This is a genomic window from Hespellia stercorisuis DSM 15480 (assembly GCF_900142165.1).
GTDB classification, from domain to species: domain Bacteria; phylum Bacillota; class Clostridia; order Lachnospirales; family Lachnospiraceae; genus Hespellia; species Hespellia stercorisuis.
Window position 1 is genome coordinate 1 of sequence record NZ_FQZY01000039.1, and the last position, 41527, is coordinate 41527.

Annotated in this window: 27 protein-coding genes; 25 read left to right on the plus strand and 2 right to left on the minus strand. The window is 47.7% G+C overall.

Annotation, left to right across the window (positions count from 1 at the left end; all coding sequences use genetic code 11):
• The first annotated feature begins 357 nt into the window (after positions 1-357).
• From BUB85_RS12800 to BUB85_RS12880, 17 genes are all read left to right on the plus strand, one after another.
• Complete coding sequence (locus tag BUB85_RS12800; RefSeq protein WP_073111100.1) at positions 358-1074, plus strand: LytR/AlgR family response regulator transcription factor; 717 nt, start codon at positions 358-360, stop codon at positions 1072-1074.
• A 266-nt stretch (positions 1075-1340) separates the two neighbouring features.
• Entirely contained in the window at positions 1341-1799 is a 459-nt protein-coding gene (locus BUB85_RS12805) for a hypothetical protein (protein WP_073111102.1), read from the plus strand.
• Between the two features lie 33 nt (positions 1800-1832).
• On the plus strand, positions 1833-2507 hold the full coding sequence (locus BUB85_RS12810) for a hypothetical protein (RefSeq protein ID WP_073111104.1): 675 nt from the start codon (positions 1833-1835) through the stop codon (positions 2505-2507).
• 1 nt (position 2508) lies between these two features.
• Positions 2509-2865, plus strand: a complete 357-nt coding sequence (locus BUB85_RS12815; protein WP_073111105.1) for a hypothetical protein — start codon at positions 2509-2511, stop codon at positions 2863-2865.
• A 39-nt stretch (positions 2866-2904) separates the two neighbouring features.
• Positions 2905-3447 carry a pilus assembly FimT family protein gene (locus tag BUB85_RS12820; protein WP_073111107.1) on the plus strand — a complete coding sequence of 181 codons (543 nt, stop codon included), beginning with the start codon at positions 2905-2907 and terminating at the stop codon, positions 3445-3447.
• Between the two features lie 107 nt (positions 3448-3554).
• A complete protein-coding gene (locus BUB85_RS12825) occupies positions 3555-5243 on the plus strand; it encodes a GspE/PulE family protein (RefSeq protein WP_073111110.1) in 1689 nt (562 codons plus the stop codon).
• A 78-nt stretch (positions 5244-5321) separates the two neighbouring features.
• Positions 5322-6368, plus strand: a complete 1047-nt coding sequence (locus BUB85_RS12830) for a type IV pilus twitching motility protein PilT (RefSeq protein ID WP_073111112.1) — start codon at positions 5322-5324, stop codon at positions 6366-6368.
• A gap of 86 nt (positions 6369-6454) precedes the next feature.
• Positions 6455-7663: a type II secretion system F family protein gene (locus tag BUB85_RS12835; protein ID WP_073111114.1), complete on the plus strand. Its 1209-nt coding sequence runs from the start codon at positions 6455-6457 to the stop codon at positions 7661-7663.
• A gap of 100 nt (positions 7664-7763) precedes the next feature.
• Positions 7764-8207, plus strand: a complete 444-nt coding sequence (locus tag BUB85_RS12840; protein WP_073111117.1) for a type II secretion system protein — start codon at positions 7764-7766, stop codon at positions 8205-8207.
• Positions 8208-8438: 231 nt separating this feature from the next.
• Complete coding sequence (locus tag BUB85_RS12845; protein WP_073111120.1) at positions 8439-8870, plus strand: hypothetical protein; 432 nt, start codon at positions 8439-8441, stop codon at positions 8868-8870.
• The gene (locus tag BUB85_RS12850) at positions 8870-9646 is read left to right on the plus strand and encodes a prepilin peptidase (protein WP_073111122.1); all 777 of its coding nucleotides are present in this window, start codon (positions 8870-8872) and stop codon (positions 9644-9646) included. Before BUB85_RS12845 ends, BUB85_RS12850 begins: the two co-directional genes overlap by 1 nt.
• 51 nt (positions 9647-9697) lie before the next feature.
• On the plus strand, positions 9698-10705 hold the full coding sequence (gene pilM / locus BUB85_RS12855; protein WP_073111124.1) for a pilus assembly protein PilM: 1008 nt from the start codon (positions 9698-9700) through the stop codon (positions 10703-10705).
• Between the two features lie 16 nt (positions 10706-10721).
• Positions 10722-11363 (plus strand): hypothetical protein, encoded by a 642-nt coding sequence (locus BUB85_RS12860; protein ID WP_073111126.1) that lies wholly within the window; start codon positions 10722-10724, stop codon positions 11361-11363.
• On the plus strand, positions 11360-11974 hold the full coding sequence (locus tag BUB85_RS12865) for a type II secretion system protein M (RefSeq protein WP_073111128.1): 615 nt from the start codon (positions 11360-11362) through the stop codon (positions 11972-11974). The genes BUB85_RS12860 and BUB85_RS12865 overlap by 4 nt, the downstream gene beginning before the upstream one ends.
• Positions 11975-12115: 141 nt before the next feature.
• Positions 12116-25468, plus strand: a complete 13353-nt coding sequence (locus BUB85_RS12870) for a prepilin-type N-terminal cleavage/methylation domain-containing protein (RefSeq protein WP_143160717.1) — start codon at positions 12116-12118, stop codon at positions 25466-25468.
• 309 nt (positions 25469-25777) lie between these two features.
• Positions 25778-26608: a competence type IV pilus major pilin ComGC gene (locus BUB85_RS12875; RefSeq protein ID WP_159434644.1), complete on the plus strand. Its 831-nt coding sequence runs from the start codon at positions 25778-25780 to the stop codon at positions 26606-26608.
• Positions 26609-26653: 45 nt separating this feature from the next.
• Positions 26654-28759, plus strand: coding sequence for a SulP family inorganic anion transporter (locus BUB85_RS12880; RefSeq protein ID WP_073111135.1), 2106 nt, complete (start codon positions 26654-26656; stop codon positions 28757-28759).
• A 753-nt stretch (positions 28760-29512) separates the two neighbouring features.
• On the opposite strand, the gene BUB85_RS12885 is transcribed toward BUB85_RS12880, so the two are convergent.
• Positions 29513-30925 (minus strand): alanine/glycine:cation symporter family protein, encoded by a 1413-nt coding sequence (locus BUB85_RS12885; RefSeq protein ID WP_073111137.1) that lies wholly within the window; start codon positions 30923-30925, stop codon positions 29513-29515.
• A gap of 836 nt (positions 30926-31761) precedes the next feature.
• Here BUB85_RS12885 and BUB85_RS12890 point away from each other — a divergent pair.
• The 8 genes from BUB85_RS12890 to BUB85_RS12925 all read left to right on the plus strand — a co-directional run bounded on the left by BUB85_RS12890 (position 31762) and on the right by BUB85_RS12925 (position 41215).
• A complete protein-coding gene (locus BUB85_RS12890) occupies positions 31762-32751 on the plus strand; it encodes a helix-turn-helix transcriptional regulator (RefSeq protein WP_073111139.1) in 990 nt (329 codons plus the stop codon).
• Positions 32752-32772: 21 nt separating this feature from the next.
• Complete coding sequence (locus tag BUB85_RS12895; RefSeq protein WP_073111141.1) at positions 32773-33597, plus strand: ABC-2 transporter permease; 825 nt, start codon at positions 32773-32775, stop codon at positions 33595-33597.
• Positions 33598-33670: 73 nt separating this feature from the next.
• On the plus strand, positions 33671-33859 hold the full coding sequence (locus tag BUB85_RS12900; protein ID WP_073111144.1) for a hypothetical protein: 189 nt from the start codon (positions 33671-33673) through the stop codon (positions 33857-33859).
• A 120-nt stretch (positions 33860-33979) separates the two neighbouring features.
• The gene (locus BUB85_RS12905) at positions 33980-34795 is read left to right on the plus strand and encodes a PHP-associated domain-containing protein (RefSeq protein ID WP_073111147.1); all 816 of its coding nucleotides are present in this window, start codon (positions 33980-33982) and stop codon (positions 34793-34795) included.
• Between the two features lie 16 nt (positions 34796-34811).
• Positions 34812-36179 carry an aldehyde dehydrogenase gene (locus tag BUB85_RS12910; RefSeq protein ID WP_073111150.1) on the plus strand — a complete coding sequence of 456 codons (1368 nt, stop codon included), beginning with the start codon at positions 34812-34814 and terminating at the stop codon, positions 36177-36179.
• 224 nt (positions 36180-36403) lie between these two features.
• The gene (malQ, locus tag BUB85_RS12915) at positions 36404-37885 is read left to right on the plus strand and encodes a 4-alpha-glucanotransferase (RefSeq protein ID WP_073111153.1); all 1482 of its coding nucleotides are present in this window, start codon (positions 36404-36406) and stop codon (positions 37883-37885) included.
• A 17-nt stretch (positions 37886-37902) separates the two neighbouring features.
• On the plus strand, positions 37903-38727 hold the full coding sequence (locus BUB85_RS12920; RefSeq protein WP_073111158.1) for a putative ABC transporter permease: 825 nt from the start codon (positions 37903-37905) through the stop codon (positions 38725-38727).
• Positions 38728-39100: 373 nt separating this feature from the next.
• Complete coding sequence (locus tag BUB85_RS12925) at positions 39101-41215, plus strand: SpaA isopeptide-forming pilin-related protein (protein ID WP_073111156.1); 2115 nt, start codon at positions 39101-39103, stop codon at positions 41213-41215.
• A 15-nt stretch (positions 41216-41230) separates the two neighbouring features.
• Here the strand turns inward: BUB85_RS12925 and BUB85_RS12930 are convergent.
• Positions 41231-41527 (minus strand): IS66 family transposase (locus BUB85_RS12930; protein WP_143160718.1); only part of this gene is annotated, 297 nt, incomplete at its 5' end.

Consider the following 41527-nt stretch of genomic DNA (forward strand, 5'->3'; position numbering starts at 1 on the left):
GGACTGACAGTAACGAATGAAGATGTATCCTACATTTTTAAGTACACAACAATGTACTTGGAATAACAATGTTATTTTAGCACAGGTGGTGGTTAAATGAAAGACGAAATAACTGAATAATCCACATTTTTTTAGGATTGGCTTCGTGGACCTATACGAAGTGCATAACAAAAGGCGTTAACAAGGAAAATGTGGATAAAGTGCTAAAAAGCATAAACAGTAGATGAGGGATAGACATAATTAAATTTATTCCTCAACGCTGGTATCACGCGGATTTCCTAGACACAAAAAAATGAATGTGCTATACTTAATTCATATATTTACAGGCGAAAACGGAGATTGGCGGGGGGGGGCGGCATGAAGATACGGATAGCTGTTTGCGAGAGGGAAATACAGACAAGAGAATATTTGATTGCGAATTTGAAGGAGCTTTCCGGAGAAGTCGTCTGCGTGGAGTATGACAACGTCTATGATCTGGTGGAGCAGATCGAGATGGATGCGTCGGCATACGATGTCATCTGCGTGAGTGCCACGACATTGAAAAAAGGGGATGGCATTGCTGCAGCGGCGAAAATCCGCTCCTACAGTCTGAACGTCGCGATCATTATCATGGCAGACAGCAAGGACTATTATGCAGAAGCATTTGATATGTTCGCCATGGCGTACCTGATTAAGCCGGTACAGTACCAGGCAATTGAGAGATGCTTCACCTTCTACACCAAGAACAACAAGGCAGACCGGCGTTCATCCTGGATGGTGAAAAGCAGGGGCGGCAACTGGAAGAGAATCTTCTGCCGTGACATTGTCTACATAGAGAGCAACAACAGGGAATTTGTGGTACATCTGGCCGACGGCGAGAATATTGAGAGCTACGGTAAACTGGCGGATGTGGTGGAGCAGCTGGCATCCGACAGTCTGATACGTTGTCATCAGAGCTACATTGTGAATATGTACTATATCAGTGAGATGAAGACCGCGAACTTCATGATGGATGACATTGTGATCCCGATATCAAGAAAATACCAGAAATCAGTGAAAGATCAGTATTACAAATATATGTTCAACAGGATGTAGCCTGCGATGAAAAAGAATAACGTGGAGATACAATTCAAATGACAGCAGAAGGAATCGGTGTATGATGATCGGTTCCTTCTGCTGTTTTCTTCAGTGAAAAACACCTTAAAAAGCCTCGAAATATCTCAAAACAGAAGCTTCTCAAATTTTCAAATATCTCCAAAAAACACGTCAAATTCAACTTCTCCAAACCACAATAAAGTATGTGGGTTATAATTACGAATGTAAACATAAAGGAAAACGTGGGGCAAGGAGGCAGGAGCTGCATGAGGCATCTAAATGAATATGAGGAACAACAGAATATCTCCAGCCAGGCTTTACGGCGTTTGTTTACTCCCTATAAACCCGTAGATAATCTACTGAAGGAATATGACGATTTGCTGAAGGGTCAGGGAATTGTGCTGAGAGTCGAGGGCGACAGGATTCACCGCTGTGCACTGACGGATCTGCAGTTTGAAAAAGTACTGCGGGACGCACTGCAGATGGCCATGGAGGCAGCACAGGAGTGTACAGAGCGGAAGATACGTTTTATCCATATCAGAGCCCTCTGTGTACAACAAAAGGAATTTCTGAAGATAGTATACTCCAGCGACAAGAATCAGACCATTCAAAACGAGCATTACCAGAAGATGGAACAACTGCTGGAAAAAAAGGCAGGCTATCTCAGATTGGAGAATGGCGAGAGTGAGAACATCCTGATGATTGCGGTCGGACTGAAAAAGTAGAGTGCGCATCAGAAACAAAAGGAGTGAGAAGTAATGGTTGGCGAAAAAATAAAATCAACATCAGGTGCTACGATTTTGCTGGCGTTATTATTTTTCCTCATGTGCGCGATGGCAGGCTCGGTCGTATTGGCAGCAGGAACGGCCTCCAGCGGACGAATTGCAGGACTTCGGGAAGACGAACAAGCCTATTACAATGTGACATCCGCGGCGAAAGTGCTGCGGGACAGTATGGAAGGCGAAGTGTTCGCGTATTACTCGACAAAAGCTCCATCATCGGATGAAACCGACAATACATACGATTACAATCAGAAGCCGTCAGGCCAGTTCGCAGACCTTTTGAAAAATGCAGCTGAGACCGTATTTAAGGAATCTAAAGAAGCGAAAGAAGCAGGAAAAGAAGACGATGCATTATATAAGAAAGCACTGAAGATATCAACCTCTTCCGCGGATCTGACAAAGACAGTCATTGCAGAATTTACAATGAAGCCGGATTATGAGATCGAGATTACATTATATGAAGAAGGACAAGAGGACGGATACGAGTGCATCCTGACCATTCCGGCGGCAATCTCGATGGATGCGGATATACCTTCGGGAGAACCGGGCTCCGGACAGGAATTAGGAGCAGACAATCAAACAGTTGTCAAATACAAAACGACCCTTACATGGACAGACGCGGTGATTACCACAGGAAGCGAGGGGAAGTAGTATGAAAAAACTTGAAAACAAGCTACAGTCCTCCAGTGGTGAGACACTTGCAGAGACATTGGTGGCATCGCTGATTGCGGCACTTGCAATGCTGCTTCTGGCATCCATGGTCATGAACGCGACACACATCGTGGAGAAGGGCGAGACGACTATGAAGAAGTTCTATGAAGGACTCTCAGGGGTGGAAACGTATAGTGATAAGCAAAAAGTGGCAGGGAGTCACAAGCTTAATGTAGAAGTGTACAATATCAACGCAGACAACAAAATAACATCGAAGGATACGAGCATTTCAATAGATGGAATAAAAATCAATATCTATAAAGACGATACACTGGTGTCCTACAAAATTGAAAACTAACGATACTTCGGTATCTGAAGAATAAAAGGATCGAGGCAGATGAAGCAGACAATAAGATCAGAAAAAGGATTTACCATATCGGAGATGCTCATGACCGTGCTGGTCATCGCACTCGTCACATCTGTCATCGGCGGCGGAGTCATGGTGGTCAAAAATGCTTACACCAAAGTCACGTTGAAGGCCGAAGCAGAAACCCTCAGATCCACGGCACTGACCGCGGTGATCAATGAACTGCGTTACGCGCAGAACATCAATCCGGAGGAACCGGATCCGGCGGATCCAGATAAAAAAACAGTGCTTGCGTTTGACAGCCCGTCCAGAGGCTACCGAATCTATTTGCCGGTGAACCCGGAAGGTGCATCGAATGAAATTACAGTCTGCAGCATGGTCAACAGGACACAGGTTCCGCTTCTGACAGAGAAGACGCAGACGGATGCTCTGGTCCCGATACTAAAAGAACTGTCCTACGATTCAACGAAAAAAACATTTACACTGAACATAGCGATAAAGTATAAAAATAACGACTTCATAAAGGGAGACAAAATTACGATCAATCCAATCAATCACCAATACGGACAGTGAACGAATTGTATAATACATAACAGCATAAGACATAACAGCATAATACAGAGCAACATAAAGCAGAACAGCATAATACAGAACAACACAACACGAGAGAAGGAAATAATATGAAGTACAAACGCCTGGGGGATCTACTCCAATCGGTAGGTCTGATTACAGAAGAACAACTGAATGAAGCCCTTGATCTTCAAAAGGGAACCAGAGACCGACTGGGCGCCGTACTTATTAAGAACGGATTCATTACCGAGGCACAGCTCATCGAAGCCCTGCGCATGCAGCTCGGTATCAATTTTATCGATCTGTCCAGCACCAACATCCCGGCAGAGATGGTAGAGCAGCTCCCGAAGAATATTGCCAAGAAAAACGGGGTCATCCCGGTCAGGGTCGACAAGGACAAATTGTATCTGGCGATGAAGGATCCGCTGAACTTTATGGCAATCGAGGAGGTTCGTGCGGCGACCCGTAAAAAAGTAATCCCCATGATCGCCTCTGAGAATGCGGTCGACAGAGCAATCAGTGCCCTGTACGGCAATGAAGGTGCGACGAGAGCAATCGCACAGATGCGTCAGGAGGCCGGGTACAGCGAAGCGGAAGAGAACACCGGTACCGGAAATGCAGAAGATAACGAAGGGGCAAGTGCTCCGACCGTCAGACTGGTAAATTCCATTATAGAGAGAGCCGTCACAGAGGGTGCCAGCGATGTACACATCGAGCCCAGCTCCGGGGATATGAACATCCGGATGCGTATCGATGGCAGACTGCACAACATTTTACAGATTCCGAAAGACTTGCAGGATTCCGTGATTTCCCGTATGAAGGTCATGGGGCACATGGATATCGCAGAGCGGAGAATCCCACAGGATGGACGGGCGGGAATTAAGATCAAGAGTCAGGACATTGACCTGCGATTATCGACACTGCCTACCATATACGGAGAAAAGATGGTAATTCGTCTTCTCTCGAGAGAGGCCTCCATGCTGGACCGCAAGGGAATCGGTATGATGGACAGTGATTCAAAGAAGATCGACCGGCTGCTCGCCAACACAAGCGGCGTGATCCTCATCGTAGGACCGACCGGAAGCGGTAAGTCGTCCACCATGTACACGCTGATCAAAGAACTGAACAAAGAAGAAGTCAATCTGATTACACTGGAGGATCCGGTGGAATACCATATAGATGGCATCACACAGGTGCAGATCAACGAGAAGACGGGACTTACATTTGCAAGTGGTCTTCGTTCCATTCTGAGACAGGATCCTGACATTATCTGCGTCGGAGAGATCCGGGACGGCGAGACGGCCGAGATTTCCATGAGAGCGGCCATGACCGGACACCTGGTTATCTCCACGATCCATACAGAGGATTCCATTTCCGCGATTGACCGGCTTCGGGATATGGGTGTGGAGCCGTACCTGATAGCAGGCGGTCTGCGGGGCATTATCTCCCAGCGTCTGGTCAGAAAAATCTGCCATAGCTGCAGAGAAGAGTACATACCGGACACGGATTTATGCGAATCGCTCGGAATCAGGCCGGGGGAAGTGAAGAACTTCTACCACGGAGCAGGCTGCCCGATGTGTTTCCACTCCGGATACAGAGGACGGAGCGGAGTCTTCGAGATCCTGACCATGAACGAGGCGCTGCGAAGCTGCATCGCACAGGGCAAGGACAAGCAGGAGATCAGAGCGCTCATCAAAGAATCCGGGTTCGTCAGCATGAACGACAACGCGAAGATCCTCATAGAAAATGGTGTCACGACCGTTGAGGAAGTCTGCAGGACGATCAATCGTCTGGACTAGCGCAAAACGAGAATGAATCTCCGTAAAACGATAAGAAATTTCCATAAAACGATAGAACATTCAGAAAGGAGTCGGGAGATGACAGTAGAAGAACTTGTAAGACAGGCAAGCACAGACGGTGCATCGGATATCCACCTCGTGTGCGGGATTCCTCCAAAGTACCGCATCGACGGGCAATTGCAGGATATTTACCCGGTTCCGTTAACAAAAGAAGACTGCAGGGGATTTGCAAAAGACCTGGCAGGCGATCTCTACGATCAGATCAAAGAGATCGGAGAGCTGGACTTGGCCCGGACCATCGCGGATGAGCGTGTCAGGATCAACCTCTTCCGGCAGCAGGGCAGTATCTCGGCGGCACTTCGTATCCTGAGCAACAAGATCCCGAAGCTGGATCAGCTGGGACTTCCGCCCATCGTGAGCGAGTTCCCGACCTGGCAGAAGGGCATCATTCTGGTGACAGGAGAGACCGGAAGTGGTAAATCGACCACGTTGGCGGCCATCCTGGACCAGATCAACCATACAAGGACCGAGCACATCATCACGCTGGAGGATCCGGTGGAGTACTTATACGAGCCGGACAAATGTGTCATCAACCAGCGGGAGATCGGCAAGGACACCGAGAGCTACGACAAGGGACTACGGGCGATCCTCCGGGAGGATCCGGATATCATCCTCATCGGTGAGATGAGAGACCTGAGTACCATCGAGACGGCACTGACCGCGGCGGAGACAGGACATCTGGTATTCGCCACGCTGCATACCAACTCGGCAGCAGATGCGATCGACCGAATCGTCGGCGTATTTCCGGCGGACCGGCAGCCACAGATCAGGCTGCAGCTATCCACCTGTCTGAAGGCAGTGCTCTCCCAGCAGCTTCTGGTGAGAAAAGAGAAAAAAGGCCGTGTGGCAGCCTGTGAGGTAATGGTGGTGACTGCAGCGATCAAGAACCTGATCCGCGAGGGAAAGACACCGCAGATGCACTCCTCCATGCTGGCAGCAGCCTCGGAGGGAAGTGTGACCATGGACAATTACCTGGTCCAGCTTCTGAAAGAAAAGAAGATATCTGCACAGGTGGCACTGGAGGCGGCAAATGACAAGCAGTACATGAAGAAATACGCATATTAAGCGGTTGCGTTGCTGTCAGAATTACAAGAAAACAAGGAGTTAAATAATAAATTGAAAATACACTACAGAGAGGAAGTGAAGCCAGGATGATTACCTATCAATATAAAGGAATGTCGCGGGACGGCGCCAAAGTAAGCGGCGTGGTAGAAGCGACAGACGAATACATGGCGGTAGAGAAGATCAAGGCGACCTGTCCGATTGTGTTGAAGGTCTCCCCGGTGAAGGAGAAAACAGGGCTGCTCACCATGGAGATCGGCGGAAAGAAGATAGACCAGAAAGCACTGTCCATCATGTGCTCCCAGTTCTCGATCATATTAAAATCCGGTGTGCCCATCGCGCGGTGCATGGAGATGATCGCAGAACAGACACAGGATAAAAAACTAAAAAAGATGCTCTTCGCTTCGGCGGAGGACGTGGCAGAGGGAAACAGCGTAGCAGGCAGCTTCGAGAAGAACTGCAAAGGCCTGCCGCTGACTTTCACGGAGACCATACGGGCCGGGGAACAATCCGGTACCATCGAGCGGTCCTTCGAAACGCTGGAGAAGTACTATGAGAAATCCTACAAGACGGCGCAGAAAGTAAAGCAGGCGCTGACGTATCCCATCTTTGTGGTGATCGTGGCGGTGGTCGTACTGATTGTGGTCATGGTCAAAGTTGTACCGACGATCTCAGCGACCTTTGCTGACTTGGGAGGAGACATGCCGGCAATCACGCAGTTCCTGATCAGCACGTCGAAGTTTTTTGAAAAGAATATCTGGTGGATGGTCGCAGCAGTGCTGGTTTTCATTATTGGATTTAAGTTTTATACCAGATCGGAAACAGGAAAACTCCAATGGAACAAGTTCAAGCTGAAGATGCCGATTCTTGGAAATATTATGCTGATGAATGGAGCGAGCCAATTCGCCAATACCATGTCGGCACTGCTGCAGGCGGGGCTGACCGTGGCACAGTCGCTGGACGTAACATCAAAGGTCCTCGACAATTATGCGCTGGCAGATGACACCTCCCGGATGACGGGAAGCATCGAGGAAGGAAAAAGACTGGGAGACTGCATGAGAAAATGCAAGTACTACCCCAAGACACTGACTGAGATGTGTGCCATCGGTGAGGAGACAGGAGAGATGGAGGGTACACTGGACACCATCGGTTCCTACTACGACAACGAGGCGGATAACGCCACACAGAAGGCTATCTCCAAGCTGGAGCCGACAATCATGGTCCTGATGGCAGGATTTGCAGGATTTATCGTCATCGCCATCTATTTGCCCATGTTTCAGATGTATGGGCTCATGTAATACGAATCAATTGGCATTTCAACCCGATGCCTTTGAGGATAAATACTAATAAAAAACAATAGGAATGAAAAAACAGATGCAGACTAAGGAGGAATTTAAAATGAAAACATTAAAAACGAAATTGAATAAAAAGGGATTTACCCTTGCTGAGTTATTGATTGTAGTTGCAATTATTGCGGTATTGGTAGCGGTGTCTATTCCGATTTTCACCAGCAGACTTGAGAAATCCAGAGAAGCAACAGATATTGCAAATATGAGAGCAGCAAAAGCAGCTGTAGTAGCGGCGTATTTAAGTGATGAGACGGTAGATGGCGTGACCTTTGGTTCGGCTCAGACTGATTCTGTATCAATTTATTACGATGCCAACAATGGCGTACTTACTAAAAATGTACCAGAAGAGAAATATGGTCAGGGAACAAAAACAAAGGGTGGTTCAAAAAAATATGGAACCTATACAGAAGAATCACTTGTAAAGGACCAAGTAATTCAAGCATCAATCGATACGGCTGGTAAAGTTACATTGACTTGGGTAACTGGAGAATAGAAACTTAGAATTTTCCTGCCGTTCGGGTTGCGGCGTGAGAATGCATTTTATTTGAGTTTTTCTCGTTCCCTCAGTACTTCTGAGGGGATGGGAAAACCCCAAATTGTACAAGTGGTTTTCAATAGAAGATAAACAATACGGGTTATAAAATGAGATATTCTGCCAGAAAGGTTTCTGATGAATTACAGTCGGATGTATGTAAACATTGCACGAGAGAAGAGTATATAATCTATGAAGAAACTAAAAAACAAAAAAGGCTTTTCAACAATCGAACTGCTATGCACATCTTTCATAGCAGTCTTCGTCATATTTCTCCTCATCCTCGCCTTTCTCTGGTACCGCAAACAGGTCCGTATGGGCGACGATCAGATGCTGGTCAACACAGCAGAATCGGTGGCAAGCCTTAATACTGTCGGCGGCGACTGTGTAGTACGAAGCTGCGGAGGCGGAAACTGTGTGCACCTGACAAGTAAAGGCTATGTGGGATATTTTGATCATCCGACAAATTCCATTTACGGTGAGAAGAAATCAGGGTATAATGAATACAAAGTAATGAAAATCGGGGATAAGAAGTATTACGGCGATCCGGGTACCATGGTCATCAAGGTGGTGAGCCGGGACGGGGAGCTGACGCTATCCTGGGTTAAAGGAGACAATAACTGATGTTACATACGGATATTTTTCTGACGGCCTATATTCTGGTGATAACTGGGATACTTGGTGCCGTCTTTGGTAGTTTTATCAATTGTATGGCGTGGCGCATCGCCCATGGTGAGAATGTGCTGAGCGGCAGAAGCCACTGCGCGGTCTGCGACCACCCTCTGGGTGCGGCGGATCTGGTGCCGGTATTCAGCTATCTGTTCCTGGGCGGGAGATGCCGGTACTGCGGGGAGAAGATTTCTCCACGGTATATGCTGACGGAGCTGCTCATGGCGGCGGCATTTGTCAGTGTGGTATGGAAGTTCGATGTGAGCTTTGAGGCACTGCGTTATCTGGTGCTGGTGTGCATTCTGCTCGGACTGGCACTGGTGGATCTGGAGATCTACGAGATTCCCAACGTATTCATCATTGTGGGAATTGTCTGGTGGGCAGTCACCATTCCTCTGATGGAGGAATCGGCGGTTAGCCAGATCACGAGGGGTCTGATTGGCGGGCTCTCGATTGGAATCGGAATGCTGCTCTTATCACTTTTATTTGATAAAATATTAAAAAAAGAAAGCTTAGGCGGCGGTGATATCAAGCTGTTCTTTATGGTGGGACTGTATCTGGGAATCGGCGGCAGTCTGCTGAACCTGATCATCGCATGTCTGTTCGGGATTATCCTCGCACTGGGCCTGAAGCAGAACCGGATCCCGTTCGGACCGGCAATCGCGGCGGCAACGCTTGTGACCACTCTGGTGGGACAGGAAGTGGTGCAGTGGTATATTGGATTATTTTAGAAGAAACCGATTCATTTGACAGGGGCAGACACAGGAAGGAGCTATGGTTCGATGGCGAAGACTTACATAGGAATTGAGATAGGAAATTACAGGATGAAGATGGCTGTCTGTGAGGAGGAGACCGTGAAGCGTATGGTGGCGGTGGAACTGCCGGAGAACACGGTACGGGAAGGACAGATCGTCTCGTGGGAGGCCATGGCAGACTTTATCAAAGAGACATTGAAGGAGCAGCACATCCCGGGAAAGAATGCGGCGGTCGTTCTGCCGGAGGGACTGACCTACGTGCTCCGGGTGAATATGCCGGCGATGACGGTAGACCAGCTGAAGGTGAATCTCCCGTATGAGTTCCACGACTATATCACCGATGAGAAGGAAAAGTATTTTTATGATTACGCGGTGGTGGGCATGGAGAGAGATGACAAGGGTACACCGAAGAATATGGATCTGCTCGCGGTGGCTGTGCGGAAGGCGTCGATGGAACGGTACCGGAATATGATGAAGCGCGCCGGGCTGAAGCTGGTCCTGGCGGCACCGGAGATCGTGGCGTATGAGAATATCATCCGCAGATACCAGGAGCTGGAGGGCGAAGAAACAGAGTGCGTTCCGGATTATGGGGTCCTTAATATCGGGCATACCTCCGTGAAGCTGCACATTTACAAGCAGGGACATTACGACGTGACCTGCAACATTGAACCGGGGCTGGAGGCCATGACGTCCATCATCTCGGACACGACCGGGGCGGATCGGCATATTGCCGAACTCTACAAGCAGAAGAACCGGGAGGACATCTGGAACCATGAGGATTGTGTTTCCCTTTACAACCGGATCGCGGTAGAGCTGATGCGGGTGCTGAATTTCTACAGCTTCAACCATCCGGACAACACACTGGAAAAGGTATATTACTGTGGAGGCGGGGCGATGATCACGCCGCTTCTGGATGAGATCTCTTCCATCATTGAGCAGGAGTTGGTTGGAATTGACACCCTGTTCCCGGCGGGCAGCGGAGAACGCGAGGATCTGCTGAACGGTGCCGCGGCGGCGGGGATCACCTGGCAATAGATAGGAGGATGGAGACTTGAAGAAACTTACAAAAGCAAAATACCCGGAGAAGACATCCATCAATCTGGCGATGAGGGAAGAAGATCAGGGCAACATCAAGCTGCAGATCGGAGTGTTTGTGGTGTTCTTGATCGCACTGGCGGCGTTCTCAAAATTTGCGGTGGCAGATCCCATATCCGAAGCATCGGCAGTGGAGAGCAATTATCGGGACGTACAGCAGCAGATCGACGATATGAACGCGTCACTGAAGGATTATGATGCCGTGCAGGAGGAGTACAGCCATTATTCCAACGGTTACATGAATGAAGAAGAACTGCTGGTGGTTGACCGGATTACCGTACTGAATCTGCTGGAGAGCTGTGTGATGGCAAGAGCAGATATCCAGAGTCTCGAGATGACAGGCAACACGGTGATGGTGGTGCTCAGCGAGACAAATCTCGGAACGGTGTCACAGGTGGTGAGTGCACTGCAGGCCGATGACCGTACCTCCTTCGTGACGGTGTCGACGGCATCGACCAACAGCTCGCAGAGCAACAGTCAGCTGGTGACAGCCAATATCGTGATTGAACTGAATGTGGCAGGAGTTACCGATGCAGGAACAGCAGATACGGGGGCCGCGGATGCGGCGGAAGAGACAGCGGGAGGTGATGCATCATGATAAACCGCAGATTTACATTGCGAGAGAAGATTCTGCTGCTGGTGTGTGCGGTGATTCTGTTGGGAATCTTCTATTATAAGTTCGTGTATGTGGATGCCATTGAAGCATCGAGAACATACAGTGTCGAGGATCTGGATCTGGAATTGCAGACAGCACAGGCCAAGGTGGCGAAGATGCAGCAGATGCAGGCGGAGATCGACAGCGGCGAGTCCCAGCTGAATGGAACGGTGGCAACCTACAACAATCTGGAGAATGAGATTGCAGAGCTGAACCGCATTCTGGCGAGCGCAGATACATTTAATCTGGATTTTGCGGATGCAACACTGACCGGAGATACCGTGAGACGGGATATCAGCGTATCCTTCCATACCGGCAGCTACGCCAGCATGAAGAACATACTGTTGAGCCTGAAGAACTGTCAGTACCGCAGCCTGATCAAGGATGTGGATGTGTCGACGACATCGACACAGTCTACAGGGATCAACAACAGTGGGGACCTGAACGTCAGCCTGACCGTGACATTTTATGAGACGGCGGTGAATGCGACATCCACAGCGGGGCTGGTGCAGACAGAAGAGACGAGCGATACAGGGACGTCCTCGGAGGAGTAAGGGGAGCAATTCCAGAGGACAAAATCACAGAGCACGCTCTGTAAATGTTGAGTAAAAGAACAAAAAAATCACAAATTACCGGACAACAGCGGATGAACAAATAGATAAACAATAAGGGACTTACACAAGTCAGGTGAGAATATGAGTAGACGAATAAGGCAGAAATTGCAGACGACAAGGCGCAAAAAGAATAACGCAGGATACACCCTATCAGAATTATTAATTGTGGTAGGGATTCTTGCTGTTTTGGCGGCGATCGGAATGGTGGCTCTGATCAGCTATCAGAGAAGTCTGAAACTCACCGAGATGGACAACACGGCAAAGCAGATCTTTGTGGCGGCGCAGAATCATATAACGGCTGCGAAGGCCTCCGGGGAGTGGGATAAGCTGGCGAAGACACATGAGGAAGATGTGGCGGGAACCGTTGCTCCGACAGAGACCGGAGATGCGGCAGGCTACTTTGGAACGACCCTGACAACGAAGCCGGGAGACTTTGCGGAGAGCGGCGCGGATTTCGAATGGCCGGATACAGGAATTGTGAAAAAAGATGGAGCGGAGACGCATCATTTTTACTATATTGTGTACACACCGGGCGCCCATACGCTGGATGATGCGGATGGTACGAATGATGCGGATGGTACGAAGAGTACGATCCTGAACGATATCCTTCCCTACGGATCGCTGGATGAGTTTGTCCGAAAAGACAGCGGCAGCTATGTAATTGAGTATGATTATGTGACGGCGTCAGTGTATGGCGTGTTCTATACAGATAAGACAGACGATGAATTTGTATCGGATTATCAGGGGCTGAATGCATCCAGAGGGACAGATAAGGAATCAAAAGATGCACGCAAAAAGAACAGACCGATTATCGGGTATTATGGTGGTGCTTCTGCGAAGAAGCTTGCAAACGTCAAGCTGGACGAGATAAAAGTTGAGATAGACAATTCGGATAAACTGCTTGTCAAGATTACAGATCCCAATTTTATTGACAGCAAAACGAAGCAGAACAAGTACGGGACAAGAATTGTAGTGAATATAAAAGGCGAGGAGAGCGGCGAGACGCTGACCTGTCCACTGGAGCTTGAAAGCTACGATGGTACCAAGGTCACCAAAAAGAAAGTCTCCTCCTGGACAAAAGAAAAATGGTGGAACTTCTGGTCTCCAAAATTGACCGAAAAGAATGAGGCGTACTATGAACTGTCGTTAGACGATATAACGACGAGTGGCGGTCACTTCGCGGAAATTTTCGGAAAGAAATTCATACCCGGAGAGAACCTCACCGTTCGTGTCAGCTGTACCAGCAGCAAGGCTCTGAGCAACACGCTGACAAAGGACGGCTACACCAACAGTCTGTTCGAAGCAAAATACAATCCGAATAAGAACGAGGGCAGCAATGACGTTCCGGTTGCAAGTATTTCCAGCATTCGGCATTTGCAGAACTTAAATGCAGAGATCTCGAATCTTCCGCTGGAGGTCAGAAAGGTGACTTCGAGTCTGCCGGTAGTGAGTCAGTTCGTACAGAAGGCAGAACTGACGAAGGATTTGGACTGGACGGAAACAAGTAAGATTTTTAAAGACGAAAAGAATAATGCACAGAGCTGGAATGACCAGACCATTTACAAATATAAGGAAAATGGTGTGGGATCGTCGGCATCGGTGAAGTCGTTCTATGGCGTTGTGAACAGAGCTCTGATCAGCTTTGATGGGAAAAACCATACGTTAAAGCATTTTGTGCTCGGGGCGTATACATTTGACGGAAAACAATACAGCGGCGTATTTCCGGTGCTTGGCACGGAAGGTGAGAACGCGGTAACAATCGAGAACCTGCTGCTGGAGGACATCACCGGCAAAATGGCGACAACCGCCACAGGAGCCCTGGTTGGCTGTGTGTATGGAAATGGCGCGCGCATTTATAATGTGGGTGTTTATGATACTTCGAACGCCGTTTACACGGCTGGAGTGAATGAAGCCGGGGCAGATGAAGCGACGGTGTCGAACCGGCTGCAGTCAGAGCAGGGATCTGTGGGTGGCTTAGTTGGAAGTATACAGACATGGAGTGATGAGAAGGATACGCAAAGAGTTGAGATCAAGAACTCTTTTGCCTCCGTTCCGATTCGGACGAAGACCGGAACAGCCGGAGGATTAGTCGGCTCTATTTCCCGGGACAATACGATGATTACGAATAGCTATTCTGGTGGTTATACAGAGGATGGAACCTATGCAGACACCAGCTATAATGTGGCGCAGACCGGAGCAGAGGGAACTGCTGGCGGTCTGGTGGGCGCGAACACAGCAGCCAATATCACAATCCAGAACAGCTACTCGACATGTTCAGTCTACGGCAGCATTGCCGGAGGCTTAATTGGCGTTGATGAGCAGCCGGGATCAATTTTCACAAACTGCTACAGCGCAGGTAAGGTGAAAAAATCAGCGGACGCCTCCATCGCCGGAGGTTTTGCCGGAAAGCTTGGAGCAACGGAAGAAAAGATAGAAAGCTGCTACTACATGACCGGGATCAGTGGTGGATTATCCGGCGTTGGAAGCGGCGCGGCAGCGGGGAGCACGAAGATTGCGGGAAAAGGTTACCAGCAGCTGCAGACGGCAGAGTTTACCGAAAGCAAAGACGACAGCAACAGCATCGAGATCAGACCAAAGCACAGTGCCAATACAGAGGCGTATGGTGTCGAGACACATAACTATGACAGCACATGGGATACGGCGGCATATCCATTTGCCACAGTGAATACAACGGCGCAGAATGCAAAGACAGCGAATGGGGCAGAAAAACCGGCAGCAGTTTCAGGCATTCATTATGGCGACTGGTCGGGAGTGGTATTCGAAGCAGAGCTGGCTTATTATGAGATTTATTCCAGGGGCGGAGCTTACACAATCGGATTGTATAATAACAATTTGAAAGTAAATTCATTGATTGACGATCCGCAGACGAATGGATATGAGATCGTTCAGGATGGCTATGTTGTTCTGTCCAACGAGTCCGCGGTGCCGACGGTCTCTGTGAACGGGGCGGAAAGTTCAGTTACGCACAAAATCACGGAAACGCAATTTGCAAATGAAACAAGCTCGAATGTGAGACCAGAAGCCAATGCGGCCGGAAGTGCCAATCTGGTATGGCAGAGAGCGGGAAGCGCGCTTGCGGCAAATACTGCTCTGGAGGCGGATGATACACTGACAGTAGAGAGTGGAACTTATTATCTGCGTTTCTGGGATCTGTTTGCGGCAGATGCGATATCTTCCGCTACAAATTATTACAGTCAGATAAAAGTGAGCATGAATGGCAGTGACGGTTACTTCTACTGTAATCCACATTATGCGAAGTCCGCGATTCAAAATTGCGGCGAAGACGGCAATGCGGCAATTGATACCGCAAAGATGCCGGGGGCTGCCAATATAGAAACAGAAAGCAATGTTGTATTGATCCGGACCGAACGCCAGTATAGTATGATGACGCAGGATCTGCAGAATCCGAGTGATAATGCGAATAGAATTTACGGAAAGTACAGGGATCTGTACTATGCGCAGAATCAGAATCTGAATTTTGACAACGCGTCCACAGCCTATGTCAAGGATTATTTTGGCAGACAGACCAGTGATGCGGTTGACGGAGGCGTCGGAGCCGTAGTCCCAATTGTGGCATCCGCGAACACACCGGCGACAAACGCTCGTGACACGGTCGGATTCCGCGGAACGTATAACGGAAATGGCCATGTGATTTCTAATTTGAGTATCACGAATACGGCAGGAACTCCAACGGGAATGTTTGGCAACACGCAGGGTGCACTTATTCAGAATCTTACACTGAATGCGGTCAATCTGACGGGAACCAATTATGTGGGATCTGTCATCGGAAGTGCAGCACATAATGGGGCTGCTACTTATGGAAGCAAGAAGCTGTATACGCTGATAGAGAATGTAACCGTTACAGGAGCTACCCTGACAGGAAACAAGTATGTGGGGGGACTTGTAGGAGCAGCCTACAGTTGTTCCGTTAATACAAGTGAGAGTGGCAGCGTGACACTGACCAATATGAATATTACAGGAGACTCTGTGATCGGCAGTGTGGCCGGGATGATTCAGACTTGGGGAAGAAATGTTAGTAACGGATATAAGTATCAGAACATCACAGTCGAGGGCAATAATACATTAAATGAAACATCGGTACATTCCACAGATAGTGCAAATGCCGGAATCGGCGGATTTGCCGGGGAAATCAGTTTGAGCGCGTTGTCTGCTAAGAATAGAAGCTTGAACTTTGAGAATATTGCAATAAACGAGGGCGGCACCCTTACTATTCAGGTTGCGGACAGTTCTGGTGATAAAAGAATTTATGGTGGATTATTTGTCGGAAACATTTACAACGCAGATGATAAAGGAACTCTGGATATGTCGGAAAGATTCAACTCCTGCAGGGTTTCTAACACAACCATGCAGATTGCGGAAACAATGGAAGAGGAGTACGGTACACATTATTCCTATGGCGGTCTGGTTGGGAATATCAGCCAGGCAAATGGGAAAAACATGACGGTTTTATGGGGTCCGGGCCTGGCGGTCAGCGGAGGATGCAGCATTGAGTATAGAGGAATCCCGAATCCGGACGGCAAGTGTTCCGTGGGCGGTCTGATTGGAAATATAAGCCAGAGTACGATTCAGCTTGCACAAAGCGGTTGGGAGATACCGTCTTTTTCTGGATTCACAGCAGATAATACGGTTGCTTATGGTGGTCTGGTGGGAAGTCTGACGGGCGGAGCAGTTCTGTCCTGTGAGTCAAACGTATCCCTTAAATTACCGGAGAACATAACGGCAAATAATGTGGGCGGTCTGATCGGAAGACTGGAAAATGGTCAGCTGAACATGGGGAACAGCACGGTTTCTGATATCACGGGAACCGTCCCTGTGTCTGAGTCGGAGGACAATGAAGACATGAATGTGGGCGGCGTGATCGGGCTGGTGGATGCCGGCATGACGCTGACGGGAGTGAACGTTGATCAGGCCGCATTCGGATGCCGTGGCGGGAATAATGTGAGCATAGGTGGCGTTGTAGGAAAAGCCAACGCTGCAATGATTACCTCTTCTTCCGTAAATAATATTTCTCTGAGGGGAGCGGCGGATCATACAGGCGGCTTTGCAGGGATTGCATCCGGAACAAGTCTGTCCAATTGTGATGTACATTCGACTCGTCTGGCTGAGGGGACTTATCAGGTCAATGAAAATGGCGAGTATGCAGATGAAGCAGGAATAATAAGTAAAATAGCGGTTATTGGAGAAAAAGCATCGTCCTATGTAGGTGGACTGGTCGGCAGTGGAGCAGGAGCGACCATCAAGAACTGTTTTGCGGCTGTTCCGGTGAAGGGACAGCAAAGCAATCTTTCTCTGGGCGGATTCATTGGCGTATCGAACGGCTGTGACATTACGGAGTCTTATGCATCTGGAAATATCTTAAATAAGGACTATAAGGGCAACATTGAGACAACAGATCAGGTGGCCGGCTGCAGTTATTCCGGTGGTTTTGCGGGCATCATTGCGGGAATCAGCAATATTAATAATTGTTATGCGACCGGAATCGTGAAAAGAGGAGCAATCGTAGGCGGTTTTGTAGGTGATCTGGCAGGAAAAAATTCCGTTACATATCTGAACAATACATATTCTACCGGAATTGTGGACCAGCAGATTGGTCAGGGCGACCAGGTACTGCATGGCGGATTCATGGGCAGAAGCTGCGGCAGTCTGCGTCAGGAGCCATTAGATCTGAATCAGAATCAGGTTGGCAAATTTTATGAGCTCCTGGAGTTGGATCTGAAGGATAAGGATGCAATGGACGCCCTTGGATTATCGAAAGCAGATAAGGATATCTGCGAGACGTGTTACGAAGACGGAATAGGAAACCGTGCCGATATAGGAAAATATACAGATATTGCATCCTATTTAATTGGGACAAAACCTAAGTATAATGTGGATTCTACTGCAGCAACGAGGGGAAATCCGGATGCAATGATCGGAGGCGATTCTCCATCTGTATCCGCGGTGGTACAAAAACTCTTTGAAGTCAGCATCTATAAGGACATTCGAAATCTGATTAAAACATGGAGACTAACGGTCAAAAACGGACAGCTCTATTTCTATTACAGTGTAGTAGACATTGAGAATCTGTATACAACACAAGAGGTAGAGGCGGCAATTGACAAGAAAACACCGTATTCGATCGTTGGATATCAGTATGTAAAGAAAGATGGCAAGTGCTATCAGACGAAGGGCAGTATTACGCTGACGACGGCAGCAAAGAAAGGCTCGACTTATTATGGAAATTACGTACAGCTGAAGGATTTTACGGCGACAGACGCGACGCAGGTCGTGGTACCGGATGATGTTGTAAAAGAGACATATACGGGGTGTACCTATCTGCGCGAAGATGCGAGAGAATATAATGCGTGTAGTTCCTGGGTGGATTCCAGTGACAAATACACGGAAAACGTTACATATCGAGATTTTGATGAATTTATGGACGCGGATGGTGCATTTGTAACATTGTTAAATAAAAAGAAAACAGATGGAACCCCTAACGATATATTTAAAATTGACCTTGAGAACGGCACAACGCACCGATACAATTCAGCGATAACAGAGAATGAAAAATACCCATTCCCTGCATTTACAGCCGCGACCGGTAATACGGAAGCTGGACTGGGGTATTGGGGAGACTGGCCGAAGATTCCTGAAAAGAAATCGGATGATTTCGGAATCGTGTATTACGAAAAGGTAAACGGCAACTTATACTATCATGGTTATACTTCTAATTTTGGGGACCAACTGTTAAAAGGGAATTACACAGAAATTAAGACGCAGGAGACAACGGGGACAGAGACGCTTGAGAACGGACTCGTTACAGAAAAGGGAAAACACGTTGCGGAAGACGGCTATCTCGTTCTGCTGCCGAAAAATATGGATGTAAAGAAGCTGGATATACAGTTGGGCACAGCCCGTATAAATGAAGTTGACAGCAGCAGTCTGCTCACTAAGGTGAACTCAAATAATTACATTGATACGGATTCGACACTTCAAAAATATGATCTGTATTTCCTGGATTTGAACGATACGACCGATGATAAAGAAAAAATATTTGCAGCAGGTGCAAGTACAATTTCGGTAGGATACGCAGACTTAGGCAAATTTAATAAGTATTCTAAATTTGTGATGACGCCGTACTTCGCAGATTCGATTGAACCGGTCGATGGTACAGAGAAGGATCTCACCGTGAACACCTATAAGATTCGTTCGACGCGTCAATTAGGAATGCTGGTGCATAAGCCATCATTTTATCAAAATAAAGACTACACGTTCGAACAGCAGATTGATATCGATTATACTGCTACAGATTTTACGAACCGTGGCGCGAAGTGCACTTATCAGTATCTGGTCTCACTTGCAGCTTCAACATCTGATTTGCCAAACAATGCATTAATGGCAGATTATACGGTGAAAAAAATTACAGATAAAGAAACCAAAGTCGTAAGTGGATATGAAGTGCGCGGCATCAAGACAGCAATGTTTGCAACTATCGGTGCAGGAGCTCGTGTGAGTGGCGTGACGCTGACTGATGTACAGGCAGAAGAGGAGGTTGGATCTTCAACAACTGCAGCGGTAGCATTTGCACAGACGAACAAGGGAACCATTGAGAGCTGTACGGTACGTCCATCCGGAACAGAGTATGGCAGTGTCATGATTGACCGAAAAGGAAATCGAGATCAGAACAACGTATTGGCAACGGCAGGATTTATCTGGACGAATAGCGGAACCATAACAAACAGCAGCTTTATCGGAACCATAAAAGCAGAGCCAAATGAGAAGGCGAAGACCGTGAATGTGTCCGGGTTCGCAGATGTTAATACCGGAACGATTCAGGACTGCTACGCCAACTGCAAGATAGAGGCGACAGCCGGCAGCAATGCAAACAACAAGACGTACAATCTCATAGGCTTCTGTCAGTCAAACAGAGCTGGCGGAACGATAGAGAACAGCCATGCAATATGTGATTCCAATGTGAGCGGGACGTCTGATAACAGTGGGACATCCGATAACAGCAATAATATCGGGTTTGTGCGGGAAAATGGAAATAAAGAGGATCCAAACGGAACGATCACGAATTGTTATGCTGTTACCGGGACAACAAACGCAAAAAATCTGTTCGCATTTGCAGCGGCTACGAGCACTGGTGGAACATATAAGGACAATTATTTCTTAAAGAGAGAAGAGGGCAATGGAGCGGTAGACGGTGCCACAGAAAAAACGGCTGAAGAGATGAAGGCACAGGCGAAAGCAGACAATGCAGAAGCCAGCCAGACAGTGAGCCATCCGTACGCAGAAGAATTATCGGGCGGAACGTATCCGTTCTCATTGCCGGCGAGTGGTGAACCATATCTGACGATGCAGCACTGGGGGGATTGGCCGAAGGTCTCAGATTCGGACGCGGATGATATCGGGCTTATTTATTATGAGATAGTGGATGGCAAGGTATATTATCATGGATTTACGTCCAACTTTGCAAGTAATCCGAATGAGGCTACTTACAAGGAAGTAATGACAACAGATATTCCGGAAGGAATTACAGTGGATGAAAGCAATGGCCTGGTTACTACACCTGGAAAGTATGCATCGGAGGATGGGTATTTGATTTTGCTACCAAAAACGGTAGATCCAGGTTCTCTGGGCATGGATGTGTGGGGGATTCAAAGCTTAAAAGAAGTGGTATCTGAGGCAACGGGTCTGGAAACCAGTTTAGGGGAACTATTTTCAGATTACAAAATTTATAATTTGAATCTAATAGGGAAATTATACGTGTATGACGACCGTCAAAGCGGTGCAATTACAATTCCTATAGGTAATAAAAAAACGGAAGACTCAATAGGAGATTCCTGCAAATTCACATTCACTCCTCATTTTGCAGATTCTGTAGAAGCAGGAGAAACAAGGGAAAAAATAATATATGTCAGAACGGTAAGACATCTAAATAATTTGAGTTCCTTGGATGCATGGAGGTTTTCGGCGTATACTGATATTCAGTTCGTGCAGTCATTGGATATTGATGGCAAAGAATTTGAAAAACCTATAGATATCTTGGGCACGGAATATACTGCTTTATCCTATGAAAACTTAAATGGCACATCATATGGTTATCAGATTGTCGGATTGAAGTGCAATTTATTTAAGTCAATAGGGGGGCAAGCAGGAGTTGAAGGAGGAGTGAAGGGGGTCACGCTGATTGACTCCAAGGTAAGTGCAAAGGCAGGTTTTGCTGAGACTAATCATGGAATAATAGACAGCTGCAGCATCAGACCGAAAGCTGAAGGCACATATGAAGATGTAAATATCAACACGACAAATGGAGGAGGATTTGTTCATACAAATAGTTGGGGTGGAACTATCAAGAACAGCTATATAATAGGAGCAGTGAAGGGATCGGGTTTTTGTGATACCAATGAGGGAAGCATAGAGGCTTCTTATGCAAATTGTATTACAAACAGCGAGGCGGGATTCTGCCGTTGGAATGAGTGGGACGGAACTATTAACAACTGTCATGTTTTGGGAACATTAACATATAATGTAGGTCCGCCGTTCGGATTTGTTCAACTTAATGCAGGTAAGATCAGTAATTCTTACACAGCGCTTACATCACTTAATAGTTCGAGTACTCTAGCTGGATATTTATTTGGCCAGAAAAAGGGTGGTGGAACATATACGAATTGCTATTCGCTGGAATCTACGGAAAAGAATATCACATTGAACGCAGATGATGGGGCAGAGCAAAAGTCCTGCGAAGAATTGAAAGCAGTTTTCCCAACAGCACAGAAAGCAACAGCGGAAACGACTCACAAATACGGAGTGCTGAATACGGACGAATCAGAAAATATTTACCCGTTTGCACTGCCGTCAACAGATGATGCGTATCTGACGATGCAGCACTACGGCGACTGGCCGATGATTCCATCACCGGATATAGGAAAGGGCGGTTTGGTTTATTATGAAATCGTTAATGGAACAACATATTATCATGGAATAAGTCATGACGGTAAGGAGATTTATTCGGTTCCGCAGCTGGTATCAACAACTGGGAAAACGGTTCAGGAATCTGGATATGTGATTCTGTTGAGTGATACTTTGACGGGAGGAGGAAATGAAAGGATTAGCATTGGTGATAGTTTTTGGGAAAAGATAGGCAACCTGAAAACGAATGAAAATATACAAATAACGGGTTACAAAGCTTATGATATGCCGTTACCGACTGCAGTGACGTATTCAAAAGCAGGAAAAACAAGAGTGACTTTGACGATTGATAATGATGGGAAAAAGCTGAATATGACCCCATATTTTGCGGATTCCATCGCATCTGAAACATCATTGGCCGAGAACACATTTTATATCCGTACCGCAGAACAATTACAGAATTTACAATCTGGCGGAGATTTGCAATTTGGAAAAAAGAGTGCGTATACGTTTATTCAGACGCTGGACATTGACGCTTCATCACTTACAGCTGATGAATCTACCGGATATCTTATTGAACAGTTAGGAGGAACTTTGCTTTCCACCACAGTACAGGACGGAAATAATGTGAGCGGTTACACGATTTGGGGATTAGGCCTGCCGTTTATAAAAAACAACAAAGGAACGGTTCAAAATATTACTTTGACAGATGTGAAGATAGAGAGCGAAAAAAGTGATCTGGGAGTTTTGGCGGGAACGAATACGGGTACAATTAACAGCTGCAGTGTACGTCCTGGAGCAAACGATATTCATAGTGTCTCCATAAAAAATACCAAGGCGGATATTTCTGGAATTGTAAATGCGAATGAGGGAACAATAAAAAATACATACTTTATCGGTGAAATAACAGCAGCAGGAGAGGCAAGTGGTTTTGCGAAGGAGAACACAGGAACGATTGTTTCATGTTATGTGAATGCTCACATTTTGTCTGAGTCAAAGAACGCTTATGGTTTTACAAGAGCAAATAAAGACGGCGGCAGGATAACGGACTGTCATGTTCTGGGAACGATCCGTGCAGAGGAGAAAGCATGTGGATTTGCAAGCGATATGGGGAAAGCCAGTACAAATTGCTACGCTGCGCTGGAGAGCAACGGGTTAAACAGCAGCGAAGGTACATCGTTTGTATTTGAAAGCGGTGAGAAGAACGGCACGTTGAGATATTTGAATACTACATCGGTAACAGGTAAAACTGAAATTGGAACTGCTGTCTCTTTTGAGGCGCTGTCCTCAGATGCGGTAGTGGGCGCGTATCGTGCATCAGAGTCTAATACACATGCCTATTCAGCAGGGCTTGGTGTATACCCGTTTGCATTACCATATGTAGAGCAGGGCACGCTCCTGGATCCTGAAAAACAGGTGACGATGCAGCACTACGGCGACTGGCCGTCAGGTACGACAGAACAAGTGGAATCCGGGAATATGGATGCGCAGAGTGAAGGAGCAGTGCCTGCTGCTGAAGAGCAGGAGAGACAGGCCACAGAAGCGGAGCCTGACGTTGAAGATGCTGCGGCATTGGTCCACACCGGAATTGCCTACTACGAAAACAACAATGCGGGCTACGAGGGCTGGTACGCGGTTACAGACGGTACATTTAATGATGAAGTTCCATACAACACGCTGACCACGGTGAAGGACTTCAATCTGGCAGATACCGATACATCCTTCGGCATCCTCATTTCCGCAGGGATGAAACCGGACTGCAGCGGAGCGAAGACGGAAGACAGACCGGCAGCAGCGGTAAACATTGATGGTGTGGATTATGATTATTACAGATTGATACAGGATGATGTGCATAAAACGGTTACTGTGAGGGTGAACAATTCCGACACAGGGGAAACAGCGGCGTACAGCTATAACGATGACTTCGCGGCAGCAATTTCCGCAGGAAAGTCCCTGGGCGATACCGCCGAGGATGGCGGACGTCCATACCAGATCCGCACCAACGCACAGCTTCGCAGTATCAATGCAAATAAGGAGAGCTATGTGACAAAGGCGTTCAGACAGACACTGGACATTGCACTGAGCGCAGATAACTTTGAGCCGATTGGCGGTGTTTCAAGCTGGACAAAGGATGGCGTTTACAGCTTTACCGGAAACTACGACGCAGGCCTCATTTACGAGGGGCGGGCGATGACGGATTCCAGCGCCGATGAAACGATCGATGCATCGGAGCAGATCCCGGACGGATATTCGATCACGGGACTGGAGCAGACGATTACATTTACCAGTGTGGACGGCAACGGCTATACGGGAGCGGATGAGAGCAGGAATGATAAGCACAAGACGCTGCTCGGCGGTCTGTTTGCGAGTGTGGACGGTACGGTGCGCGGGGTAAACATTTCCGGCAGCATAAATATGATGCGAGATGAGAGTACCAGCTTCCTGAAGGGCTCCATCGGTTCGGCTGCCGGTCAGGTGACAGAGCATGGTGTGATGGTCAACGTGAACTCGGATGTGACGATCCAGGTGGACAGCCAGTGTCTGGATATGAATCTGGGCGGTCTGGTCGGATACAATGACGGCGTAGTGATGAACAGCTATTACAATGGACTGATTCAGAATTATTATTACGATGCGGATAACATCGGACAGTTGTGGATGCAGAATGCGGCAGGCCATACGGCGAAGATCGGTGGATTTGCGGGTTACAATACCGGAACGATCGAAAAATCGGCGGTGGCTGCAGCCATCAGTCTGCGGACCGGCAATACGGAGAAGACCATGCCTATCTACGGCGGTTTCGTCGGCTGGACCAGAGCGGAAAACAGTGCGATCACAAACTGTTGGAGCAAGAGTATTATCGCGGAGGCTTCTGGAACAATCGGTGGTTTTGTGGGATCGACGGAGGATGAGAAGCATACGAGCAATCTGGCAAATGATTACGGAGTTGCCCGGTTTGACAATCCGTCAGAGGATGCGGCAATCGGACTCTTTGTGGGCAGCAATGCAGCGCAGGAGATCTGGTCATGCTATGGAGCCGAGTTTGACGGCGATGGCTATGTGACAGCCAGTGCATATCCGTTCCTGAACGGCGAGAATATCGACCTGGAGGAGAAGAGAGACTTTGTGTGGAACGGGGTGGAAGAGATTCCATTTGATGCGCTGAATGCAGACGGACTCTGGAATCTGAATAATGGTGTGTATCCGACTCTGATCTACAACCTGGAGCGCGAGAAAGACACCATACGGATCGAAGGTGGAATTACGCCGGAGCAGAACGCAGAAGATGCGCAGGAAGAAAGTGAAGTGACAGAGGACGTGCAGGACGCAGACGCGCAGAATGCCGGGACGCAGAATGCAGGTGAATACGGTACAGAGGAGCAGAGCACAGATCCGCAGAACACGGACGTACAGAATACAGACGTGCAGAATACAGACGCACGGGATGCGTATTTACCGGATGCGGGAACAGAGGCAGAGAACACAGGCTGGGAGTGATACGGCGGGTGCCGTAGATGGCGGAAACTGAAGCACAGAACACAGGCCCGCAGGCCGGGAGTGATATGGCAGGCGCTGCGGATGTCGGAAACTGAAGCACAGAGTAGAATAGAATGAATGAAGACAAGATCCATGGCGGACGAAATCTGCTGTGGATCTTGTCTTTTTGAGCATTCACTTTGCTGTTTCTATCATTTTTCATTCCAAAAGTTACATTTGATGTGACAGACAGCACCCGTAAGTGTTAAAATATGGATATGATAAACGGGAGTGAGATGGGGACAGGTTTGTTGAAGGAGCAGGATGAATATGAAACAGAGAGAAAAAAATCAGGGCTTTACGTTGGCAGAGCTTTTGATCGTGATTGCAATTATCGCGGTTCTGGTGGCGGTATCGATCCCGCTGTTTACGAACCGTTTGAAGAAAGCGCGAGAAGCGACATGTGCGGCAAACTGTAAGACTTTGCAGCGGCATATAGTTGCGGAGCTGCTGGATGAAAAAGATGCGGGGGAAACACCGGAGACATTGCTGCCTGTGATGATTGAAAAAGATGATGCGAAGTGTCCGAGCGAAGGCGTTTTTTCTATTTCACCCAGCGGTGCGACACTGGAGACGGGATTTAAAGTGGTGTGCTCAAAACATGGCAGTGTGCCTTCCTTTGGCGATGCGACGCAGAGAGAGAAGATATTACAGATATTAAGTGAGGCAAAGAATGGAGATAAGTTAGTATCCAGAGTCGATTCAGGAGCAGCAGAACTTCCGAGTGCAGCAAAGGAGGCCGTTGCGACTTTGAAGAAGGCCGGATTTGATTTTGAAAAAATGGGGGCAAAATCCTGGAGCTATGTTCGGGGGAAATCAGAGGGAGAAGCATTTCTTTACTGGTCAACAGAGGACATCTCAGATCGTGAACCGGGCACAACGGTACCGGTCATGCGTTATAATCAGAAAACAGGGACTTATACGGTATGGATCGCGACGGTGACGAAGAAAACGGAGGATACGGTTGGAACGTATAATGTGTATGATTCTTATGCAGGATACGGTGAAAGCATAAATCAATCTAAGGACAAGCAGACCTACGAGAATATGCTGCAGTTCTATGAGAAGGCATTAAAAGAACAGGCATCAAAAGAACAGTAGTGAAAACGTGCGGATCAGAGTCACAGATGAGGCAGCAGGCAGAGTATGAAAATCAGACTTTTCCCAACATTAAAAAATTATGATAAAAAGAATCTCCCGTCAGATATTCTGGCGGGAGTGATTGTGGCGGCAATCTCCATCCCCATTTCCATGGGATATGCGCAGATTGCAGGGCTGCCGGCAGTATATGGGCTGTATGGCTCTTTGCTGCCTATTTTTGTATTTGCTGTATTTTCCACATCACCGCAGATGATATTCGGCGTGGATGCGGCTCCGGCGGCTATTCTCGGTGGCGTGGTGGCTGCGGCGGGAGTGACGGCGGGCTCAGCGGAGGCGGTGCACCTGGTTCCGGTGATCACATTTTTTACCGCAGTCTGGCTGTTTTTGTTCTCCGCTTTCAAAGCGGGCCGGCTGGTCAAGTACATATCTGCACCGGTCATGGGCGGTTTTATCAGTGGAATTGGTGTGACGATTATTCTGATGCAGCTGCCGAAGCTTTATGGCGGACGTGCGGGCACAGGAGAACTGGTGGAGCTTGTGGAGAACATCGGGGAGACGGTCGGGAATGCGAATTTACTCTCGTTGGCACTTGGGGTCGGCACGCTGGCAATCATTCTGTTTACGAAGCGGATCAATCCGAAGATTCCCATGGCGGTTGTCATGATGGCGGTGGGCGCGGGAATGCAGTTGGTGTTTCATCTGGACGAGAAAGGTGTGGCACTGCTCCCGGCTGTGGAGCGCGGACTGCCACATTTGGCAGTGCCGGAGACCTCTGCCCTCGGTGTGACGGAGGGGCTGGGGATGAGCCTTGCGGTGGCGATCGTGATTCTGGCAGAAACGCTGCTGTCTTCCAATAATTTTGCTATGAAAAATGACTATAAACTGAAAGATAATCAGGAGATCTTCACCTATGCAGTGGCAAATGCTGCCGGTGCATTTACGGGGTGCTGCGTTACCAGCGGAAGTGTATCGCGGACGGTGATGGCGGAGCAGTACGGGGCGAAGACCCAGCTGATGTCGATCGTGGCGAGTGTTGCAATGGGGCTGCTTTTGCTGTTCGGAACGGGATTTATCGGGTATCTGCCGGTGCCGGTCCTGACGGCAATCGTTATCTCGGCACTGATCAGTGTGGTGGAGGCAGATCTGGCGGTCCGGCTGTTCCGGGAGGACCAGGGGGAATTTAAGATATTTATGGGAGCATTTCTGGGGGTCCTGGTTCTGGGAACTATTTACGGCGTTATGCTTGGCGTCGTGCTCTCGTTTATCACGCTGCTCGGAAAGGCAATCAATCCGCCGAAGGAATTTCTGGGGACAATCCCGGGACATACGCGTTTTTACAGTCTGCGGAGAAACCGCAATGCAAGGCCGATTCGGGGCGTGGTCATCTACCGGTTCAGCGGGAATCTGTTTTTTGCCAATGTGGACGGCTTTCAGAATGACATCGAGCGCAGCATCCGGGAGGACACGAAGGTGGTGATCGTGGATGCCAGCGGCATGACCAGCATTGACATCACAGCGGCAGACCGGCTGAAGCTGTTGAATGAGAAGATGAAAAAGCAGAGAATCCGTTTTTATATCACGGAGCACATCGGGGAGATCAACGATCAGTTCCGGAAGATGGGATGCGGTCATCTGGTGGAGGATGGTGTGGCGAGGCGGACGATTTCGCTGGCTCTGGCGGATGCCGGATATATCAGGCCGTATCCGACCGAGGGAGAGACGCAGGCACAGGCGCAGCAGAGCGGCAGGCAGGTGCGGGATAATTTTGTGATCAATGAATTTGAGTGGGCATTCGGAAAGGACGCCGGAGATGAGCTGGAAAAACATGTGCAGGAGATCCTGAAACATGCACAGCCGACGGATAACCGGGAGGAGACGCTGGATGCGCTTTTGCATGAGAGCAGCAGCTGGCATGCGATGGGCAGCATTGAGGAGGATGATCTGCTGCAACGTCTGGAACAGCATTTGCCGGAACTGGCACACAGACTGGGCTGGCGGGAGCAGGATGTGGATTCGCGGATACTGATGCGCAGGCACCAGATCGAGGAACGTCTGGAGCGGGATAATCCGGAACTGTACGGCAGACTGCGGGAGCACCGAAAGCAGATGCACAGAGGCGATGACGGGGAGCAGAAGAAAGAGATGGAATAAAATGAGCCTTTGCTGGTCCGGAGGGAGCTCTTGCGGGGCAGGAAAGAGCAGCTGCCGGGAATAAGAGGAAAAGCAGAGAACCGGATTGTGAATGTCCGTTTTACTGAAAATAAGTGAAGATATAAATACGGATAAATGCAGATGAATACAGATAAATGCAGATGAATGCGGATAGATGCAGATAAATTCGGATGAGTACGAATAAATAAGGGTAAAATGCGAATGACTGATTAAATTGACAGATAAATTATGTGTGAAATGAGAAAACTATAAAAATAGTGTTTACAAATCAAAAGAAGTGTGATAATATAAATACAACAAAAGAAGAAAAGGAATAAAAAACAAGAAAAAAGAATCATGAGTAAAACACTTGTGAGGAGAATAAAATAAAGAAAGAGAGGTACAGTCCACCAAAATATTAAACGTAATTTAAAAAATCCTACAATGCAAAGTAGGTAAAACTAAAAAACCTAATTTAATGAATCTGAAAGATGATGAAAAATCCACGGATTATGCAATCCACAGAAGAAAAGATAAGGATTTCAAAAACAAATCACAAAGAACAGGTTCGAGAAAGAGGTCAAAAGTATGATAGAGATATCACAGTAAGATGGGTGTTGATCGTAGTATAAGGTTGATGCCCATCTTTCAGTTTGTGTATAAATAACAGTGCTGCGGTCTAAACGTCCGCAGGCAATGAATACTCCCCGCTGCTGGTGCTCTTCACGCCGGCAGTGGGGAGGGAGATGTCTGTTATTTGGATCTTGCAGTTTTAGAAGCAGTAATTTCTTTTTGAAATTCCTGTACGTCCTTTGCCACAGTGCTGCTCAGTGCCAGCATGCAGATCAGATTCGGGATGGCCATCAGCGCATTTGCAATATCGGAAAAATTCCAAACAATATCCAGTGCGGTGGTAGCGCCTATGTATACGATCAGTGAGAAGACAATGCGGTAGACCATGTTATATTTGTGTGTTTGAAACAGGTACTCGAAGGCCTTTTCGCCGTGGTATTCCCAGCCAAGAATTGTGGAGAATGCAAACAGTGTGATTCCGATGGAAACCAGCCATCCGCCTGCACCGCCGAGCACCGTGGAAAAGGCAGCGATGGTGAGGGTCGAACCGGTCATCAGTTCTCCGGTTACAGGATCCACGGTTCCAAGGACGCCGGAGCTTGCGATACACAGACCGGTAATGGTACAGACAACGATGGTATCCCAGAACGTACCGGTCATGTTGATGTAGCCCTGACGAACCGGATTATCCGTGGTTGCGGCAGCGGCGGTGATGGCAGCAGAACCCATACCTGCTTCGTTGGAGAAGACACCGCGTGCAACACCAAAACGCATGGCATTCATCATGGCGGCGGTGATGCTGCCGCACAGACCGCCGCCGACAGCTTTGACGCTGAAAGCCATTTTAAAAATCATGGCAAGGCCGGAAGGTACATTTTCAATGTTGCCGATGATGACGATCAGACCTGCGATTACATAAAAGACGGCCATGAACGGTACTACGACAGAAGAAACCCTGGAGATGTACTGAATACCGCCGACAATGATGATCAGTGCGAGTACGGTAAGAACTACGCCGGTAATTGGTGTTGCAATTCCGAAAGTCGTATCCAGCGCGCTGGAAATGGAGTTCGCCTGTGTCAGGTTACCAATTCCGAAGGAGGCGATGACTGCGAACAGTGCGAAGATCCATCCCATGGCAGCGCCGAAGGTCTTATTCTTAAATGCTTTCTTCATCGTGTACATGGGACCGCCGGACATTTCCCCTTTTTCATTGACTTCGCGGTATTTGATAGCCAGCATGCACTCTGTGAACTTGGAGGAGAGACCGAACAGGGCGGAGATCCACATCCACACCAGGGCACCGGGACCGCCGGACACCATGGCGGTGGCGACACCTACGATGTTGCCTGTTCCGATGGTCGCCGCAAGCGCAGTTGTCAGTGCAGAGAAAGGAGAAATATCTCCCTCGCCCCGCTTGGTGGTACGCGCCTCTTTGCTGAGCGTGCTCCTCAAGGCGTAACCTAAGTTCCGCCAGGGCAGAAATTTCATTCTTATTGTTAAAAAGATTCCGGTACCGACTAAAAGAACCAGCATGACTGGTCCCCAGACGATACTATCAATGGTGGACAGGATGTTTGAAAAAGTTTTCATAAATATTGCTCCCTTCATTCTCATAGTAATCTTATTGAAATATATAAAAAAAGAGAACATAAATGTCTTGGCGACACCGATGTCCTCGTTTCTTCATATTGTACTATAATATTTTGAAAATGCAAGAAAAATGTTAAATTTTTGAAAAGTTTTTTTGCGTTTTGAAAATACGCTATTGAAGCATAAAAAAGAAAAGCAGAAAATTGCAAGTGAATGAAAACAGAGAAAGCAGCTTGCCGTATTGACGAAAGAATAAGATTAAATGGAGATTAAGAATTGAATTGACAGAAAATTAATATAAAAATACATAAAAGAAAGATAAAAGTATTGACATCCTATGAATTAAATGCTAATATGAATTCAAGAAATAAAACAGAAGAAAAGAAAAAAAGAAACAAAAATCTTAAGAAATTTATCCGACGAGAAAAGATAATTCTTAAGAAATTTATGAAAGGAAGGTACAGACCACCAGAAATATTCTAAAACCGTAAGGTTAGCAAACAAAAAAATTGAAGTGAGGTATAATCCATTGGAGACATCGAATTAGAAAGTGGACATTAATTGAAAGATACGATTAATGTTCACTTTCATTTTGCGTTTTGTACAAAAATGTGCAAAAGTGCAATTGGGGACGTAGCAAAGTTGCAACTTTGCTACGTCCCCAATTGCACTTTTGACCTGTCCCTAAATGACTTATGGTGCGGGCTTCTGAATTTTCTGATTTGGGTGTTGTGTAAGTGAAGTTATCTGTGATAAAATATATAAGATAAATGAAGCTGTCTGGGGGCATATGGTTTCATTTGCAAGGGGATTAGCTGAGAAGGGGAGATTATCAGATGCCAAAATCTTACAATCAGAAGATTAAGATCTTGTATCTTATGAAGATGTTCTCTGAGGAGACGGACGAGAAGCATTCGCTCACCAGGAATGACCTGGAGGAGCGGCTGGCTGAGTATGGTGTGAGTACAGAACGCAAGAGTCTGTACAACGACATTGATACGCTGAAGTTATTCGGAATGGACATTGAATATCGCAAGGAACGGCCTGCGGGTTATTATCTGGCAAGTCATGATTTTGAATTGCCGGAGTTAAAGCTTCTGGTGGATGCCGTTCAGTCTTCCAAGTTTATCACAGAGAGAAAATCCAGCAGTCTCATCAAGAAAATTGAATCGCTCACCAGCCGTTACGAGGCGAGGCAGCTGCAGCGTCAGGTCTATGTGTCCAACCGGATTAAGACCATGAACGAGAGCATTTATTATAATGTGGACAAGCTGCACACGGCAATTGCTTCAAATTGGCAGATTCGTTTTCAATATACACAGTGGACCATTGAAAAGGAATTAAAACCAAGGCGCGGAGGCGGAATGTATCAGGTGAGTCCCTGGGCATTGACCTGGGACGATGAGAATTATTATCTGATTGCATACGATGAGAATGTGGGAATCCTCAAGCACTTCCGGGTGGATAAGATGCTGGAGATATCGATCTTAGACCTGCCGAGGGAAGGACAGGAAGAATTTGGCAGATGTGATCTGGCCTACTATACAAAGAAGACATTCGGGATGTTCGCAGGGGAAGAACAGACGGTGCGGATCCGGTTTCGCAACTCGCTGATCGGCGTTATCATAGACCGGTTCGGCAAGGAAGTGACCGTTCGTGAGGACGGGCCGGAACACTTTATTGCACGGGTGAACATTGCTGTCAGTGATCAGTTTTTTGGATGGCTGACCGGTCTGGGGGACGGGGCTGAGATTTTGTCGCCGGAGGAAGTGAGACAGGAGTATAAGGGTCTGTTGAAAGAGATTTCACAAAAGTACATGGATTAATAAGGAAAGAGGAGAATACGTATGAATACGAATATGAATATGGACCAGTTAAATAATCTGCTGGGGGTCAGACTAAACCTGACGGCAGAGCAGCAGAAATTGATTACAGAGGCTGGAATGGGGATCACAGTTGCCATACTGGTGGTGGCATTATTAAATTGTTTCTTTGGACTGAAGCTGATTCGCATCTGGTCTGCACTGATTGGTTTTTTGATCGGATTCTGTGCCGGTGCAGCAATTTCATCTCAGTTTGTGTCCTCTTCGGTGACCGTGCTTGCAATCGGAGGCGTTGCTGGAGTGATCATGGCGATTCTGGGCTTCTGGCTGTTTCGCGTGGGTGTGTTCATTATATCCTGGCTGCTTGGTGCGGCGATCGTGTTTTCATTTTTCCCGTCTGCGGACATGGTGATGTTATTGGTTGGCGCTGCAGTTGGTCTGGTTCTGGCTGTGCTTTCGATTAAATTTCTCGAACCAATCATAATTTTCCTGACCGGCATACATGGAGGACTTACTGCGGCTGGATATATTGTGGCGCTGATTTCGATTCCGTGGTCTTTTGCAGAGTATGCAATCGGAGCGGTTCTGGCGATTCTTGGAATCGTGGTGCAGTTTATCATGGAATCACACCGCAAGGTAAAACAGCATGTGGCGAAGGCGAACAAGGTCCGGGAAGAAATCTCCACGGAGAATGAAGTGGACAGAGCAAGAAGCCTTCTGGACGATGTGGACAGAGTGGAGGCGGATAAGGATGCTGACGATTACTACGATGAGGACGATGACGATGAGGTCAGCAGAAAAGTGGAAGAGGATGAAGACGACGATGATGACATCCAGTATATAGATTAAAGATAGGCTGAGTCCGTTTTATAGTGCACCGCTCCTGGTATGATAAATTCATACGAAAGAGAGGTGCATTTTTATGTGTATTAAAAAGTCAGTTATTTCAGGGATTGTGATTGCGGCAGGAGTCTTTATTTTGTTGGCGGCGGTTGTGTTATACAGCTTTTCGGAAATGAATATTCCGGCGGTAGCGTATATGATTGCATGGATCATTTGTATTTTGGGAGTGAAGGTAATTCTTGCCAGAATCGAAACAAATTATGAATAAGATTGCGGGAATCCGCTTCAGGTTGTATAATCTACCTAGAGGATATTACAATTAGCGTGCCGCGCTGAAAAAGGATTCGCCTGGCGGGCACCAGATTATTTCTGGAAAGGAGGCTTACTTATGAAGCTAGATATGCATTGTCATGTAAGGGAAGGCTCAGTGGACAGCAGGGTAAGCTTGGACGAATATATTACTATACTGAAGCAGCATGGATTTCAGGGAATGGTGATCACGGACCATGATACGTATAACGGATATCGTTATTGGAAGAAGAACATGAAGGGAAAGAAACATACAGATTTTGTGGTGCTCAAGGGTATCGAGTACGACACCCGTGACGCGGGACACATTCTTGTAATCATGCCGGAGGGTGTGAAGATGCGGCTCCTGGAGATGAAAGGTCTGCCGTTGTCTGTTTTGATTGACTTGGTTCATCGCAATGGCGGAGTGCTGGGACCGGCGCATCCGTGCGGAGAGAAATACATGAGTTTCACCAACGCGGAGCGCTACAACAAAAATCCGGATATTATGGCCAGATTTGATTTTGTGGAGGGGTTTAATGCCTGCGAGTCAGAGAAATCAAATGCAGGTGCGCGTGCTCTTGCGGAAAAATACGGTAAGATCTGTGTCGGCGGAAGTGATGCGCACAAGCCGAACTGTGTGAGCAAGGCTTATACGGTTCTGCCGGAGCCGGTTTCGTGTGAGACGGAGCTGATCGCCATGATTCACAAGGGAACCGTTTTTGAGGTGGGCGGCAGCCTGTATAATAAGACGACGAAGGATCGGATCGGCAAGATCAACAAGATTCTTGTGTATTCGTTCTGGTTTTATAATAAGGGCGGTGGCTTATTAAAGCATTACAGCAGGAAGAAGAAGATGGGGGTCGAGAATCCGTTCGATCCGATTGACCCGATTGAATTGTATCTCGAAGGGTAAGAAGAGAGGAACGTGTATGACTGACTACAAACAGATGATACTGAATCAGCGCAGATTTTTTGCAAAGGGAACCACGAAGAATCTGGAGTTTCGGATGGAGCAGCTTCAGAAACTGCAGCGCTGGATTAATGAACACGATGATGAGATATTGAATGTACTGAAACAGGATTTGAATAAGGCCCCGGTGGAGGGATATGCGACAGAAGTCGGTATTGTGAAGGAAGAACTGCGGTATGCGATAAAGCATCTGAGAAGCTGGGGAAAAGTAAAACGTGTCCACACACCGATTACGCAGTTTCCGTCCCGATCCTTTATTTATCCGGAGCCCTACGGAACGGTTCTGATTATGTCTCCGTGGAATTACCCGTTCCAGCTGACTGTTGCACCTCTCATTGCCGCACTTTGTGCAGGAAATTGCGCGGTTTTGAAACCGTCGGCGTACTCGGTGGCAACCAGTGCCCTGATGCACCGGATGGTGGATGAGCTGTTCGATCCGGCTTATGTCGCGGTCGTGGAAGGCGGACGTGCGGAGAATGAGGGACTGTTAAATGAGCGGTTCGACTATATTTTCTTCACCGGCGGGGTGGAGGTCGGAAAACTGGTGATGGAGAAAGCGGCAAAGTATGTGACGCCGGTTAGTCTGGAGCTGGGGGGTAAGAGTCCCTGCATCGTGGACGAGACGGCGAATATCAACATGGCGGCGAAGCGCATCGTGTGGGGGAAATTCCTGAATGCGGGACAGACCTGCGTTGCGCCGGATTATGTGCTGGTTCACCGAAGCGTGAAGGACAAACTGATTCGGCAGATGATGAAGCAGGTCACAAAGATGTATGGCAAGGAGCCGTGCCGGAACCCGGATTACCCGAAGATTATCAACGAGAGGCATCTTACGAGACTGAAGGGACTTTTGGATGAGGGGAAGATCGCGACCGGAGGTACGGTAAATGATCTGACCAGACAGATGGCACCGACGATTCTGGATGGCGTTACATGGGGCGATAACGTGATGAGCGAGGAGATATTCGGACCGATTCTTCCGGTGCTCGTCTATGATTCCATGGTGGAAGTCGTACAGGATATCAATGCGAGACCGAAGCCATTGGCACTGTATCTGTTTACAAAGTCGGCCAGCAATGAGGCATATGTGATGAAACACATTTCTTATGGCGGCGGCTGCATCAACGACACGATCTGTCATCTTGCAACTTCGGAGATGCCGTTTGGCGGTGTTGGCACCAGCGGAATGGGAAGTTATCATGGCAAGGCCGGGTTTGATACATTTACACATTATAAGAGCATGATGAAGAAGTCGACAAAGGTGGATCTGCCGTTTCGGTATCCGCCATACAAGAACCAGCTGGATCTGCTGAAAAAGATACAGTAGAGAATAGAAGACTTTTATTCTCCGGTATCATAGAATAAAAGTGCAAGAGCAAATGTGATAACAAAAAATGATAGCAAGAACATAAGAGCAAGAAGAACATAAGAGCAAGAGCATAAGAGCAAGAGCATAAGAGCAAGAATGTAAGAACAAGAACATAAGAGCAGAACTATAAGAACAGAAAAGTATAAAGCATAAAAATAGAAAAGGAATTTGGGAAAAGCATTATGACTAGAGAAAGTGGAGTTTTACTGCCGGTTTCATCACTGCCTTCACGGTATGGAATCGGCTGTTTTTCGCGTGAAGCATATGAGTTTGTGGATCAGCTGAAAGCGGCAGGGCAGAAGAAATGGCAGATTTTGCCGCTGGGACCGACCAGCTATGGTGATTCACCGTATCAATCGTTTTCGACATTTGCGGGGAATCCTTATTATATCGATTTGGAGAAGCTGATCAACGGGGGGCTGTTGACACGCGAGGAGTGCGATGCTGTTGATTTTGGAGACGATCCGCAATATGTGGACTATGAGAAGATGTATTTCGGCAGATTCAAACTTTTGCGCAAAGCGTTTCATCGTTTTCAGAGCAAGGGACATGAGGAGTACGCGGCGTTTGTCAGCAAGAATGGATTCTGGCTGGAGGATTATTGCCTGTATATGGTGCTGAAGGACAAAAATGGAGGCGTGAGCTGGACCGAGTGGGATGAGGTCTATCGGGACCGTCATCCGGGACCGCTTCAGGAGATTCGGGAAGAGCTGGAGGAGGAAGTGCTTTTCTATCGCTTTCAGCAGTATCTGTTTTGGCGGCAGTGGCGGGATCTTCATGAATATGCCAATGCCAAAGGTATTCAGATTGTTGGAGATATACCGATTTACGTCGCATTTGACAGTGCGGATACATGGGCGAGGCCGCAGATGTTCCAGTTTACGGAGGCAAATGAACCGGCGGCAGTGGCGGGATGCCCACCGGACGGATTCAGCGCGACAGGGCAGTTGTGGGGCAACCCTCTCTATCGCTGGGAGTATCACCGGGAGACCGGGTATGCCTGGTGGCTGCAGCGGATTGAGTACTGCATGCAGATGTATGATATTGTGAGGATTGATCATTTCCGGGGATTCGATGAATACTATTCGATCCCTTATGGTGATAAATCAGCAGAGTTCGGTCATTGGGAAAAGGGACCTGGAATCGAGTTGTTCACTCTGATCAAAGAACGTCTGGGTGAGGTGAACGTGATTGCCGAGGATCTGGGCTATCTCACGGACACGGTGCGTGAGCTGGTGCGTAAAACCGGATATCCGGGGATGAAAGTGCTGGAGTTTGCTTTTGACTCCGATCACACCAACGATTATCTGCCGCACAACTACGGACACAACAGCGTGGTTTACACGGGAACCCACGATAACGACACGGTACGGGGATGGTATTCTACGCTGAATAAGTATGCGAAGGGTTACTGCAATAAGTATATTGGCGGCAGCGAGGACAAAGATGAGACCATTCACTGGGATCTGATTCGTATGGCGATGGCCAGTACGGCGGACCTCTGTATCGTTCCGATACAGGATTATCTGGGGCTCGGAAAAGAAGCGCGTTTTAATTTCCCATCGACGATTGGGGACAACTGGAAATGGAGACTGCTTCCGGGGCAGATTACGACGAAACTGTTGGGACAGATGTGCGAGATAACCGGAATTTACGGGAGATAGAAAGCAAAGGTATGATTATGACATTTTATGACATTTTACTGTATTTTTTCATATATGGCTTTTTTGGCTGGTGTTGCGAGGTGGGATACGCGGCGGTTAAGTCCGGGAAGTTTGTGAACAGAGGCTTTTTAAATGGGCCGATCTGCCCGATTTATGGAGTGGGCGTGACCATGGTTGTGTTTTTCCTGACCCCGTGGAGAGATAATCTGATCCTGCTGTATCTGACGTCAGTGGTGCTGGTCACAGTGCTGGAAGGAGTGACCGGTTATGCGATGGATAAGATTTTCCACAATAAATGGTGGGATTATTCGGGACAGCCACTGAACATTGGCGGATACGTGTGCCTTCTGTTCTCACTGGTGTGGGGCGTTGCCTGTGTGGTGATCGTTGATTTTGTTCATCCACTGTTTTCAAAAGTGCTGTCTTATCTTCCGTTTGCGGTCGGCGTGATTCTGATTGTGGTGCTGGTGGCATTGCTGGTTGTGGATCTGTATGTGACGTCCGCAAGTATTGTGAAGATGAACAAACATCTGGAATCTATGGAAAAGATCGCGAAAGAGCTGCACGAGATTTCCGACCAGATCGGGGAGGAGATATTCACCCGTGTGACTGCGACTATGGAGAAGCAGGAGGATATTTCCGAGGAAATGCAGGGGCATATTGCAGAACTGAAAGAAAAATATCAGGAGCTTTCCAGCCGGGGATCCCGCGTGTCCAGACGTCTGGTGCGGGCGTTCCCTAAGATGAAACCGAGGGAGCATTCTGAGCAGTTTGAAAAATGGAGAGAGAGACTTCAGAAGCTGCAGGATATGAAAGCGAATATGAAAAAAGAGAGAGAATAACCGAAAAGCATTAGAATAAGCGTCAGAATAAATTGACGGAGAAACAGAATCCATGATATGGGGTTCTGTTTTTTTGATTCTGTTTTTTGTTAAAGTATATTGACAAAAAATCAGAGGAGGAGTATTATCTACTTACTCGTCTAAGAAAGATCTATTATTCAATGGGAATTTCATCCCAATTATCCAAAACGAGGAAAAAGTACTACTGAAGTAAAAAAATGCATGGAAGGGGGCGTTCTGTTTGTGTATGAATAGTTTGTCATAAAAAATTGGAATGTTAATCAGAGAATTGGAGCATTTTTCTATGTAAAATGTTCAGAAAAGAGCGCGTAAACGGATCTGAAATGTCCGTTTTACAAAAAAGGAGAAAATTATGAAAAAGAACAACAGACTTTGGACGAGAGTGTGTGCTCTTGTGCTATGTATTTTGTGTGCTGCGACCATGGGTATGAGCGGTGCAGGGCAGACTTTTGCCTCGGATAGAGGAGAATTGAAGGCTGGTATTGATGAGAAACGGATGGCTGCAGGAGACCGGAAGACAGCGGGCGCAAAATCAGATGCCGGAGAAGACCGGAAGACAGCGGATGCGAAACCAGATGCCGAAGAAGAGCAGATGGCAGCGGGCGTAAAACCGGATGCCGGAGAAGACCGGGAGACAGCAGATGTGAAACCAGATGGCGGAGGAGACCGGGAGGTGGCAGGTGAAAAATCGGATATCATGAAAAACCAGAATGCACAAGAAAACCCGGCGACAGCAGACCCGGAAGAAAATGCAGATGGGGATACGACAGCAGAGGCGGAGAACGAAAATATACCGGAGAAAACCGGGGACAGGGAGATTCTGGTGGGAGAGAACGGTCAGGCAGGTGAAGGAATCAGCACAGCATCGTCAGGAACCCCGCTGGCAGATTTTCTGGGAATGGATCCGGAGATTTATCTGAACTGGCTGGAGAGCCATGCCAATGACGATTATTATTTGACAACACCGTACAGAGGATATGACTGGCGCTCCCCGAACGGAGATATTAACAGCTTTGGCGCTGCGTCGGACGGTGTGAGTGCGGGGATGAACTGCACCGGATTCGTGTGGCATGCGCTGTACAAAGCGACGGTCGCCAGCGGCGGTGACACTTCAAATATTCCAGCAATGCCGCCGGCAATCGACTGGCCGACATTGTATGTGAATTATGGAATTGAACATCGTGTGTTTTCCACGAAAGAGGAGATGCTCACTTCGGGGTACTGTTCAAAAGGTGATATTATCTGGATGTGGGATGGAAGTGAAGCAAACCCATATGGAGACCACCATGTGGCGATATACTGGGGAGATGCGTCCAATCCGGATCTATGCTGGCATTCCATTGATGGAGCGTCGGACGGAAACGGACTCGCATATGACGGAAATATCATATCCCGGATTGTAGCCAAGGTTCCAGGGGCACAGTTTACGGTGGTGAAGACAGCCAATTTGCCGGGACATGCCAAAGTGGCGAAGCGGTCCACTGAGAATGAGATTACGGAGGAAAATTCCTGCTACAGTCTTGCGGGGGCAGTCTACACCGCATATTCAGATGAGGGCTGTACCAATCCTTTGGGAGAGCTGACAACGGATGAAAGTGGACAAAGCAATGAGCTGGAGGTTCCCATCGGAACCTGCTATGTGAAGGAAACGTGTGCACCGGCGGGATTTTTTCTGGATGAGACGGTGTATCCTCTGGAAGCGGTATCCACAGAGACCGCATATCTGAATGTGCAGGAGAAGCCGAATAGTTACCGGCCGCTGATTATAGGAGAAAAAATGGATGCGGCAGGTATTCAGTTCGAGGAGATCGGCCACGGAACACAGGGAGGGCTCAAAGACTTCTCGGGAACGGAATTTACGGTGAAGTATTATGACGGATATTACACAAAAGAGACGATCGAGAGTGCGGGAAAGCCAAAAAGAAGCTGGAAATTTAAGACAGACAGCAACGGATATGCCGGTTTTCAGAAGGAGAATTTGATATCCGGAGATGCCCTGTATATGATGGATGGTCATGCTGTCTTACCGCTGGGGACGGTGGTGATTACCGAGACGAAAGCACCGCTGGGATATCGGCTGAATCCGGAATTGTTTGTCAGCCAGATTACCGGAGGTCCCAAACCGGAGGATGTGACATTCGCACAGCCCACGATTCCGGATGAAGTATTTCGCGGCGGCGTATCAATTGAAAAGCAGGATGCGGAGATGGATAAAGCAGAAGCCCAGGGAGATGGAACACTCAAAGGCGCAGTCTTTGCGATCGTGAGCGAGAATAAGAAACCGGTGAATGTGGAGGGGAAAATTTATAAAAAAGGGGAGACGGTAAAGAAGATCATTACAGATGAAAACGGAATCGCCTCCACTGCGAAAAATCTTCTGCCATACGGAGCGTATGCGATCCAGGAGATTGATGCGCCGGAGGGATATTTAAATAAAGGAAAAAACATTTCTATAAAATTTTCGTAACTGTTCAGAACTCCATTAGTTAAAGATGATATCGGAATTCCCTAAAAGGGCTTCTCTGATTGCTGTAAAAGCATTTATTCCATGCTTATGAGCAGTCCCAATATAGCTCATGATTGTAAGATATTCCTGTGCGCCTTCCTCACTGAGAAAACATCCTGAGACCTTGGTTTTAACCTTAATCATGCGCAAATCACGTTCCGCAAGGTTATTATCAAACGGAACACAGAGATTCTTTATAAATAAGCAGACTGATGCCTTGTAATTCACAAGTCTGTCAATTAGATTTAGTACCTTGGTCTTTTTCTTTCGACC

Excerpts from the sequence above, each read along its gene's own strand:
- BUB85_RS12800 (WP_073111100.1), top strand. The coding sequence starts at position 358 with ATGAAGATACGGATAGCTGTTTGCGAGAGGGAAATACAGACAAGAGAA.
- BUB85_RS12895 (WP_073111141.1), top strand. The coding sequence starts at position 32,773 with ATGAATACGAATATGAATATGGACCAGTTAAATAATCTGCTGGGGGTC.
- BUB85_RS12910 (WP_073111150.1), top strand. The coding sequence starts at position 34,812 with ATGACTGACTACAAACAGATGATACTGAATCAGCGCAGATTTTTTGCA.
- BUB85_RS12840 (WP_073111117.1), top strand. The coding sequence starts at position 7,764 with ATGAAAACATTAAAAACGAAATTGAATAAAAAGGGATTTACCCTTGCT.
- BUB85_RS12805 (WP_073111102.1), top strand. The coding sequence starts at position 1,341 with ATGAGGCATCTAAATGAATATGAGGAACAACAGAATATCTCCAGCCAG.
- BUB85_RS12810 (WP_073111104.1), top strand. The coding sequence starts at position 1,833 with ATGGTTGGCGAAAAAATAAAATCAACATCAGGTGCTACGATTTTGCTG.
- malQ (WP_073111153.1), top strand. The coding sequence starts at position 36,404 with ATGACTAGAGAAAGTGGAGTTTTACTGCCGGTTTCATCACTGCCTTCA.
- BUB85_RS12905 (WP_073111147.1), top strand. The coding sequence starts at position 33,980 with ATGAAGCTAGATATGCATTGTCATGTAAGGGAAGGCTCAGTGGACAGC.
- pilM (WP_073111124.1), top strand. The coding sequence starts at position 9,698 with ATGGCGAAGACTTACATAGGAATTGAGATAGGAAATTACAGGATGAAG.
- BUB85_RS12820 (WP_073111107.1), top strand. The coding sequence starts at position 2,905 with ATGAAGCAGACAATAAGATCAGAAAAAGGATTTACCATATCGGAGATG.
- BUB85_RS12815 (WP_073111105.1), top strand. The coding sequence starts at position 2,509 with ATGAAAAAACTTGAAAACAAGCTACAGTCCTCCAGTGGTGAGACACTT.
- BUB85_RS12900 (WP_073111144.1), top strand. The coding sequence starts at position 33,671 with ATGTGTATTAAAAAGTCAGTTATTTCAGGGATTGTGATTGCGGCAGGA.
- BUB85_RS12850 (WP_073111122.1), top strand. The coding sequence starts at position 8,870 with ATGTTACATACGGATATTTTTCTGACGGCCTATATTCTGGTGATAACT.
- BUB85_RS12825 (WP_073111110.1), top strand. The coding sequence starts at position 3,555 with ATGAAGTACAAACGCCTGGGGGATCTACTCCAATCGGTAGGTCTGATT.
- BUB85_RS12870 (WP_143160717.1), top strand. The coding sequence starts at position 12,116 with ATGAGTAGACGAATAAGGCAGAAATTGCAGACGACAAGGCGCAAAAAG.
- BUB85_RS12925 (WP_073111156.1), top strand. The coding sequence starts at position 39,101 with ATGAAAAAGAACAACAGACTTTGGACGAGAGTGTGTGCTCTTGTGCTA.
- BUB85_RS12890 (WP_073111139.1), top strand. The coding sequence starts at position 31,762 with ATGCCAAAATCTTACAATCAGAAGATTAAGATCTTGTATCTTATGAAG.
- BUB85_RS12885 (WP_073111137.1), bottom strand. The coding sequence starts at position 30,925 with ATGAAAACTTTTTCAAACATCCTGTCCACCATTGATAGTATCGTCTGG.
- BUB85_RS12880 (WP_073111135.1), top strand. The coding sequence starts at position 26,654 with ATGAAAATCAGACTTTTCCCAACATTAAAAAATTATGATAAAAAGAAT.
- BUB85_RS12865 (WP_073111128.1), top strand. The coding sequence starts at position 11,360 with ATGATAAACCGCAGATTTACATTGCGAGAGAAGATTCTGCTGCTGGTG.
- BUB85_RS12835 (WP_073111114.1), top strand. The coding sequence starts at position 6,455 with ATGATTACCTATCAATATAAAGGAATGTCGCGGGACGGCGCCAAAGTA.
- BUB85_RS12845 (WP_073111120.1), top strand. The coding sequence starts at position 8,439 with ATGAAGAAACTAAAAAACAAAAAAGGCTTTTCAACAATCGAACTGCTA.
- BUB85_RS12920 (WP_073111158.1), top strand. The coding sequence starts at position 37,903 with ATGACATTTTATGACATTTTACTGTATTTTTTCATATATGGCTTTTTT.
- BUB85_RS12830 (WP_073111112.1), top strand. The coding sequence starts at position 5,322 with ATGACAGTAGAAGAACTTGTAAGACAGGCAAGCACAGACGGTGCATCG.
- BUB85_RS12875 (WP_159434644.1), top strand. The coding sequence starts at position 25,778 with ATGAAACAGAGAGAAAAAAATCAGGGCTTTACGTTGGCAGAGCTTTTG.